Source organism: Streptomyces sp. NPDC048506 (assembly GCF_040651315.1).
Lineage (GTDB): Bacteria > Actinomycetota > Actinomycetes > Streptomycetales > Streptomycetaceae > Streptomyces.
Window position 1 is genome coordinate 1 of sequence record NZ_JBEZIX010000055.1, and the last position, 57,671, is coordinate 57,671.

Genomic DNA, 57,671 nt, shown 5'->3' on the forward strand with positions numbered 1-57,671 from the left:
CCGCAGCGACCTCATAGACGGCTGCCTCGCCGAGACCGGCCTGTCCATCAGACCTACCTGAGCAACGGCACGACACCACGAGTTCAACCTCAGTAACGCCCTGCCGGGAAATCGGTGGCACGGAATATATGCAGGCAACACTTAATTTGCCCGCGCCGGAATGATCCCGACGCGGGCCGCCTTCACCGATCAGACCGTTGGCAGGCCCAGGCCGTAGAACGTCACCCTGTACGGGCCGATGTCCTCGCCCTCGCCGCCGATCAACAGGTCGCCCGGGTCCGCCACGCCCTCCGCGCGGGCCGACGCCACGACCATCTCCGCCAGCGCACGGCCGGACGGCTCCCCCGGACCACCGGCGTCGTAGCGCCACCTGGGGTCGTAGTCGTCACCCCAGGTGTCCCGGGTCCGGGGATGTTCGGCGATGGTGCCCCAGCCGAACGACGCCGGGTCGATGTCGTCGTCCGCGAAGGAGCCCAACATCAGCCGACTGTCGGCGTCGATGTCGAGGAGCGCCGGTGCGCCGCCGCCCAGCCGGCCGTAGAGCCGGATGATCTTTGCTATGCCGAGCGCGGCGAACTCGGCGGGAAGGGTGGCGAAGAAGTCGGCGAGCGAGGCGGTCACCGCGTCCCAGCTCCGCGCCGACCAGCGGGCCGGGAGGCCCAGGCCGGCGTTGGACGGGCCCGGCCGGCGGCCGAAGAAGCCGGTGATCGCGTGCTCCTCGCCGTGGCCTAGGCCCGAGAACCAGTTCTCCATCGGCGCGGTGGGCTGGAGGACGAGCTCCGGTCCGTGCGGGCCGGCCCGCAGTTCGAGCGTGTCGGCCGTACCGCGCCAGCGCAGGAACGGCGCGCCCCAGGCGGGGGTGGAACCGTAGTACGGCCCCAGAGGGCCGTACGAGCCCATCACCGAGGCCTCGCCCAGTGCGGCGGTGAGGTCGTCGTTCGCCGCGCGGAAGGCCTGCGCCTGGGAGGCGGCGTCCGGTTCTGCGGTCGCCACGGTCACCGCCAGTTCGAGGTACGCCTCCTGCGTCGCGTACCGCTGCTCGGCGGGGCTCACCGGGCGGAGCCGCAGCCCGCCGGCTGACGTACCGCCGAGGAAGGCCTCCCGCCCCAGGCCCAGGCTCTCGACGAGGGCCCGGGCGCCGTCCTCGCTCCAGCCTGCGGTGTCCGCCGCACGCAGCCGGTGGGCGAGGTCGCCGAGCGGTGCGCCGGCGGCAAGGGGATGTAGTTCGATCATGACGCCATCATGGTGCAGCGGGATGACGGCGGTTCGGGGACCGCTGGTGCGGCGGACCAGGTCCGCGACCGTGCCGTCCGCGGTCCGGAGGGATCCGGCGGCCCCGCCGGCCCCTCCGGGCGGTGCGCGTCACGCCATGTCGTGCGCCTTCAGTCCGCGCGGGGCCGTCTCCTTCGGCTCCATCCGGCCCGACCAGGTGCGTCGCGGCGGGCGACCGACGAACTTGCCGAAGACCAGTGCCGCCACGGTCGCCGCGAGCACGCCGGGCACCATCTCGTAGACGCCCGACTGGAGCGGGCCGAGCAGCGGGTCGATGTGCTTCCACAGCAGGACGGTGGCCGCTCCGGTCACGATGCCGGCCAGCGCTCCGGCGCGGGTCATCCGCGGCCAGTACAGCGACAGCAGGATCACCGGGCCGAAGGCCGCGCCGAAGCCGGCCCAGGCGTAGGCGACGATGTCCAGCACGGCGCCGCCGCTCAGCGCGATGGCGTAGGCGACGAGCGCGACGACCACCACCGTCGCCCGGGCCGCCAGGACCTTCGAGGCGTCGGAGGCCCGCCGCTTGATGAAGGCGCCGTAGAAGTCCTCGGTGAGGGCCATCGCGGAGACCAGCAGCTGACTGTCGGCGGTGGACTTGATCGCGGCCAGTACGGCGACCAGCAGGACGCCGGCGATCCACGGGTTCACCAACTGGGCGGACAGCGCGATGAAGACGGTCTCCGGGTTCTCCAGCGTGTGGTCCAGCGCGGCGACTCCCACCAGGCCGACCAGCGAGGCGCCGGCCAGGCAGAGCACGACCCAGCTCACGCCGATGCGGCGCGCCAGGGGGATCTCCCGTGTGCTGCGGATGCTCATGAAGCGGACCAGGATGTGCGGCTGGCCGAAGTAGCCCAGTCCCCAGGCGAGGAGGGAGACCACCGCCACGGCGCCGAGCGAGGTGCCGGACGTCCAGTGGCCGCCGTCGAAGCCGGTCTTGGCGCCCATGTCGAGCAGGGCCGCGCTGTGGTGGCCGATCGCCTTGTGCAGCGCGCCGAAGCCCCCGAGCATCCCGATGCCGATCACGGGGACGGCCACCGCCGCGCCGAACATCACGGTGGCCTGCACCGTGTGCGTGACACTGACGGCGCGGAAGCCGCCCAGGACGGTGTAGACGACGATGACCACGGCGAAGACGGTGAGCGCGAATTCGAAGCCGCCGCCGAAGATGCCCTCGAACAGCACGCCTCCGGCCAGGAGTCCGCTGGCGACGTAGACGGTGAAGAACACGACGATGACCGCGGCCGACAGCACGCGCAGCACTCTGGTGCCGTCTTCGAAGCGCTCTTCCAGATAGGCGGAGAGCGTCATGGCGTCACCGGCCCGCTCGGTGTACGTGCGCAGACGGGGCGCCACCAGAAGCCAGTTGAGGTAGGTGCCGATGGCCAGCCCGACCGCGATCCACGAGGCGCCGATGCCGCCCGCGTACACCGCCCCGGGCAGTCCCAGGAAGAGCCAGCCGGACATGTCGCTGGCCCCGGCGGAGAGTGCGGCCACCGGTGCGCTCAGCCGACGCCCGCCGAGAGCGAAGTCGGAGAACGTCAAGGTGTCCTGATACGTCCAGATGCCCACCGCCACCATGGCGAGCAGGAAGACCCCGAATGTGATCATGACTGGAACGATCAGGTGTGTCATCGCTGCTCCTCGGTGAAAGTCAACTGTGGGGGGTGCCAAGGGCCTTGACTCGGACCGTGCGGTGATCCCGGGCAGAACGGCTCCGGCGCTCGCTGACGATACGGACACCCCGTCGTCAGCGTCAGGCGTTCTACAGATCTTCTGGGAACCCGTTTCCCGCGGCGGGCGCGCGGGCCGCGTCGATGGACGATCTGGAGGAGCAGGGTGGACCATACGGCCGTGCGGTTGTAAACAATCGGACACAAGAACACTCAAAATAGGTAAACCGCAGCAGTCGGGCGCAACCTCCTCTAGCGTTCACGTCCAACACGGACGCAGTGGTGTACCGGGGGGTCCCACCGCGCCCGAAGTGAGGGGACGACCAAGTGGGGGGCCATGGGGTTGTTCGAAGCTGCCGGGTCACGGGTGATCGCATCGCCCGCCGGGACAGCCGGATGGAAACGTACGTCGCCGTCGCGGAAGGAAGGCGGGCACAGACCCACGGAACGCCGGTTGTTACGGGTGGCGTTGGTCGCGGACGGGCTCGGCGCCTCGGTGCCGGTCGGCGTGGCCTGCGCCGCGACGGGACAGCCGCAGCCACTGCTGACGGCCGCCGTGGCCGGCACCGCCTGGCTGGCGGTGGGCACCGCAAAGAATCGTTACGCCAAGGGTGAACTGGGGGCCGGCGGGGCGGCGTGGCCGGTCCTGTGGGACTGGCTGACCATGCTCGGCGTGCTGGCCGTCACCTGTGTCGCGGCCCGGGTCGACGTCGTCATCGCGGACTGCGTGATCGCGCTGGTGCCGTGCCTGGCGGTGGCCGTGCTGCGGCGCACACTCGTCCACCGATATCTGGTGGCCACCCGCCGCCGTGCACAGGCGCTGCGCAGGGTGCTGCTCGTCGGGGAGGCCGGTGCCGTCGACCTCGTGTTGACGGAACTTGCGCAGCGCACCGACCACGAGTACGTCGTGGTCGGCAGCTGCCTCGTCGGGGACGAGGCCAGCGACTCGGCACTGCCGGTATCGGGCAGGCTCGCCCGCGACGGGGACGCCCCCGGAGCGGCGCGGGACGGGGAGACCGTTCTGCGGTGCGTGGCCGCGCTCGACGCCGATCTGGTCATGGTGGCGCCCGGGCGGCGGATGGCGGCCGCACGGGTGCGGCGCGTCGCCTGGGCCCTGCACGACCAGGGACTGGATCTGGCCGTACTGCCGGGGCTGATCGATGTGTCGCAGCACCGCGTCCGGCTCGCCAAGGCGGCGGGTCTGACGGTGATGCACATCGCACCGGCGGCGCGCCGAGGGCTTCCGGTGCTGCTCAAGGGGGCCACGGACCGGGTGGGGGCGCTGCTCCTGCTGGTGTTGCTCTCTCCCGTCTTCGTCATGGTGGCCGCGGCGATACGGCTCACCACGACCGGCCCGGTGTTCTACTGGCAGGTCCGGACCGGCCGGGATCTACGGCCGTTCCGGATGTGGAAGTTCCGGACGATGGTGGTCACCGCGGACCGGATGCGGGCCGCGCTGGAGTCGGCGAACGAGCACGACGGGGCGATGTTCAAGATCCGGCGCGACCCCCGGGTGACCCCGGTGGGCCGTCTGTTGCGCCGCTTCTCCCTGGACGAACTGCCCCAGCTGTTCAACGTCCTGGCCGGCCATATGTCGCTGGTCGGTCCGCGCCCGCCGCTGCCCGAAGAGGTCGAACGGTACGACGGAACGGAGCTGCGCAGGCTGTCCGTGAAGCCGGGGCTGACCGGTCTGTGGCAGGTCAGCGGGCGGTCCGACCTCTCCTGGGACGAGACCGTGGCGCTGGATCTGAGCTACGTCGACAACTGGTCCTACGCCCGCGACATCGGCGTGCTGATCCGTACCCTGCGCGCCGTGCTGGACGGGCGCGGTGCGTACTGAGCGCAGCGGGTCCGGGTGTGCGGCCGGCGGTGCCCCGGCACGGGGCAGCCGTCGGGCGTACGCCCCGGACCCGGCGGCCTCAGGCCGGCGCCGGTGCCGATCGCCACGCCCGGTAGGTGCGGGCGATGCCGTCGGCCAGCGGGACGGTCGGGGCCCAGCCCAGGGCGCGCATCGTGCTGATGTCGAGGAGTTTGCGCGGGGTGCCGTCGGGGCGGGACGGGTCGAAGGCGATCCGTCCCCGGTAGCCCACCGCGGCGGCGACGCAGGAGGCGAGGTCGGCGATGGTCAGGTCCTCGCCGCAACCGACGTTGACCGGGTCGTCGCCGTCGTAGCGTCGCAGCAGCACCTCGCAGGCCGATGCCAGGTCGTCGACGTGCAGGAACTCGCGCCGTGGGGTTCCGGTGCCCCAGACGGTGAGCTCGTCCAGCCCCCGTTCCTTCGCCTCGTGGAAGCGGCGGATGAGTGCCGGCAGGACGTGCGAGGTCTCCGGGTCGAAGTTGTCGCCGGGACCGTAGAGGTTGGTCGGCATGGCGGAGACGAAGGACGAGCCGTACTGCCGGCGGTAGGACCGGATCTGGACCAGTCCGGCGATCTTGGCGATGGCGTACGCCTCGTTGGTGGGCTCCAACGGCCCGCTCAACAGGGCGTCTTCGGTGATGGGCTGGGCCGCGTGCTTGGGGTAGATGCAGCTCGATCCGAGGAACAGCAGCCTGCGCACGCCGGCCTGGTGCGCGCCGGCGATGACGCTGAGCTGGATGCCGAGGTTGTCCTCCAGGAACTGCACGGGGTTGGTGCTGTTCGCCATGATTCCGCCGACCTTGGCGGCTGCCAGGACGACGGCGTCGGGGCGGCTCTTCCGCAGGAAGGCCGCGGTGGCGTCGGCGTCGCGCAGGTCGAGTTCGGCCCGCGTCCGGGTCAGTACGTCGTAGCCCTGGGCGGACAGCCGGCGGGCCACGGCGGAGCCGACCAGGCCGCGGTGGCCGGCGACGAAGACCCGGGCGGGAGTGGGAAGCAAGTCATCCATAGGGCGAATTGTGGCAGTGAACCCGATACGCCCACCGGCTATTTCCGGAAATATCATCTGCTCCTTGCTCTCGACCTCCGGTCGCCGAGCGGGTAGCGTCCACGCCCCGCGCCGCCCGGCACGCGGGGAAGAACCCACCGGTCCGACACGGCCCCCGCTCCCGTGGGGCACCTCGGTCCGGTCGGTCCGTCGATCCCGAAGCACCATTACTTCTCGTGGGGGGAAGCCATGCCCAAGACCGCCGTCATCACCGGAATCACCGGCCAGGACGGCTCGTACCTGGCCGAGTTGCTGCTGAGCAAGGGCTATGAGGTGCACGGGCTGATGAGACGCTCGTCGAGCTTCAACACCGAGCGCATCGACCACATCTACCAGGACCCGCACACCCCGGACCGGCGACTGCTGCTGCACCACGTCGACCTCTCCGACGGGGTCGCGCTGGTGAACCTGCTGCGAGACGTCCGGCCCGACGAGGTCTACAACCTCGGCGCCCAGTCCCATGTCCGGGTCTCCTTCGACGCACCGCTGTACACCGGCGACGTGACCGGTCTGGGCGCCCTGCGGCTGCTGGAGGCGATCCGCGCCAGCGGTATACGGACCCGGCTGTACCAGGCCTCGTCCTCGGAGATGTTCGGCGCCACCCCGCCGCCGCAGAACGAGGCGACGCCCTTCCACCCGCGCAGCCCGTACGGCTGCGCCAAGGTCATGGCCTACTGGTCGACGGTCAACTACCGTGAGGCGTACGGCCTGTTCGGCGTCAACGGCATCCTGTTCAACCACGAGAGTCCACGGCGCGGGGAGACCTTCGTGACCCGCAAGATCACCCGCGCGGTGGCCCGTATCCAGGCGGGCCTGCAACAGCACCTCTACCTCGGCAACCTCGATGCGGTCCGTGACTGGGGGTACGCCCCGGAGTACGTCGAGGCCATGTGGCTGATGCTCCAGCGCGACGAACCGGACGACTACGTGGTGGCGACCGGGGTGGCCGCGACGGTACGGGACTTCCTCGAGGCCGCGTTCGGCGCCGTGGGGCTGGACTGGGAACGCAGTGTCCGCTTCGATCCGAAGTACGAGCGGCCCAGTGAGGTGGACGCGCTGATCGGCGATCCGTCCAAGGCCAGGAGGCTGCTGGACTGGTCGGCGAAGGTGCAGTTCGACGAGCTGGCGCGGATCATGGTCGAGTCGGACGTGCGGCAGCTGGAGGACGAGCTCTCCGGCCACCGGGTGCGGGTGGACCGATGACCGCCCCCGCCCCCGCCGCCCGTCGGCTGCGCGGCTTCACGGGCGCCGGCTACGACAAGGGCCGCGGACTGTTGGTGCAGATCGCCTGGTTCGCGGTGCTCAACGTGGTGTTCGTGAAGTGGTGGTGTCCGCCGCGGCTGCGGCCCGCGCTGCTGCGGGCGTTCGGCGCCCGGATCGGGGACCGGGTGCTCATCCGTCACCGGGTGCGGGTGCAGTGGCCGTGGAAGCTGACGATCGGTGACGACGTCTGGGTGGGCGAGGGTGCCTGGCTGATCAACCTGGAGCCGATCACCATCGCCGGCGATGTGTGCGTCTCCCAGGAGGCCGTGCTGTGCACCGGAAGCCACCAACGGCGGTCGCCCACCTTCGAGTTCGACAACGCTCCGATCCGGCTGGAGCCGGGATCCTGGGTGGCGGCGCGGGCCCTGGTGCTGCGCGGGGTCACCGTCGGTGCGGGCGCGGTGGTCGGCGCGGGCGCGGTCGCCCACCGGGACGTGCCCCCGGGCACCGTCCACACCGCCGGGGGTGGCCGATGAGGATCACTCATGTCGTCACCTTGGTCAGCGACGACGGGGCGTACGGCGGCCCGGTGAGCGTGGCGACCGGGCAGCTCGGCGAACTCGCCGCACGCGGCCATGATGTCGGCCTGGTGTCGCTGTGGCGCGGTCGGGGCGCGCCCCCGAGCACCGTGGACGGGGTGCCGCTGTTCGCCCGGACCGCCCGCACGCTGGTGCCCGGGCAGGGCTTCCTCGGCCTGTTCCATCCTGGGCTGTTGCCGCTGCTGTGGCGCCGGGCGGGTCGGGCCGACGCCCTGCATCTGCACGCCGGACGCGATCTGGTGTCGCTGGCCGCGCTGGCGGTGGCCGTGCTGCGCCGCCGGCCGTTCCTGGTGCAGACCCACGGCATGGTGCAACCGCGCCGGACGGCCGTCGCCCGGGCCTTCGACCGGCTGTACGTCCCGCTGCTGCGGCGGGCGGCGGCAGCCCTGGTGCTGACCGAGCAGGAGGAGGCCGGGCTGCGGGAGGTGCTGGGGCCCGGCGGGCCGCGGCTCGTCAGGCTCCCCAACGGGGTGCGCTGCGGCCCGTCCGAAGTACGACAAAGCGCGGCGGACGTGCTCTTCCTCGCCCGACTCCAGAGCCGCAAGCGGCCCGAGGCGTTTGTGCAGATGGCGGCGCTGGTGCACCGCAAACGGCCGGACACCTCGTTCGCCGTGCACGGTGCGGACGAGGGGCGGCTGACCGCGGTCCGGCGGCTGATCGCCGAGGAGGGGCTGGGCGAGGTGGTGCGGTACGGCGGGGCCCTGGACCACGGTGCGGCGGTGCGGCGCACCGCGCGGGCCGCCGTGTACGTCCTGCCGAGCGTGGCGGAGCCGTTCCCGATGAGCGTGCTGGAGTCCTTGGCCGTGGGCACACCGGTGGTGTGCACGGACGGCTGCGGGATCGCCGACGCACTGCGGCGGCGGGGAGCCGCCCTGGTGACCGACGGCTCTCCGGAACAGCTGGCCGAGGCGGTGCTGCGGCTCCTGGAGGACGGCGAGCTGCGGGAGCGCGTGGTGGCTGCCGGCCGGGCCGCCGTCGAGGAGGAGTTCTCGCTGGCGGCGGTGGCCGATCGGTTGGAGGAGTGGTACCGGTCCGTGGCGGGCCACCGGTGAACCGGGCGGCGGGGCCTCGGCCCCGCCGCCCGCACCTACCGCCCGGCCCGCGCGAGGCGCAGGAGTGCGGTGATCCGCTCCAACCCCGCCTGACTGCTGAGCCGTTGCTCGACGTACCGGGGGCCGCAGGCGCCCTGTCGGGCGGCTCGTTCGGGGTCGTCGGTGAGCGCGCGGACCTCGGCGAGCAGCGCCTTGGGGTCCTCCGGCGTGATCACCGTCCCGGCGCCGGAGCGGACCACTTCCTGCGCGGTCCCGCCCTCGGCGGCCACCGAGGCGATCACCGGTCGTCCGGTCATGAAGTACGAGGTCAGCTTGGACGGCAGGCTCATGTCGAGGACGGAGGCCTTCTGGGTCACCGCGAGGACGTCGGCGGCGGCGAGCACGTCGGGGAACGCGTCGGCGTCGGCGGGCGGCAGGAAGGACAGCGATGCGACGTCGGCGCCGAGCCGCCGCAGGTGTGCGCGCTGGTTGCCGTCGCCCATGAGCACGACGCGGACGGCGGCGCCTTCCCGGTCGGCGAGCCGGGCGGCTTCGACCAGGACCTCCAGTCCCTGTTTGAGGCCCATGTTGCCGGCGTGCAGCAGTACGGTCTCGTCGTCCGCCCAACCCAGCCGTGCCCGGGTCCGCTCCCGGTCACCGCTCGGGCCCTGCACATGCGTCCAGTTGGGCACCACATGGACCCGGGAGCGAGGTACACCCATGGCCGTCACCCGCTCCACGAAGGACTCGTGCACCACCCCGACCACGGTGGCCGCCCGCAGAATCCTGGCCTCGACCGCCGCGGCCAGGGCGGCGGCCCGGCCACCGCCCCGGATGCCGCTTTGTGCGGCCGCCGCCCCCATCAGGTCCTGTACGACCACGACATGCGGGGCCGCGGCCTGCCGGGCCAGACGCGCGCCCAGCACTCCCCCGGCCAGGGTCGGCATCTGGGTGAGCACCACATCGGGCCGTACCCGCGGGGGCGCCAGCGCGCCGTGCGCCAGGACGCTGGCCTCGAACAGCGCGCGGCGGCCGGCGGTCTGCCGTGCCGGGACGGTGTGCCGTCGCCGGTGCACCGTCACCCCGCCACGGCGCTCCCGCACCCGCCACCGGCCCCGGTACTCCTCCGCCACCCGCCAGGCCGGATAGTGCGGCATTCCGGCGAGGACATGGGTGTCGGCTCCGGACGCGGCCAGGTGCTCGGCGATCTGCGTCGAGTACGGCCCTATGCCGGTGTGTTCGGGTGCGTAGTTGGTGGAGATCACGAGCACGCACCGGCCCGCGAATGCATCGTTCACGGCTGCCCCCCTCAGGCTGTGCCGTCATCGTAGGAGCGGCCCGGTCCGCGCGACGGGGAATTGGGTTGCGATTGTGTCCCGAAGCCGACCTTGTCATCCGATGTCCCTTAGATTGTGCTCGCTGGTGGGGAGTTGGGGGGAGGTGGGCCGATCGATGGTGCCGGTGAGGCGGTCGGGCGGCAGGCTGCCCGGACGTGCGGTGGCGGCGCTGTGCTGCTGGATGCTGTTCCTGGTGGTGCTGTTGCCGCTGCTGGTCCTCCAGTCGTTCGACGCCCGCTTCGATGCCGCGCTCGTCGTGCAGTGCGTGGTGGTGGTGCACACCGGCGGTGCGCTGGCGCGGGTGCTGACGGACGTGCGGGCCCGGGTGATCGCGTTCGGGTTCTGGCTCTTCTCGTATGTGTGGCTGGGGCTGGCGCCGTTGGCGATGCTGGCGACGGACGCCTATCCGCGGGGGTTCCTCGTCGATCCGGGGACCGCGCTGCTGACAACGGTCCTGGTGGAGAGCGGACTTCTGGCCTACAGCGCCGGGTCGGCGCTGGCGTCGTGGCGGACGGCCCGCACCTCCACGGTCCTCGAACCGCTGCTTGCGCGGCGGCTGTCGCCGGGGCGGGTGCTGTTGTTGTGCGGGGTGGCGCTGCTGTTGGCGGCGGTGCTGATCCCGGGGCAGGGCGGGCTGTCGGCGTTCTTCCTCAGTCGGCAGGCAGCCAACGAGGCGGCGGCGCAGGCCGAGCCGTCCGGGTCGGCGGACCGGGCGATGGCGGCGTGGGCCCTGTCGGTCCCGGCGTTCTGGGCACTGGTGGCGCTGGTGCACGTGCCGCGGTTCCGGTCGGGCGACCGGGTGCTGCGCGGATTGCGATGGCTGCTGCTGCCGCTGCTGTTCGCGGTGAACGTGGTGGTCAACAACCCCATCAGCCAGCCGCGGTTCTGGGCCGGAACGGTTCTGCTGGCGCTGGTGTTCAGCGCGTCCTGGTTGCGCGGGGCACGGGCCTTCCGGATCGGTGCGGCGGGTGTGGCGGCGGTCGTGCTGGTGGTGTTCCCGTACAGCGACTACTTCCGCTACGACAAGCGTGAGCCGGTCCGTGTCGTCTCACTCGCCGAGCAGTTCACGTCCAACGGTGACTACGACGCGTTCCAGCAGATCGAGACGGGTGTGGACTACGTCCGTACGCACGGCTTCACGCCGTCGGCAGCGTTGGGGCCGCCGTTGTTCTTCGTGCCGCGCGCGACCTGGCCCAATAAGCCGGACGACGCGGGGATCCTGCTGGCCCGGCACGCGGGGTACCACTTCGAGAACCTCTCCGCACCGCTGTGGATCGAGACCTATATGTGGGCGGGCTTCCCGTCGGTCCTTGTCGTCTTCGGCCTGATCGGGGCCGTGGGCCGACGGATCGACGCGCTACGGCACCGGTTACGGCGGCACCGGGGAACGCTTGCCGCGCTCCTGGTGCCGGCCTTCGGCTTCTACCAGCTGGTGTTGTTGCGCGGCAGTCTGATGGCGATCGTGGGCCCGCTCGCGCTGCTGGTGTGCATTCCGCTGTTGATCACGCGCAAGTCCCGGCAGCCGGCCGGGCCGTCGTCGACACAGGGGCCCATGGGCGCTCCGCTGTCGGCGACGCGCCGGGCCGTCGTGCCGCTACCCCCAGGAGGAGCACGTACGTGAGCGTCTTCGACGAGCCGACGGAGGAGCCGGACCAGATACGCGATCAGCTGCGGCAGCTGTTCCGCTATCGCGCCCTCATCGTGCTCGGTCTGGTGCTGGGCGTCCTCGGCGGCGGGGCGGTGTTCCTGCTGGGCGGGCCGACGTACACCGCGACGGGCGAGGTCGTGGTGCATGCGATCAGCACGGCGCCGTTCGAGGCCGGCGGGGTCTCGGCGGACAAGCAGATCAGCATGGGCACCGAGCGGCAGATCGCGCAGAGCGCCTCGGTGGCGGCGCGCGCGGCCAAGGCGCTCGGCGAGCGGACGGATCCGGCCGGGTTGCAGCGCGATCTGCGGGTGAGCAATCCGCCGGAGACCCAGACGCTGATGTTCGAGTACGGCGCGGACTCCGCGGACCGGGCGGCCCGGCTGGTCAACGCCTTCGTGCAGGCCTATCTGAACTACCGTCAGGACGCCGCGAAACAGCGGATCGACACCACCGTCGGCAAGCTGGGCGCCGAACTCGCCCCGCTGCTGGAACAGCGGAAGGTACTGGACCAGCGGATCGCGGGCGAGAGCGCCGGGGCGGGGCGGGCCGCCGACGAGTCCGAGCGCAGCAATCTGGTGTCGCAGATAGCGGACCTACAGGGGCGGATCTCCAGTCTGAAGTCGCTGGACACCACGCCGGGCGACATCGTCCGCAAGGGCGATCCGCCGGCGTTCCCGTCCAGTCCTGGCCTGGTCGTGCTGCTGGTCGCGGGGGCGGTGGCCGGTCTGGCGCTGGGCATCCTGGCGGCGTGGGTCCGCTCGGTGCTGGAGCCGCGGGTCCGGTCGGTGGCGGATGTGCAGGAGAACCTGCGGGCTCCGGTGCTGGGGATCCTGCCGCGCGGCCGGGGCGGGGAGCGCGTGCTGGAGGTGGGCGGGGCGGGCCGCGGAAACCGCGCCGAGGCCTACCGGACGATCGCCTTCCGGCTGGTGCACGACCGGCGGTTCGCGGGGCTGGGCAGTCTGCTGATCGTCTCTCCGCGGAGGAACGCCGATGCCGTCTCGGTCGCGGTCAACCTCGCCGGTGCGTTCGCGGAGATCGGCAACGACATCCTGCTGATCGAGGCGAATCTGCGGACGCCGGAGCTCGCCGAGCGACTGCCGTTGCTTCCCGGTCGTGGGCGGCCGGTGCCGGGCGGCTGGGCGGAGGGCGAGCGGTTCGCCGTGGACGCGGGCGTCGACGGCCGGTTCGACCTGCTGCCGGGGCGGGAGGTGCCCAATCCCGCCCGGGCCCTGTCGTCACCGGAGTTCGCCCGGCTGCTGAACGCGCCGTCCGGGCCGGACGAGCACGTCGTGGTCGTCACCGGCCCGCTGCTCGCCCATGCGGACGGGCTGGCCGTCGCCAAGCAGGCGGCCGGCGTGGTGGTCGTGTGTGATCTCAACGAGGTGCGCCGGGACGATCTGGACCGGGTGTGGGAGCTGATCACCGGGGCGGGCGGGCACGTCCTGGGCGCCGTACTGGACAAGGGCAGCCATGGGCGTTCGCTGCGGCGGTTCATGGACGGTGGCCCCACCCAACGCAAGCGCGGGCGGGGGCGCACCCGGGCCGCCGTGGTGCCGGCCGCCCGGCCCGGCCCGGCGCCCGGCGGCGGCCCGGTTCCGACGGGCGGCGCGTCCGTCGACGCCGACTCCCCGTCCCTGCGCGGGTGACGGCCGTTCGTCCGGCGGGCTCCGGTGGCCGCCGGGAGACGCCGGTGTCCGTCGGTGCGGCGGCCGGCGGGGGCGGGGTGGCGACGACGGCCCGCGGCAGTCTGTTCGCGTTGGCGGGTTCGGCCGCGAACGCGGTGTTCGGGTTCGTGCTGGTCGTCGTCGTCACCCAGGGCCTGGGGGCCCGCGGGGCCGGCGCGGTCTTCACCGGGATCGCGGCCTTCACGATCCTGAGCAACGCCCTGAAGCTGGGGGCCGACACCGCGCTGGTCCGCTTCGTCTCCCGGGACCTGGCGCTGACCGGTGGCGCGGGGGTGCCCGGGCTGCTGCGGATCGCGGTGCTGCCGACCCTGCTGGCGAGCGTGGCGGGGGCGGCGCTGACGCTCTGCTGCCCCGGGCTCGCCGGCTGGCTGCTGCCCGATCTCGATCCGGGCCGGGCCGTCGTGCTGGTGCGGCTGTTCGCGGTGTTCCTGCCGGTGACGACCGTCGCGCTGGTGCTGCTCGGCGCCACCCGCGGGTACGGCTCGGTGGTGCCGTTCGTCGGGGTGGAACAGATCGGCAAGCCGGCGTTGCGGGTGCTGCTCGCGGTGCCGGTGGCGCTCTGGGCGCCGAGCGTGGCCGGGCTCAGTGCGGCGTGGCTGGTGCCCGGCCTGCTGGGGGCCGCGGCGGCCTGGGGGTCGCTGCGCAGATCGCGGCGTACGCACCCCGGCACCGACCGACCGCCGTCACAGCTGAGGGAGTTCTGGGCCTTCGCCGGGCCGCGGGCGGTCTCGTCGGTCTTCGACATCACCGCGGTGTGGATCGGCGTGATCCTGCTGTCGGTGCTGGGCACGAGCGCCGAGGCCGGTGTCTACACGGCGATCGGGCGCCTGGTCACGGCCGGGACGCTGGTGCAGTTGGCGGTCCGGCTGGCGGTGGCGCCACAGATCAGCCGTCTGCTGGCGGGTGGCGACGGGGCCGCGGCACACCATCTGCACCGGCTGTCCACGCGCTGGATCGCGCTGTTCTCGTGGCCGGTCTTCGTCCTGCTGGCGGCCTATCCGCACACCGTGCTGTCGCTGTTCGGGTCGGGCTTCTCCGAGGGGGCGCCGGGCCTGGTGGCGCTTGCCGTGGCCTGTGTGGTCAACGTCGGGGTGGGCAATGCCCAGACGGTCATCCTGATGGCGGGACGGAGCGTGTGGAACCTCGTGGTGGCGGGGCTGGCGTTCGTGGTCCAACTGGGCAGCGGAGTATGGCTGGTTCCGCGGTACGGGGTGCTGGGCGCGGCGTTGTCGTGGGGGCTGGCGATCGTGGTGGACAACGGTCTCTCGGCGCTGCTGGTCCGCCGGCGGCTGGGCTTCCGCACGGTGGACCGGGGCTATGTCCTTGCGGCGGTGCTCGGCATCGGAGTGGTGGCGCCCGGCGCGTTCGTTATGCGGACGCTATTCGGTGACACCGTTCTCGGAGCGTCGTGCGGAATTGTTTTGTCCATTGGGGCATGGGCGGCACTGCTCTGGCGCTATCGTTTGCCGCTGGGGGTAGGGGAGTTCTTCGGGGTGCTGCGCAAGCGCAGTTCGGAAAACTCGCGATGAACGCTGGGCGTTTTCCGCCCGGATCTCATCTCGTTCACGCTTCCTGTCCCGCTATTCCGATCGCACCGTGCTTCCAGGGGGGAACCTGTGCGCCAACGAAGCAGACCCGTCCACCTCGTGCTCGCCGCCGCGCTGCTGGGTACGGCCTCGACGGCTCTTGCCGCCGGGCCGGCCCAGGCCGCCGGTGAGCCCACCCTGACCGCCGATCCGCTGAGCACCTGGCAGACCGACGGCATCGTGTGGTCCCTGGCCTACGCCAAGGGCATCGTCTACGTGGGAGGAACGTTCAGCCACATCCGGCCGCCGGGCGCGGCCCCGGGCACCCAGCAGATCGCCCGCACCAACTTCGCCGCCTTCGACGCCAAGACGGGTCAACCACTGCCGTGTGCTCCGGCGTTCACCGGCGGTGCCGGCACCGTCCGGGCGCTGAAGGCCGCACCCGACGGCTCACTCCTGTACATCGGCGGCTCGTTCGGCAAGGCCGGACCGGTCGGACGGTCCAACACGGCCGCCCTCAACACCGCCGACTGCACCATCGCCGCGGACTACAAGCCCACGGTCAGCGCGACGGTACGGGCCCTCGACGTCACCGCCGACACGGTCTACATCGGCGGCGACTTCGGCACGGTCCAGGGACAGACCCGGGAGCGGATCGCCGCGTTGCGGCCCAACGGCGCGCTGCTGCCGTTCAAGGCGACCATCCGCGGTTCGTCGATCCCCAATGACCCGACGTCCGGCATCAACGCCATCACGGTCGCCCCGAAGCTCAACAAGGTCATCATCGGCGGCCGGTTCACCTCGGTGAACGGCAGCCTGCTGGGCGTGCACGCGCTGGCCGGGCTGGACGCCACGACCGGCAGGGTGGTCGATGCGTTCAGCGGCTGGATCCCCCAGCGGTCTGCGGTCAAGACGCTGGTCAACGACGGCACGAATTTCTACCTGGGGGCCGAGGGCACCGGCGGCGGCGTCTTCGACGGCCGGATCGCCGGCCGGCTGGCGGACGGCTCGCAGATCTGGAAGGACACCTGCCTGGGCGCCACCCAGGCCGTGCTGCCGTACAAGGGCGTCCTGTACAGCGGTTCGCACGCGCACGACTGCTCCGACACGCCGGGCGGGTTCACCGACATCAAGAACCGCCAGCACTTCCTGGCCCAGTCGATCGCCGACAAGACGATCCTGCCGTGGTTCCCGGACACCAACGACGGGATCGGGGAGCAGATCGGTCCGCGGGCGCTGACCATGGCGGACGGGATCCTCTGGGCGGGCGGCGAGTTCACCACCGTCAACGACGCACCGCAGCAGGGGCTGACCCGCTTCGCGGCGGCTCCGGACACCGGCGCGCCGCAGGTGCCGCTGCTGCACGGCGCGAGCGGGTCCCGCGGGAAGATCACGCTGAGCTGGAAGGCCTCGTGGGACCGGGACAACGGCGTCCTGACCTACAAGATCTACCGCGACGGCGTCTATCTGACCTCGCTGGACAAGGATTCGCGCTATTGGAACCGGCCCGACATGAGCTATACGGACTCCGTCGCGCCCGGTTCGGAGCACCGCTATTCGCTGGAGGTCACCGACGGCACCAACGTCTCGGGGCGCAACGGTCCGGTGTATGTGACCGCCCGGAATTGACCACGGGCCGAGTGGGGGGTACATGACGCACCGAGTAGGGTACGCGCCCGGGGTGTACGACCTGTTCCACGTCGGGCACCTGAACATTCTCCGTCACGCCAAGAGCCAGTGCGACTATCTGGTGGCCGGCGTCGTCTCGGACGAAATGGCGATGCGCGCCAAGGGCCGGGCCCCGGTCGTTCCGCTCACCGAGCGACTGGAAATCGTGCGCAGCGTCCGCTTCGTTGACGCGGCATTCGTCGAGACGGTGCCCGACAAACTGGAGACCTGGCAACAGGTACGGTTCGACGTCATCTTCAAGGGCGACGACTGGCGGGGAACGGACAAGGGCGGCAGACTCGAACGGGATTTCGCGACGGTCGGGGTCGAGGTGATCTATTTCCCCTACACCGTGCACACGTCGAGCACCCTTTTGCGCCAGGCGCTGGACGTCATGGCGAATTCGGCGTGAAGCGAGGGCGCCCCGGTGCAGTGCCGGGGCGCCCGTGCCGTCGCCGTCCGTCCCCGGATCTCAGCGGCCGGGGACGGACAATTCCCGGTACCACTTGGCGAGGAACGCCACCATGAACAGGACGTGCGCGCCGAGCAGGCAGCAATACGCCGCCACGAAAAGGGCACGGCTGCCGAACAGCAGGAACATCGCGCAGAACACTCCGTAGTCGACCGGGAGCAGGGCCGCGGAGCGCACGGTGGAGGCCGACGCGGCGGGGACCGGGCGGTCCGCGCCGCTCCGCAGCCGGTCGGCGCGCTTGAGCTGTTCGGTGAGGATGCCCCCGAAGAAGACCATCACCGCGGCGAATTGGAAGGCGACGGGGACAAGCAGCATGCGGGGGTCGGAGAATTCGAAGTGGCGGTAGAAGGAGACCAGCACGGCCATGTGCAGGGTCAGCATCTTCGCGCAGTCGACGACGTGGTCCAGCCACTCCCCCGCGGCGCTTCCGGTGCCCGTCAACCGGGCGAGTTGTCCATCGGCCGAATCCAGGGCGAAGCCGAGGAAGAGCACCGCGAATATGGCGATCGCCGCGGGGGGCGAGGGCCGTAGCACGGCGATCATCACCACTCCCGCAAGGCTGAACGCCCCACTGACGAGCGTTATCTGATTGGGTGTCAATTTGGCGCAGTAGCCCGCGGCCGCCAGCACCCGGCCGGTCGGCCGATTCACATAACGGGAGTACAGGGACACCCCCTTCGCGGTTTTCTGCGCCGCCGAAAGCTCTCTGATCGCATATCCGAACCGGCTCATGTCCCCCCACCCGACGAATGCCCCCGAAGGAGCAATCATGGCAGCCAGCACCTCTCCGTCAAATGGTGGCGTCGGTCGCCGGACGATTCTTGCGGGAACGGCGGCGGCTCTGGCCGCCGCCGTCACCGGATGCGATTCCACGACGCCACCCGGGTCGGCGTCCGGCGACGTCGGGGTGCCGGTGGTCTCCGGGCGCAAGCCGAGGGGCAAGGACGTCATCGACGTGGTGGCGGACTGCGGCGCCAAGGGCGACGGCCGGACCGACGACAGCCGGGCGTTCGCCCGCGCATACTCCTACGCCGCCGGCCGGGTGTGGGACCACGTCGGCCGGACGGTGATCGACGTGCCGGCCGGTACCTACCTCATCCGGGCGCCCAACGCGCTGCTCGACGCTCCCGGTGGGAGGCTCAAGGCCAACGGCCTGCGGTTCCGCGGGGCCGGCAAGCGGATGACGCAGCTCCTGTTCGCCCCGCGCCGGGCCGAGGACGCCTACCTGTGCCGCAACGAGGACAGCTGGGCGAATGTGACGTTCGAGCAGATGGCCTTCGCGGCCGGCTCCCCGGGCGCCTCCTTCTTCTACTCCTACTCCACCGGCCAGGCGCAGGACTACCGCTTCACCGCGTGCGAGTGGACCGGCGAGTGGACCTACGGGCTCGCGCTCGACGGCAGCAACACCAACTCGGAGATGCGCTGGGACGCATGCCGGGTCGGTGGCGCCTACCGCAAAGCGTTCCTCTACTCCGGGCTGTCGCAGAAGTCGTTGAACCGGCCGCAGCAGGACCAGTTCGTCAACTACTGGTTCAACGACATGAAGGTCGAATACTCCTGGGGAAACTTCCTGGATTTCCCCTACGGGGGTTCCATCGCCTGCCGGGGCGGCTCGTACATCGTCACCGGCCGGCGTCCCGAGAGCTCCGGTGACGACGGGCGCACCAGCACCTTCTTCCGCTTCCCGCGCGGTCCGCACCACGACTCCGTGCAGCGATTCCACGCGGAGGACATCCGCTTCGAGGTGCGCAGCCCGGACACCGTGGTGATCGACTGCGCCTGGGACAGCGGAACGGTGCACTTCAATGACTGCGACGACACCGCCCAGGCGTTCAAGCCCTTTGCGCAGGACAGCGTCCCGCACCGCTACCGCATCGGAGCGCGGGGTGCGCTGGTGCGCTACGACTCGTGCCAGTTGTCCGGGCGGCACCGCTACGAGCAGGACGGCGGCGGCGCGGCGACCGCGCCTCGCGCCCGCTATGACATGTGCCTGTTGCGCAGTCACGCCCAGGAGGACTTCATCGACGGCGCGGACAACCGGGTCACGTTCGTCGACTGTCTGGGGCCGTGAGGAACGGGCGCGGTTCTCACCCTGAGAGAGATCAGGGTGCCATTGGCCCGCAGGATGACGGCTGACGCGACCGTGGTCTGACGACCACGCCAACTCCCGCCACTACGTTCGGTTGTTGAGCGGAGGACCAGCAGGGGTCTGCCGCACAGGAGAGGCACGGAGGACGAAGTGAACGGCGAACTGACCGACGCAGTGGGCGCGGTGGACCGGCGGCGGAGGGCACGGCACGGTCGTCGGACGCGGGCGGGAATGGCGCTCGGCGCGGCCATCGTCGGCGCGGGCGCGATCATGTGCACGGCAGGTCCGGCACAGGCGATGTCGGGTGGTACACAGCTCCCTCAACGCGGGGCGGCCCCGTGGCTGGCGACACTGGCGGTGAAGGGCGACACCCCCTTACTGGACCGCGCCTCGTGCGGTGGAGCGCTGATCGCGCCGGACCGGGTTCTCACGGCCGCGCACTGCCTCGACGGCCAGGACTTCCGGCGGGCGGAGGTGCACATCGGTTCCTCGGTCCTGTCACGGGACCCCGGCACCGTGCGCGACATCCGCGGCGTCACCCTGCATCCGCGGTACGCGCTGCTGCCCTCCCCCGCCGACCCGGGTAACCCCGCACTGTCCTCGGCGGCCTCCGACCTGGCCGAGATCCGCCTCAGCGCCCCGGTGCGCGGTGTCCGACCGCTCCCGGTCGCCGAGCAGCGGCCGCGCCCGGGTACACGCGTATCGATCTTCAGTCACGGCACCACGGCCGCACCGGACCCGTCCCGACCGGGCCGGGAGATCCGCGGTGATGTGCTGCGCCGTGGCGATCTCACCGTCCGTACCCATGCGCAGTGTGCCGCCCAGACGCCGGCCGTGGTGGACGAGGCATCGGTCGTCTGCGCCCGCGACGTGCCCAGCGGACGCACGACCATGTGCTTCGGCGACAGCGGTAGTCCGCTCGTCGTATGGGGGCGGCGCGGGCCGGAACTGGCCGGTGTGTTCAGCTTCGCCGGTGAGACGGCGGGCAAGGTCTGCGGGCAGCCGGCCGACGCCGGGTTCGCCGATGTCCCGGCGCTCATAGGCGCGCTGGGGTGACCGGGGCCGAAGTCGACAGAAGGCAGATATGTCCGAGCACATTTCTGATAATTACCAGGAGTTGCCGACAGTTGATTGTCCCGGCCTGACGGAGTGCCTGGTGTGAGGGAGCCCCCGGCGCCGCACGGTGGCGCCGTGTCCCCTTGACGATCCGGGTCCCTGGCCGGCCGGACCGGATCCGAGGAGAGCGGGATGCTGGAGGACGCCGTGGCGGCGCTGACGATGACGGGGGCCGGCACCATCGTGGCGGCGATGGCGACCGAGGCCTGGCAGTCCACGCGCAGTGGGGTGACCCGGTTGTTCCGCCGGGGCGCCGTGGAGCAGCGGGCAGCGGTCTCGGCGCGACTGGACGGCGATGCGGAGTTGGTGGGGCGGGCGACGGATCCCGAAGGGTTCCGGCAGAGCCTGGTACCGGCGTGGCAACTCCAGCTGAGTGCACTGATAGCAGAACACCCCGATGCTGCCGGGGAGTTGGCCGATCTGGTGCGACAGGTGCGTGCGGCGCTGCCGGCCGAGGGGGCCTGCTGGGTACAGCAGAACGTCGCCCGCGACCACGGCCGGGTCTTCGCTTCGCTGGGCGGGGACGTCATCGTCCACCAACACCCGTCCGGCGGACCGGGCACGGCGTCGGCCGATGGCGAACGGAGCGAGAGAGCGGGCGGCACATGACGGCAGCCGGCCCTTCCGATGCCTTCGGTGCCTTCGGTGCCGGCGGCGCGTCCGGACATCCCGTTCAAGTGGTCCGCGCCGAGGCCGGGTTCGCCTACGGGGCCGTCGGTGCCGACGTTCACGTCTGGGGCGACGGCACCCCGGTCTACCTGCTGGAGAACTGGCGCCCGGCGCCCGAGCCGGATGCGGACTGGTTAACGGCAGTTGCCGAGCCGGATGCTCAACGCCCGCTTCCAGGTGGTGGAGTTCACCGGTCGCCAGGAGGAGTTGTGCGCCTTGCGCCGGTGGCGGGACGGGGAGCCGCGCCTCGCCGCCCGCCTGTTGCACGGCCCCGGTGGGCAGGGCAAGACCCGGCTCGCCGCGCGGCTCGCCCAGGAGTCGCTGGCGCGGGACTGGAAGGTCGTCAGCGCAACCCTGGGCCAGGGCGCCGTCCTGCCCCCGCCGGGCAGCCAGGATCTGCGGGTCGAGGGGGCGAGGGGCCTGCTGGTCGTCGTGGACTACGCCGACCGGTGGCCGCTGTCCGCGCTGACCTGGCTGTCCAGCAATGCGTTGCTGCACCACCCGACGCTGCGCACCCGTGTCCTGCTGCTCGCCCGTGGAGCGGACGGGTGGCCCTCGGTGCGGGCCGCACTGGCGCAGGTGCAGGCGGACACCTCCGCCCACCTCCTGGAGCCGCTGGGCGAGGGCGAGGGCGGCGTGGACGTCCGCGCGCGGATGTTCCGCGCGGCGCGGGACAGCTTCGCCGCCCACGTGGGTGTCCGGGCTGCGGGCTTGGAGCCGCCCGGCCCGTTGGCCCACCCCGACTTCGGGCTGACCCTCGCGCTGCACATGGCCGCGCTGGTGGCCGTGGACGCCGCCGCCACCGGCATCCGGGCGCCGCGGGACATGGCCGGTCTGACCGTCTACCTCCTGGACCGGGAGCACCTCCACTGGCGGATCCGGTACGAGGACGCCGGCCGGGAGCGGGCCGGCGCCGGGTCCGGGTTCGCCACGCCGCCGGAGACCATGAACCGTACGGTGTTCCTCGCCGCGCTGAGCGGTCCGCTGCCGCCCGGGGCGGGCGGTGGCCTGGTCCGGTCGGTGGTGGGGTGCCCCTCGGTCGAGCGCCTGCTCGACGACCATGCCGTGTGCTATCCGCCGGCGGAGTCCGGCGCCGTGCTGGAGCCGCTCTATCCGGACCGCCTCGCCGAGGACTTCCTCGCCCTGACGCTGCCCGGCCACTCGGCCGACTACCCCGCGCAGGCCTGGGCCCGGCCCGCGCTCGACGTCTTCGCCGCGGCCGACGGGCCGGCGCCGCCGGCCTCGCTGGCACGTGCCATGACGTTCCTGGTGAGCGCCGCGGAGCGGTGGCCGCACGTCGGACCGCGGCACCTCTTCCCGCTGCTGCACGACCGCCCCTGGCTGGCGCTCACCGCCGGCAGCACGGTGCTCTCCGCCCTGGCCCGGCTGGACGGTGTGGCGACCGCCGTGCTGGAGAACGTCGCGGGCTGCTTCCCCGCCGACCGGCACGTCGACCTCGACCTGGGCATGGCCGCGGTGACCCGGGAACTGGCGGACCGTCAGCTCCCGGAGGCCGGGCAGCCGACGGAGCGGGCCGACCGGCTGCTCACCCTCGGCTACCGCCTCTGGCAGGCCGGTTTACTCTCCGAGGCGCTCCCGGTAGCCCGGGACGCGATCGCGGCCTGGCAGGCGGTCGACCCGCGGGCCCCCGGGCGTTCCCGGTTTCTGGGGACGGCGTGGACGAACCTCGGCGCGGTGCTCTCCGACCTCGGACGGGGACCAGAGGCGGTCGCGGCGACGGCGCGGGCCGTCGAGGTCCTCGATGCGTCGGGCGGCGACGCGGAGGCGGCGGAGCTGGGCAAGGCCTGGAGCAACCTGGGGAACCAGCTGCACCAGGTCCGGCGGTTCGACGAGGCGGTGACGGTGACCCGACGCGCGGTCGCGGTGCGGCGGCGGTTGGCCTCCTCCGACCGGCAGCAGCTGCCGGGGCTGGCCTTCTCCTTGAACAACTTGGGACTCCAGTTGGCCGACACCGGTGACCATGCGGCGGCCCTGGCGTCCGTCGGCGAGGCCCTGGGGATCTACTACCGGCTGGCCGCCGACCGGCCGGACACCTACGCGCCCGACCTGGCCAGGGCCCTGCACAACCAAGGGCTGTATCTGGCCCGGTCGGGACGCCTGGAGGAGGCGGTGGCGGCCACCCACCAGGCCGTTGCGCTGCGCCGGTCGCTCGCGGAGGTCAACCCCGCCGCGTTCCGCTCCGCCCTGGCCCGCTCGTTGCGGAACCTCGGCCAGTTCTGCCACGCCGCCGGAGCCACGACGGAGGCGACCGCGGCCCTGGAGGAGGCGGTGGCCCTGCTCACCGCCCTGGCCGCCGCCGACCCCGGCCGGTTCGAGGCCGAACTGTCCGCGGTGCAGCGGGTGCTGGGCGGCCTGCGCACGTCGGCGTCCGGCGCGGCGAACGACGCCGGCTCCTCGCCCGGCGGCCCGGAGGTAGTGCGCCTGGACCCACGGACGGCATCGCTCGTGGCCGCGCGGCTGACGGTGCGGCGCGGCCACGACCTCATCCGCGCCGGTGCCGCCGACCCGGCCGTCAGGACGCTCACCGAGGCCGTGCGGATGCTGCGGTCGATGAGCCAGATGGCCGAACTGGCCGGCGCGCTGAGCCTGTTGGCCTCAGCACACCTGCTCTCCGACCGTGGTGCCGCGGCGGCGCTGGTGGCGGCGCGGGAGTCCGTCCTGCTCCACTCGCGCCTGGCCGCGCACGATCCGGACGCCTTCGGCGCGGCCCTGGAGACCGCGCGCGCGATCCGTGCCACCGCGGCACGAGCGGCTTCCGGGCCGCCCCACCGGGCGGGATAGTGCCGTCGGCGCGCGAAGGCATGCGTCGCTCGCCTGGTAGGCCCTCGCCTGGAAGTCCTTGACCAGGCGCAGGGAGTCCTGGGTATCCATCGCCGACTGGGTCAACAGGATCGGGGTGAGGTCCTCGACCGGGCCCATCTGCACAGCCCCGGCCGAGCCCGCCGTCCCAGCCGAACGGGCCGGGGTTCGGTCAGCCGAGGCGCCGGCAGGGCCGGACCGGACCGGGGATCGCGCCGGACCGGACCGGGGATCGCGCCGGACCGGACCGGGGATCGCGCCGGACTCCACCGTCCCGGCCGGTGTGGTGCGCATCCGGTCGAGCTGCGGGCCGCAGGTGGGGCGGTCGTTCAAGTCGGCGTGCGCGTCGCGAGCCGTCACACGCACCCCGGGCGCAGGGCGGCGTCGGCGGCGATACCACGGCGGGGGCGGCATAGCGGGTGAAGGGAATGGTTCGGTTAATAAAGGGGCAACGATGGCGGTTTTCAGCCAGGGTGCGCACCGGGGCGTCCGGAGTGCGGAGCGCTCATGCGCGATGACCGCCGCTCGCTTGCGACAGGCCGAGGGGCGCCAACTGGCAGCCATCCGTCATCTGCCGCCTTTTGACGGAAAATTTTCGGCTCGCCTGCACAAAAGGTGAAGAAAAGCGACTGAAACTGTGCACTCGGTTTTGACTGCCGATCGGCGGTCCCTGAATGTCATAGTCATGCCCGTCAGACCCCGAGCCGCGGCCAGCGGCCCGCTCCGCACGCGCGACTTCCGTCTGCTGCTCGCCGGAGCCGCGGCCGGACAGTTCGGCGCCCAGGTGACCCTGGTCGCCCTGCCCCTCGTAGCGGTACTCCAACTCAACGCCCCCGCCTTTCAGGTGGGTCTTCTCACGGCCGCCGAGACCGCCGCGTTCCTGCTGGTCGGGCTGCCCGCGGGCGCCTGGGTCGACCGGATGCGGAAGCTGCCGCTGCTGATCCGGGCCGACCTGGTGCGGGCCGTGGCGATGGCGAGCATCCCGCTGGCCGCCGTGGCCGATGTGCTGACGATGGCCCAGTTGTACGCCGTCGCTTTGGTCACCGGTGTGGCGACGGTCTTCTTCGACGTGGCCCACCAGAGCTTCCTGCCCCAACTGCTGCCCAAGGAACAGCTCGTCGCGGGCAATGGAGCGCTGGAGACCATCCGCTCCTCGGCGCAGGTCGCCGGCCCGGGGATCGGCGGCGGTCTCGTGCAGTGGCTCGGGGCGCCCCTCGCCATCGTGGCCGATGCGATCGGCTACACGGTCTCCGCCCTGCTCCTGTGGCGCATCAAGCACCCGGAGAGCCGCCCACCGCGCGTACCGGGTGCCGCGCTGCGCACGGACATCGCGGAGGGCCTGCGGTTCGTGTTCGGCCACCGCCTGCTGCGGGTGATCGCGGCCGCGACCGCGCTGGCCAACCTCTTCTCCGCCATGCTGATGGCCACTCAGGCCGTCTTCCTGGTCCGGGTGCTCGGCCTGCCGCCGGGCGCGGTCGGCCTGGTGCTGGCCGCCGCCGCGGTCGGCGGGCTGGCCGGTGCGCTGTGTGCGGGCGCGCTCGCCGCCCGCGTCGGCCAGGCCCGGATCATCTGGCTGTCCACACTGGTCGCCGGGCCCTTCGCGTTGCTGTGGCCGCTGTCCGGCCGCGGCGCGGGCGCCGCGCTGTTCGCGATCGGCTCCGGCGTGGTCTTCTTCGGAGCGGTCGTCTACAACGTCGCCCAGGTGAGCTTCCGCCAGGTGTTGTGCCCGCCCAGGTTGCTGGGGCGGATGAACGCCACCCTGCGGTTCGTGATGTGGGGCACCCTGCCTCTCGGCGCCCTGGCCGGCGGTGCGCTGGCCGACGCGTTCGGGGCGCGCGTGGCGCTGACGTGGTGCGCGGTGGGATTCCTGGTCGTACCGGTGCCGCTGCTGCTGTCCCCGCTGCGCCGGATGCGGGACCTCCCGGTCACCGCGGGCGACGGGGACACCGAACTGCCGCTCACCGTCCCGGACCACGGACGGCCGGACGCCGCCACGGATGCGGACCACGCCCCCGCGCACATCGACGGCGAGCCGACCGGCCCCGCCGCCCGCGGCTGAGGCGTACCGGAGACTTCCGCTCACACCGGGCCCGCGCCCGCCTTCCCCCACTCACCGACCCCGCCGAGCCCTCTCCCGGCCGCGCGGTCGGCAACGACAGAGAGGCCTTGAGTGCTCAGCATCACGAGCCAGTACCTGGACCGCTATCGCCGGTTGGACGACGGCGCCGGGGTCCCGACCCTGCTGCCCGTCACCGGCGCCCAGCGTCGCTTCGTGCTGGTGCGGGCCATGGATCCGGCCGGGCGGCCCGACCTCGTGCCGATGTTCTTCTCCTTCCCGCGCGGCACGGTCGACACCCGGCGTCTCGCCGCGGCCGCGCGGCACCTCGCCGCGCTGCACCCCGTGCTGCGCGCCCGGCCGGCGGTGCTGCGCGGCACTCCGGTGCTCCGGCTGGAGCAGCCGGAGGTGCCGGTGGTGGAGGTGCCCTGTGCACCCGGCGAGGACGCGGCCGACGCCCTGCGGCGGGCGCTGAACGACTGGACGCCACAAGGTCCGCCGCTTCGACTGTTTCTGACGTCGAGTCAGCACGACGACGGGGACGACGGGGACGACAGGCACGAGGTGCTCGCGGTGGTTCTGGACCACACCGCGTGCGACGGCAGCTCGTTGGCGCGGATCGTCGAGGAGCTGGGCACCGCCTATGCCGCCGCGAGCACGGTCGAAGGCCCGTCGCCGACCGATGTCGCCGCCGAACTGGACGCCTATCGGGAGGCCGTACTGCTCCAGCTGGACGACGAGGCGCGGGCGGGCTCACCGGCGGCGCTGGAGTACTGGGGCGACCGGCTCCGCGCGGTCCGGGAACGCGCCCCGCTGCCCGCCCCCCAGGCCCCCTCCGCCGACCGGCTGCCGAGCGGCTCGGCCGAGCTGCGGATCCCCGCGCCGGAGGGCGGGGCGTCCTTCCCCCAGCTGCTGGACGCCTGCCGGGCGGCCGCGGCGGTGCTGTACGGGCGGGGCCATGTGGTGCCGCTCGGCTATCCCTGGGGCGGACGGCCTCCGGGTGCCGCACCGGTACTCGGCTGCTTCCTCAACACGGTGGTCTTCCCCACCGCGACGGGGCCGGCGGCCGCCGCCCCGGAGGAGACCGCGGGGGCCTGGTGGGACGACCTGGACCGGGCCGGCACCCCCTTCGACGAGGTGGTGCACGCCGCCCGGACCGCCGGCTCCGGCTGGGCCGGCCGGCTCGACGGCCTGCTGACCGTCGACGACGCCCGGCGGCGCGCCCCGCTCCGACTGGGTGGGGTGACCGGCCAGGAGGTCCATATCGACGGCAGGCCGGTGCGCGGACCCTTCGCGGTGTCCGTCACCCAAGGGCCCGAACTCCACCTGCGCATGGTGTGGGACCGCGCGGTGCACTCCGACGACACCGCGGAGGACGCCTTCGCCGCGCTCACCGGCGCCCTGCGTGCCCCGGCTCCGACAGCCGGCTGACGCACCGGCCCGCCTCGGGCCCACCACCGCACACCCTTGAACACACCGGACCGGCCGCGCGATCCGCGGCCGGTCCGCACGCCCGCGGCCGGCCGACCACGCCCGCCGCGCTCATCCGACCCGACGACCCATCAGGGACAGCCCATGCTTCCGCTCTCCTCCTCACAGGAGATCGTCTGGCTGCACGAACAGGTGCAACCGGGCAGCCGCGCCTACAACTTCACCGCCGCACTCGATCTGTGGGGCACCCTCGACCCCGAGGCCCTGCACCACGCGCTCGCCGCCGCCCTCGACCGGCACCCCGGACTGCGGCTGGAGCTCGTCGCCGTCCCCGGCGCGATGCCCGGCCAGCGGGTCGCCGACGGCTGCCGGCCGCGACTGCGGACCGTCGATCTCAGCGGCGCCGCTGACGCGGAGGCCGCGTACCAGGAGCTGCTGCGCACCGAGGCCGAGACGCCGCTCGACACCTTCGAGGCGCCGCTGCTGCGCTGGACCCTGGTCCGGCTGGCCGAGGACCGGCACCGCCTCATCCACGTCGAACACCACCTGATCCACGACGGCCACTCGTTCGCGATCCTGCTGCGGGACGTCTTCACCGTCTACCGGGCCCGCGTCCTGGGCGAGCCGGTGGAACTGCCCACGGTGTCCTCGTACGCCGACCACGTCCGGGCCCGGGTCGAGCACGACGCCGCCGACGAGGCGGAACGGCAGGAGAGCCTTGCGTTCTGGGCCGGTGAGCTGCGGGACATGTCCTACGACATGCCGCTGCCCGGGCTGACCCGGCCCGGTTCCCGGCGCCGGCACCACGGTGGCCAGCTGCGCCAGTCGATCGGCGCGGACCTGGCCGAACGCCTGCGGGAGCACGCCCGTTCGCGCGGTCTGACCCCGTTCGCCGCGCTCCTGGGGCTCTTCGCCGAGCTGCTCCGCCGGCACAGCGGCCGCTCGCAGATGGTCATCGGCACCGCGGTCGGCAACCGCCCCCGCGGATTCGAGGACGCGGTGGGCATGTTCGTGAACACCATTCCGCTGGCGCTGCACCTGGACCCGGCCGCACCGGCCGAGGAGTCCATGGACGAGGTGACCGACACCCTGATCCGCGCCCTGCCGCACCAGGAGGTGCCGGTCCAGGAGCTGACCCGCGCACTCGGCCTGCACACCTCCGGCGCGGACAATCCGCTGTTCAGCGTCATGTTCAGCGCACACGACGCCCAGCTCCCGGAGATCGACGTACCCGGCCTGGACATCACCCTGTTCGAGGGCTTCAACACCGGGACCACCCGCTTCGACCTGGACGTGGTGCTGCTGCCCGACGACCGGCGCGGCGTCAGCCTCCGACACGGCGCCCCCGGCATGACCCTGGTCTGGGACTACGACGCCGACCTGCTCGGCGAGGACGTGGCGAAGCTGCTCGCCGGACGGTTCCTGGACCTGCTGCGCGGCTACCTCGACGCCCCCGGCACCGCCCTCGCCGAGCTGGCGCCGCCGCCCGCCCCCACCACCGCGCTCCCCGCGCCCCGGGCGACCGACCGCGACCCGCTCGACCCCGCCGCAGCCCATGACCCGGCGCTCCCGGCACTGCTCGTCGGCGCCCGCCGGATCACCTACGGCGACCTCGACGCGCAGGTGGCCTCGCTCGCCGGGCGGCTGCGGGCGGCGGGCGTGACGGCCGGTCAGCCGGTGGCCGCCGTACTGCCGCGCGGCGCCGACTCCGTCGTGGCCCTGCTGGCGTGTCTGCGCACCGGCGCGGTGTACTGTCCGCTCTCGCCGTCCGACCCGCCGGCCCGTCTGGAGCTGCTGCTGGACCGGCTGGCCCCGGCCCTCGTCCTCACCCCCGCGGGCACCGGCGCGGCGGCCACCGCGGTGCCCGCCGGTCTGCCGGCCGCCCCGGTCGACGCCGCGGTGCTGCCCGCGGCCCGTGCGGCGGAGGTGGTGCCCGGAGCCTCGTACATCATCCACACCTCGGGCTCGACGGGCATACCCAAGGCGGTCGCCGTCGGACGGGCGGCGCTGGAGAACCATCTGACCGGTGTGGCCGAGCGGTTCGAGCTGGCCCAGGGCGACCGGGTGCTGCTCTTCGCCCAGCCCTCGTTCGACGTGGCCCTGGAAGAGGTGCTGCCGTCGCTCCACGCCGGCGCGTGCCTGGTGGTTCCGGAAGAGGAGGTGCCCACCGGGTCGGAGGTGGCCGCCCTGCTGTCCGCCGCCCGCGTCACCGTGGCGAACCTGCCGACCAGTTACTTCCTCGCCACCCGCGAGGAGCTCCGCCCCGCGCTCCGCGACGGCCGGTGGGCGCCACGGCTGCTGGTCCTCGGCGGGGAGCGCCTCCCGGCCGATGTGCTGCGCACGTTCCTGGCCGACACCGACGCCACCGTGCTCAACGTCTACGGCGTGACGGAAGCCGCCATCAGCACCACCGTCCACGAGATCACCCGGGACGGCCTCGCCGACGGCGCGGAGATCCCGCTCGGCAGCGAGCTGCCCGGCGAACGGATCCACGTCCTGGACGACTGCCACCGCCCGCTGCCGGACGGCGCGGTCGGCGAACTCGCCATCGCCGGCGCCGGGCTCGCCGAGGGGTACGTCGGCAATACCGAGACCACCGCGGCGCGGTTCATCACCGTCGGGGCCCTCGGCGACGAGCGGGTCTACCTCACCGGTGACCTCGGCTATCGGGGGCGCGACGGGCTGCTGTACTTCCTGGGGCGCCGGGACAACCAGATCAAGCTGCGCGGGTACCGCATCGAGCTGGAAGAGGTGGAGGCCGCGGCCTCGGCGGTGCTCGGCGGCCGGTCCTGCGCCGTCGTCCTGGACCGCGAGGCACCCGGCGGCCCCCGGCTCGTCGGCTTCCTGGAGGACACCGGCCACGAGACGGAGTGGGACGAGCAGGCGCTGCACACGGAGTTGAGCCGGCGGCTGCCGGCCGCGCTGGTCCCCGCGCGCTGGGCGCGCCTGGGCACGCTGCCGCGGCTGGCCGGCGGCAAGCCGGACCGGGTGGCGCTGTCCGGTCGCGCCACCGCGCTGGAGCCGGCCGCACCCGTGACTGCGGCAGAGGAGGCCGACCGCACCGGAGCGGTGTCCGACGACCCGCTGACCGCGCTGCTCGCCGACGGCTGGCACGAGGTGCTGGGCCACCGCGGATTCGACGCGGCCTCGCACTTCTTCCACGTCGGTGGCCATTCGCTGCTCGCCGCGCAGTTGGCCGCCTGGCTGGAGCCACGGCTGGGCCACCGCCCGCCGCTGCGACTGCTGTTCCAGAACCCGGTGCTCGTCGACCAGGCCGCCGCCCTCGCCGCCGTCGCCGTGCCCGTTCCCGCCGGTACGACCCCCCTGACGGAGGCGTGATGTTCCAGCCCGAGACCTCCCCCGCCCCGCGGGACGCCGCGCTCAGCATCGTCCACGGCGCGGCGCCCGCCGCCGGCGCCCCGACCGGCCTGCTCGCCCGCTTCACGGAGTGGACCACCCGCTCTCCCGAGGCCCCCGCCGTGCTCGACGGGGCTCACACCTGGACGTACCGGGACATCGACACCGCTGCCGACGAGGTGGCGGACGCGCTGCGCGGTCGGGTCCGGCCCGGGGACCTGGTCGGCGTCTGCCTCGACCGTTCCGCGGCGCTCGTGGTGAGCGCGGTCGCGCTGGCCCGACTCGGCGCCGTCTACCTGCCGCTGGGCCCGCAGCCCGGTGAACGCCGCGTCCAGGCCGTCACCGAGGACCTCGACGTGGTCTGCCTGATCGGCGAGCCGGGGCTGCTGCCGGCCCGTTACCGGACGGCCGAGCAGGTGGTGTTGCCGCTGCCCTCCGCGGGGGCCAACGCGCCCGTCGAGGCCGTGGCGGCGTTCGCCGAGCCGGCCGACGGCGCGCGGTCCGCGCCGGCCGGGGCCTTCTACGCCGTGCTGACCTCCGGTTCCACCGGCCGCCCCAAGGCGGTCGCGGTCGCCGAGGCCGCGCTGGCCACCCTGCTCGACTGGTACCGGACCGAGTCCGGCCTGGCCCCGGGGGACCGGCACTCCCTGCTCATCGGCGTCGCGTTCGACCCGCACCTGTTGGAGCTGTGGGCCGGGTTGTCGTCCGGGGCGGCCCTGGTGCCGGCGCCGGACGACGTCCGCTGGGACTCCGACGTGCTCACCGACTGGTGGCGTACGGCGGCGGTGACGGTGGGGGTCGCGGCGACGCCGATGGTCGAGCCGCTGCTGGACCGGCCCTGGCCAGCTGACCTGACGCTGCGTCACCTCTTCGTCGGCGGCGACCGGATGCGCCGCCGCCCCGGCGCCGATGTGACCACGACCGTCCACAACGCCTACGGGCCGGCCGAGGCCACCGTTCTCGCCACCACCCATCCGATGCGCGGCACGGACGGCGCGGCGGGCGAGGAGGGCGCGCCGCCCATCGGACGGCCGGTGCCGGGCGTGACCGTCGTCGTCACCGACCCGGACGGCCGACCGGTCGCCCGCGGAACGGAGGGCGAACTGCGTCTGGGCGGCGCGGGTCTGGCGCTCGGATACCTGGACCCCGAGCTGACCGCGCAGCGCTTCGCCGCACCGCCCGAGGGCGTCGCCCGGCCGGGCGTGGACCGCCTGTACCGCACCGGCGACCGGGTGCGGATGCGGGACGACGGCCGGCTGGAGTTCCTCGGCCGGCTCGACGACCAGGTGAAGATCAGCGGAGTGCGAATCGAACCGGCGGAGGTGGAGGCCGCGTTCGAGCAGGACCCGGCGGTGCGCAGCGCGGTCGTCGTCGCACCGCGCACCCCGGACGGCCGGGCCCGTCTCGTGGCGTACGTACGGCCCACCGCCGACGCCGCGCCCACCGCGGACGGGTTGCTGCCGGGGGTGCGTGCCTGGCTGCCGGAGCAGGCCGTGCCGTCGGACGTGCGGATCGTCGGCTCCTTCCCGCTGGACGCCAACGGGAAGGTGGACCGGCGCGAGCTGCTGCGCCGGGCAACCGAGGTGGGCGGCGAGGACGGCTCCGCCGCGCCGGGCGACGGCGGGGCCGACGCGGCCACCCCCGGCGAGCGGCTGGTGCTCGACATCGTGCGTGATCTGCTGGCCCGTCCCGAGACCACCCTGGCGGACAACTTCACCGCCGCGGGCGGCACATCGCTCGTCGCCGCCCGGCTGCTCGCCGCCATCCAGCGGGAGAGCGGGGTACGGCTGCGCGCCCCGGAGCTGCTGCGGCAGACCGACCTGCGGGCCGTGGCGGCGCTGGTCGACGCCCGGTGCGCGGCCCTGAACCCGGCAGGAGCCTGAGATGACCACCCCAAGCCCGCACTCCCGCGACACCCGGAAGGAAGGGCCCGTGCCCACCGAACACCGCCAGCCGAGCGCGCCCGCCCCCTCCGGCGCCCGCGCCGCGTCCGCCGCTCCGTCGGTCGCCCCAGGTATGCGCCCGGGGCCCGCGGCCGGCCTGCCGGCCCTCGTGGCCTGGCACGCCCAACAGGCCCCGAACGCCCTGGCGGTGGCGGACGGCGACCTCACGCTGACCTATGCCCAGCTGGACTCGGTCGCCCGGGCCCTCGCCGGATACCTGGAGCGGCACGGGGTCCGGCGCGGCGATGCGGTGGCGCTGCTGATGGCCCGTTCGGCCCGCACGGTCGTGGCCCAGCTGGCGCTGTGGCGGGCCGGCGCGGTGTGCGTCCCGCTCGACCCGGCGCATCCGCGTCCCCGTACCGAGGCGCTGGCCGCGGACGCCCAGGTGACGTTGACCGTCGGGGACGGCAAGCTGTTGGAGTCCACTGCCCCGGCCGGCGCGGTGCTCGCCGTGCCCGACGATCTGCTGGCCGATGGGCTGCTGGCGGAGGAGACGGAAGCGGACGAGGCGTCGGCCGGCGGATCACAGGCCGACCGGGCACCGGTCGACGCCGTCCCCGCGTCCGGTCGTGAACTCGACCCGGACGCGGCCGCGTTCATCATGTTCACCTCGGGGTCCACCGGCCGGCCCAAGGGCGTGGAGATCACCCACCGGGCCGTCGCCGAGCTGGTCACCGACCCCGCGTACTTCACCCTGACCTCCCGTGACCGGGTCCTGTTCCACTCGCCGATGACCTTCGACGCCTCGACGTTCGAGGTGTGGAGCGCGCTGGCCAACGGCGCGGCGGTGGTGGTGTGCACCGTGGAGCGGCCCTCGCTGGAGGACCTGGCCCAGCAGGCGGAGCGCCATGGCGTCACCGTGGCGTTCTTCACCACCGCGCTCTTCCACCAACTGGCGGTGCGCCGGTCCCGGCTGTTCGCCCTGCTGCGCACGGTGGTGGTGGGCGGGGAGGCGATGGCCGCCCACCACGCGCGGGAGGTCCTCCGGGCGTTCCCGTGGCTGGAGTTGGTCAACGGCTACGGCCCCACGGAGACCACCACGTTCGCCACCACCCACCTGGTCACCGACGCGGACTGCGACGGGCAGGTGCCGATCGGCCGACCGATCGCGGGTGCCACGGCGCACGTCCTGGACGACGCCGGACGGCCGGTGGCGGACGGCGAGCGCGGCGAGCTGTGGGTCGGCGGCAGCCGGCTGGCGCTGGGCTACACCGGGCGCCCGGAGCTGACCGCCGAGCGCTTCGTCCCGTACCCGGAGTGGGGCCGGCTCTACCGCACCGGCGACATCGTCTCGCGGCGCCCGGACGGCGTGCTGGAGTACCACGGGCGCACGGACGACCAGGTGAAGGTGCGCGGGTTCCGGATCGAGCCCGGTGAGGTCGAACACGCCCTGCGGGAGCAGCCGGAGGTGGCCGACGCCGCCGTCGCCGTGCACCGCCCCGCGCCCGACGACGCCCGTCTGATCGCGTTCGTCGTCGCCGCGCCCGGACCGGTGCCCCGGCCGGCCGCGCTGCGGGACCGGCTGGCCGCGGTCCTGCCGGCGCATCTGGTGCCCGACGAGCTGACCGTCGTCGAGGAGCTGCCGCTCACGCCGTCCGGCAAGGTGGACCGCCGTGCGTTGACGGACGCGGTCACCGTGGGCGGCGCCGCCGCCCCCGCCGCGCCGCTGACGCCGCTGGAGCAGGCGGTGGCCGAGTTGTGGAGCCGCTCCCTGGGCCGCGAGGTGACCCGTCCGGACGCCGAGTTCCTCGCCCTGGGCGGTCACTCCCTGCTGGCCCTCGCCGTCACCGACGACCTGCGCGAGGAGCTGGGCGTGGAGCTGACGCTCGCCGACTTCTTCACCGCCCCCACGGTGGCGGACCAGGCCGCCCTGGTCGAGCGGGCGCTGCTCGCCGCCCACCACGATCTGCACCCGCACGCCCCGGAGGACACCGATGGCCACTGACCGCACCACCGCCCCGGCCCTCCAGGAAGAGCTGCTGCGCCGGGCCCGCACCCGCGCCGCCCGCCCGGCGCCCCGTCCGGAGGCCGCCCACCACGGCCCGGCGCCGCTCTCCCATGCCCAGCGCCGCATGTGGCTGATGGACCGGCTCGGTCAGGGCGACGCGTCGTACCACGTGCCGTTCGCCACCCGGCTGCGCGGTCCGCTCGATGTGGAGGCACTGGCCGCCGCGCTGACCTCGCTGGTGCGTCGGCACGAGATCCTGCGCACCCGCTACGGGCAGCGCGACGGCGAGCCGTACCAGGAAGTGTGTGCGGCGCCCGAGGCGATCGCGGTGCCGGTGTTGCCGGCGGGTGTGGACGAGGCGCAGGACCCGCTGGTGGCGGAGGCGCGGCGGCCGTTCGACCTGTCCGTCGGGACGCTGCCCCGCGCCCTGGTCCTGCGGCACGCCGCACAGGACCACACGGTTCTGATGACGTTCCATCACATATCCATCGACGGACCGTCGTTGGAGGCCGTCGCGGCGGAGCTCGGCACGCTCTACGCCGCCGCCACCGCACCGGACGCGGCGGCCGGCCCGCGGCGCCCGGAGCCGCCGCAGTACGCGGAGTTCGCACGGCATGAGCAGCGGGCCGCGGACCGTCTCGACGCGGGGGTGCGGCACTGGGCCGGCCTCCTCGAAGACGCCGCTCCCCCGCGGCTGCCCCGCCCGGTGTCACCGCCCGCCGACGCCGGCTCCCGGCCCGCCGGCACGCACCTCACACCGCTGGACCCCGAGGTGCCGACGGCCCTGCGCGAACTGGGCCGCCGGCACCGGGCCACGGTGTTCACCGTCGCGCTCGCCGCGGCCTTCGCCGCGCTGCACCGCCTCACCGGACAGGACGACCTGGTCATCGGCGTCGCCGGCACGCACCGGCAGGGCGCGGCCATGCGCGGCCTGGTCGGGCTGTGCGTCAACACCCTCCCGCTGCGCGTCGACACCTCCGGCGATCCGCGCTTCAGCACGCTGCTGGAGCGGGTGCGGGACGCGCTGTTCGACGCCCAGCGGTACCGCGAGGCACCGTTCGACCTGATCCTGGAGCGGCTCGGTGCCGCCGCCCGCGGTGCGGACGGGACGGCACTGGTACGGGTGACCGCCGACGTCCTCGGTGCGCCGACCGTGCTGGAGCTCCCGGGGACGGTGGGCGAACACCTCGATGTCGGCGTCGGGGAGGCCAAGTTCGACCTCTCCTTCGGCCTGCTGGACAGCGAGCGGCCGGCCGGTCTCGTGCAGTACCGCCGGGCCGCGCTGGACGAGAAGGCGGCGGCCGGCCTCGGCGCGGGCTACGCCGCGCTGCTCGCCGCGGTGGCGCAGGACCCCGACCTCCGGCTGTCCCAACTGCCCGGTGCGGCAACGGAATCCGCGGAGGAGCCCGATCGGCACCCGGCCGAGGCGCTGCTGTGCGCGCACCCTGAGGTCTCGGAGGCCGCGGTGGTGGCGGCGCCCGGTGGCCCGCAGCTCGCCTTCGCGGTCCTCCGCGACGGCTTCGGCCCGGCGCCCGCCGGTCTGCGGGCGTATCTGCGGGCGGGGCTGGCGGCGGATCTGGTACCGGCCGCGGTCACCCTGGTGGACGCGCTCCCCCGGACCTCCGACGGGGCCGTCGACCCGGCGCGGCTGCCCGGAATGCCGTCCGTCCCCGCGCCGGACGGGCCCCGGGCCGAGGCGGTACGGGACGGGTTCGCGGCGCTGCTGGGCCGCACCCCCGCCCCGGACGACGACTTCTTCGCCCTCGGCGGCCACTCGCTGATCGCGGTCCAGCTCGCCGAGCGGCTGCGGCGGGCGCTGACCCTGCCGCTGACCGGTCTGGACATCATGCAGGCCCGTACCCCGCGCGCGGTCACCGCGCTGTTGGACGTCCGGGCCGCGGAGCGTGCCGCGGCGCCCGTGGCGCGTCCCGCCGGACCGCGCCGAGCACGGCCCGGCACGGTCCTGGTCACCGGCGCCACCGGTGGGGTGGGCGCCTTCGTGCTGCGCGAACTCGCCGCCCAGGGGCGACCCGTACTGGCCCTGGCCCGCCCCGAATCCGCCCACCTGGTCGCCGCGGACGGCGTGGACGTCATCGAGGGCGATCTCACCGACCCGGACGGTCTGCGCACCGCCGTGGCCGATGCGGACGCCGTCATCCACGCCGCCTGCACCTTCACCCACCCCGAGGCCGACGTGGCGGCGATGGAGGCGATGGCCGGGGCCTGGTCGCGCGGCCCGTTCGTCTTCGTCAGCAGTGTGGACGCCTACGGCCACCCCGCCGACGGAACGGTGGCGGAGGAGTCCAGCTCGTGCGCTCCGCTCAGCCCCTACGGCCGGGCGAAGCTCGACTGCGAGCGGCTGCTGCTGCGGGCCGCCGGTACCGGGGGCCGGGGCGGTGCCAGCGCGGTCCGCTCCCCGCTGGTCTGGGGGCCGCACGACCGGCTGCGCGACCAGCTGCGGTGGGGCGCCACCGGCCTGCTCTACCAGGCCGTCCGGGAGGGTCGGCCGCTCGCCCTGCCGCGGCCGGGCGCCCGCGGTCACGCGTGGTACGGCGCGGCCTGGGTGCACGCCGCGGCACTGGCCCGCGCGGTGGTCTCGTGCCTGGACACCCCGGTGCACGGTGTGGCCAACGCCGTCAGCGGGCACGTCGGCTGGCAGGACCTCGCCGTCGACCTGGCCCAACTGCTGGGAACCGACGGCGGGTTCGAGGAGACGGACGAGGTCAATCCGGACCTCGACCACCACTGGCACTACCAGGCCGACCGGCTGGCCCGGCCGCTGGGTGCCCGCCCGGGTGAGGACCGGCGCTCGGTACTGGCGGCCATGCTCACCCCGTCGGGTCGTGCCGCGGATCTGCCCGGCCGGTAGGCCGATCCACCGGCTCGACGAATTAACGCTGGGTGACCGGGGTAGGAGCAGCTGCGACCGGGAGGAGGCCACGGCACAGCAGGTCAAGGCCGTGGCCCTACCTCTTCCACCAACGATCGGAAGAAAGGGATTTGACTCTCCGTGAGCTGAATCCGGCCCGAAAACGAGGTGAACCTCATGCGCAGCACCACGGCGCCGCACCGTGGCTCGACACCGTCCGCGCAGCTGGTGACGCTGGACCGTTGCCCCCGGGCGGCAGTCGTCGCCCGGGACGTCGCCCTCCGTTTCCTGGCGGGCTTCCGCCCGCCGGTGGATGCGCACACCGCCGATGTCGTGGTGCTCGTCGTCAGCGAGCTCGTCACGAACGCGGTGCGGCACGCTCGCGGTCCCTCGTGTTCCCTGCGGCTCTCCGTCTTCGGCGATGCCGTCGCGGTGGCCGTGGGCGACTCCTGTCCCGCGCCGCCGGTGGCGCGCTGTCCGGACATCGACGGTGACGGCGGGGGCTTCGGCTGGCCCATGGTGCAGCACCTCGCGATCGCCACCTCCGTGTGCCCGATGCCGCAGGGCAAGACCGTGCACGCACTGCTGCCGTTCCGCCGGCACGAGCAGCGGGAGCCGCGCTCAGCGCACGACGGGCAGGTGGCCGGCGGCCCTTTTGAGGGTGCGGATGACGGGCGCCGTCTCGACGGACCGGACGGCGTCGAGCGCGGCCACGCGTTCGGTGAGGTAGCGGCACAGGTCGTCGGCGTCACGGCAGTTGACGGCGGCGACGAGGTTGCTGGGACCGGTCGTCATGGCGGCGAAGGAGACCTCGGGGTGGCCGGCGAGTGCCCGTGCGGCGTCGGCGAGGCCGGCGGGCTCCACAGACATCCACAGCCGTGCCTCGGTGGGGAAGCCGAGCACTGCCGGTGAGATGTCGACGGTGTAGGTGATGACGCCCGTCGACCGCAGGACGTCCAGGCGTCGTCTGACCGTGGAGTCCGCACCGCCCGCGGCAGCGGCGAGCTCGGTGTAGCTGGTCCGTCCGTCGCGGGCGAGGACTTCCAGCACCGCCCGGTCCTGGGCGTCGAGGACGACCGGCTCTCCGGGCGGGGACACCGGCGACGGGCGCAGGCGTCGGACCTGTTCCGAGGAGAGCCGTGCGGCACCGGCCCAGCCGTCGGGGAGGACGGTGGCACGCATCACGAGATGTGCGGAGACCGCGGTGATCCGGCCGGTGCGCGGGAGCTTGTGGAGCAGCAGGGCGTCGCGGTCGGCGTCGGTCGGGGTCTGGACGTTGCAGGAGATCTCCGTTCCGCCCGAGAGCAGGTGCACATAGGAGGTGTCGGGCCGGGCGGCGAGCGCGGCGGCGAGGGGTCCGGCCGCGTCCGGGGTGCACTGCAACCGGAGGGTCCAGGAGGTGTGGCCGAGCCGGACGCCGTTGACCACTCCGACGACCCGGAGCACGCCGGACGACCGCAGCCGGCGGTAGCGGCGGGCGACGGTGTTCTCCGACACGCCGAGCACGTCGGCGACGGCCCGGAACGGCACCCGCCCGTCGATCTGAAGGGCGTGCACCAGCCCACGGTCGACCACATCCAGAGCGACGGAATCCATCACACCAGCCTATTCCATGACGGTTTTCCACATCCATCGCTCAATGGGTGGCGTTTCCGCCCCGTCACGGTGATCGTGGCTGCGCGCCTCGGCGGCGGAGGTACCGGCGCCGGTACGGGCGCGCAGGCAAGGAGAGCTTCGATGACTGCCACGAGCACGATCCTGGTCACGGGGGCGACCGGAAACGTGGGCCGGCAGGTGGTGTCCCACCTCATGGCCGTGCACGGCGGCGCGGTGCGGGCGCTGACCCGCAACCCCGCCACGGCCGGGCTTCCGGACGGAGTCGACGTGCGGCAGGGGGACTTGGCCGACTCCGGTGCCCTGGAGACGGCGGCGCAGGGCGCGGACGCCGTGTTCCTGATGTGGCCCTTCCACGACGACGCCCCGGCCGCCACCGTCGTGAACGCCCTCAAGCGGTGTGTCGGCCAGGTCGTGTTCCTGTCGTCCGGCGCCGTCCTGGACGGGATCGTGCCCGAGCGACAGCCGCACCCGGTGGGCCGTTCCCACGCGGCCGTGGAGCGGCTCATCGAGCGGTCCGGACTGCGGTGGACCCACCTCCGCCCGAGCACCTTCGCCGCCAACACCGTGTGGTGGGCGGACCAGATCCGGGTCGGCGACGTGGTGCAGGGCGCCTACGGAGCCGTACCCATGGCCCTCCTCCATGAGGCGGACATCGCCGCCGTGGCCGTGCGGGCGCTCACCGAAAGCGGCCACGACCGCGCGGTCCACGTCCTGACCGGCCCCGAAGTCCTCACCCAGGCCGAGCAGGTGCGCACCATCGGCGAGGTGTTGGGACGCCCGGTGCGCTGGCAGGAGTTGTCCCGGGAGGCAGCCCGTCAGCGGCTGCTGGCCGACCCGGAGTTCCCCGACACCTTCGTCGACCCCCTTCTCGACGGCTACGCCGCCATGCTCGCCGCCCCTCCCACGGCCACCACCGACACGGTCGAGTCGGTCACCGGCAGGCCGGCACGCACCTTCCGCACCTGGGTCGGTGACCACGCCGCGGACTTCGGCTGACGCACCGGACGGGTCAAGGGTCTCCCCGGGGCGTCAGCCCCGCCTGGTGGCGGTGGCCACGCCGTCGTCCGCCCCACCCTCGCGCCCGGGGTGCTGCACCGCCTCCCGCTGCCCGCGGGCCGCGCGGTACTCCCGCGCCAGGATCCGGAGCGCGGCGGCGATCGGCGGCCGGGTGGCCCCGCGCAGCAGCGCCGGCCCCTTGTTCTCGACGGCGCGCAGCCGGTGTTCCTGGAGGGTGAGCAGCGCGCGGATGAGCGGCCGGTGGGGCGGAGCGACGAGCTCGGTGAGCGGGTGGGACGCGGCCAACCCGCCCCGGACCAGGGGGGCTTGATGGTGCACCAGGTCGCGGAAGGCGGAGTCGACGCCGGGCGTGGCGGGGCCGGCGGCCGGACCGCGCCCGGTCGGTTCGTTCGGGTCGAACAGGTCGCTGCGCGTCAGGCCGTGCCGGGCGAGCGCGTCCTCCGGAATGCCGAGCCGTCCGTCGGACAGGTCCTCGGCGATGTCGTCCAGGAAGTCGAGGCGCTGGGACGCCTCGATGAACGTACGGCAGCCGGCGACGTAGTCGGCCGTCGGGGTCGACGGTGCGAGCAGACAGGCGATCAGCATGAAACCGGGCAGCGAGTAGGTGTCGATGTAGTGCTGGAAGTCGGCCTCCGTGGCGAACCCCTCGCAGTGCACCTCGGACGGCGCGCCGGCCAGGAACTCCCTTACACAGCCCTCCAGTTGCGGGTGTCGCGCGACGGTGTGCCGCAAGGTGCGCAACAGCGGCTGGTCGGCCGGGCCGCCGTCGAGGGCGGCCCGCACCTGCTGGTCCCACGCGGCGAGCGCCGCGATCCGCTCGGACACCGGCCCCCGGTCGATGCGGTCGTCGGTGAGGTGCATGAAGGCGGTCGCGGCGATGACGTCGGGGACGAGGGGCGCGGGGAGGAGCAGGCGCACCGCGGTGTACTCGGCACGGGCGTAGCGCGCCACCAAGCGGCGCTGCTCGCCGTAGTCGTGCCGCAGTGCGGGATCCGTGATCCCCGCCCGGTCGAGTGTGCTGGTCCAGGTGGCCATGCGTCCCGCTCCCCTCGTCGTCGCCGGTGACGAGCCTAGATCACCACGGGTACCGGTAGCGCGGGCACGGGCGGCGAGCGCCGGTGACCGCGGGTGGCCGTCCGGCGGGCGACATGCGGGCACCGCTCCGACGGGCCACGATGGTGCCGGGAGTGATTGCGTCTGTGACCGAGACCAACGCCGTACGGAACGGGGGCGCCCCAGGAGCCGGGCACCTGCGTAGGGCGGTCGGGTTCTGGGGCCTGATGTTCATCTCGCTGGGGTCGATCATCGGCTCCGGCTGGCTGCTGGGCGCGCTGACCACCGCCGTGATCGCCGGTCCCGCCTCGATGGTCTCCTGGGTCCTCGCGTCGGCGATGCTGGCCGTGCTGGCACTGGCCCACGCCGAGCTGGGTGCCACGTACCCGATCGCCGGCGGCACCGCCCGGTTCCCGTTCTTCGCCTTCGGCCCGCTGGTCGGCTTCACGGCCGGCTGGATGTCCTGGCTGCGGTCGGCGCTGATCTCGCCGATCGAGGTCGAGGCCACCCTCTCGTACTCGGACCGCATCGGCTGGGTCCACGACCGGGTCCACATCCTGAATGCCAACGGCACCCTCACCACCGCCGGCCTGGTGATCGCGACCGGCTTCATGCTGCTGTTCACCGTCATCAACGTCCTCGGCGTGCGGTTGCTGTCCGCGACCAACTCGTTCACCGCCGTGCTGAAGACGGCGGTACCGCTGCTGACCGTCGTGGTCCTGATGGCCCTGTCCTTCCACGGCGAGAACTTCACCGCGGGCGGCGGTTTCGCCCCGCACGGTGCGCACGGCGTCTTCGCGGCGCTGCCGGCCGGTGTGGTGTTCGCGCTGCTGGGCTTCGAGCAGGCGATCCAGCTGGCCGGGGAGGCCCGCGACCCGCAGCGGGACGTCTCCCGTGCGGTGATCGTGGCCATGGCGGTGGGCACCCTGCTCTACCTGCTGCTCCAGGTCGCGTTCATCGCCGCGCTGGATCCCGGGGCGCTGGCGCACGGCTGGGACAACCCGGTCGGCAAGGGCAACTTCGGGCCGTACGCCACCCTCGCGACCGCCGTCGGCGCCGCGTGGCTGGCGACCGTCCTCTACGCCGACGCCGTCATCTCCCCGGCGGGCACCGGCCTGGTCTACATGGCCGGCGCGGCCCGCCTGTCGTACGCCATGGGCCGTGAGCGGGTGCTGCCCCGCCCCCTCGCCCGGGTGGGCCGCCGCCGCGTTCCGGTCCTGTCCATCCTCCTCGCGTTCGTCGTCGGCGAGCTCGCCTTCCTGCCGTTCCCCAGCTGGCAGGCGCTGGTGGGCCTGGTCACCTCGGCGGCGGCGATCATGTACGCCTTCGCCCCGGTGGCGCTGCACGCCCTGCGCCTCCGCGACGGGGGCCGGGCCCGCCCGTACCGACTGCCGGCCTGGTCGGTGCTGGCGCCGGCAGGTTTCGTCTTCGCCAACCTGATCTTCTACTGGTCCGGCTACGAGGCGGGCTGGAAGCTCGCCGTCGCCGCGGCCCTCGGCTTCGTCGTCCTGGCCCTCACCCGGCGCGGGGTCCCCACGGCCTACCGCGCGGCGCTGCGGTGGCGCTGCGCCGCCTGGATCTGGCCCTGGCTGGGCGGCCTGGTCCTGATCGGCCGCTTCGGCCGCTACGGCGGCACCCAGGCCCTCCCCAGCTGGTGGGACCTGGTGATCGTGATCGTCTTCAGCCTCGCCGTGCACTATGCGGCGGTGCGCCTGGCGATGCCCGCCGCGGCGGTGGGTGCCGCCGTCGAGGGCGAGGAGGAGGGGGAGTCCGTGCCCGGGTCGGCGCAGCGGTGAGGTGGTTGCGACCGGCCCTGCCGTGACTCTCCGCAAGCACGCCCCGTTGTTCCGATCATGAGTGACATGGATGACCGGCTGTTGGGCCTGGTGGATGGTGTGGTCGATGCCGACGAGGAGCGTCTGCCGCTGCTGACGCTCCGTGAGGCGCGGGCGGCGGTGGAACTGCTCAACCTCCTGAGCTCGCGCGACGCCGAGGGGGCGTTCGCCGCCCGGCACCTGGCCGCGAATCTCGCGCGTCGATTGCCGCGCACGACCGAGTAGGCGTCGCGTCCCGGTCCGCGCGTCGCCCGGCGCGGGCGTCGCCATAGGGTGGTCTCCCATGGGGACGGACATCGACGGCGCGATCGAGAGCCGCCGGTCCGGCGGGGGCTGGGTGATCGAGGCCGATCTGCTGGACTTCCGGCTGGGGCGGGACCGTGCGGCGTGGGACTGCCTCTTCGGCATGGGCGGGGAGTGTGACGTGGAGCGTCCGCTCTTCGCCGACCGGGGGTTGCCGGCCGATGTCTCGGAACCGGTCCGCGAGACCGGGGTCGGCGACTTCCAGCACGGCCACACGTACGCGACCTGGGCCGAGGTGGCCGCGGTCGACTGGGACGCACCGCTCGCCGACGGCCCCGCCTGGTCCTGGGCGGGCGTCTGGCGGCCGGGCGGGGACGGGGAGCCGGTGCTGACCGACGTCGTCCCTGCGACGCCCGACCTGGGCGAGGCGGCGGCCGAGGCCTTCGGTGGGGACATGCTCCTGGCGCCGTCGCAGTGGCCGCCGGGCGGTGCGGTGCGGCTGGACGGGGTGGAGTACCGGCCGGTGGTGCTCACGACGCGGATGATCGCGCCGCCCGACCACGGGCATTGGGCGCCGGTCTGGGCGGCCATGCGGGCGGCCGCCGCGGAGTGCGGGGACGAGAACGTGCGCCTGGTCGTCTGGTTCGGGTGACGGCGGCCGGTTCGGGTGCGGACGGGTGGTTCGGATGAGGGCGGCCCCCGTGACGCCGCTACGGCTCGGCGTCGGGCGTGATCGGTATCCGGCCCAGCCTTGACGAAACGGCAGTGCTCGATCTTCACTGCCATGGTCCCCCAGCACGGCCAGGGCCCCCACCACGGGCGACGCCCCTCTCACCGAAGGTCACGATCATGACGGTTGACGCCACCGCCGCCACTGAGGTCGGCCAGTTCCTGCTCGGCAACGCCTTTCCCTGTCTGGCCGGTCGTTCGGCCTGGCGCCAGGGCGGTATCGCCCACCATCACTACACATGGTTCGGGGGCGAGGACGCGGCCCGGCAGATGGCGGCCGACCTGCATGCGTACGTGAAGTCGGTGGACTGGGACGCCAAGCCGTTCACCAGCTTCATAGCGACCTTCGCCGGTCCCCTGAACGTGTCGGACACCGAGTTCGAGGAGCTGATGTGGCAGCAGCTTCAGGCGGTGCACGACCATGACAGCCTCACCCACCCCTGGGCCGAGGGCTACGACCCCGACCCGTCGTCCGGCGCGTTCGCGTACAGCGTCGCCGGGCACCCGTTCTTCGTGATCGGGCTGCACGAGACGCACAGCCGCGTCGGTCGCCGTCCCCCCTTCCCGATGCTCGCCTTCAACTCCCACGCCCAGTTCAACCGGATCAAGGCCGCCGGTCAGTGGGACCGGCTACAGGAGAAGATCCGCAAGCAGGACATCGAGCTACAGGGCGACATCAACCCCAACCTCGTCGAGTACGAGAAGCTCTCCGAGGCCCGGCGCTACTCGGGAAGCCGTAAGCCGGCCGACTGGAAGTGCCCGTTCAGCGCCCGGGTCTGAGCGCGCACCCGCCCCGTGCGATGCTGGGCCCATGTCCAACGCACGGGATCACGACCGGGTGCGGCGGAGCTACGACGCCGTCGCCGAGGAGTACCGCCGGCGCATCGGCGGTGAGCTCGCGGACAAGCCGCTGGACCGCGCCCTGCTCGCCGCACTCGTCGAACAGAACGAGCCGGGCGCGCCGTTGGCGGACCTGGGCTGCGGGCCCGGGCACGTCGCGGCGTGGCTCGCGGAGCGGGGGGTCCGCCCGGTCGGGGTGGACGTCTCCCCGGAGATGGTCGCGCTGGCCCGCCGGGCACACCCCGGGGCGGAGTTCCGCGAGGGCGACCTCCTCGATCTGCCCGCCGAGGACGGCGAGTTCGGCGCGGCCGTCGCGCTCTACTCCGTCATCCACCTCCACCCCGCGGAGCTGCGGCCCGCGTTCGCCGAGATGCACCGCGTGCTACGGCCGTCCGCGCTGCTCCTGCTCGCCTTCCACCTCGGCACCGAGGTCCGGCACCTCACCGAGTGGTGGGGCCACGAGGTCGACGTCGACTTCCGTTTCTTCGAGGACGACACCGTCATCGAGCCACTGCGGGCCGCGGGATTCGCCGTGGAGGCGCGGATGGAGCGCACACACTACCCGCAGGAGGCCGAGACCCGCCGCGGGTACGTCCTGGCCCGTCGGCTCCCGTAGGTCCCCTCGCGCGGGTGCGTGCCCGGAGGGGCACCTGTCGGCACGGATGCCTGTTGCGGTGCCCCTCCGGGCAGTTGGGGGTGCGGTCAGCCGAGGTGCAGCGCCGCGTCGTCGAGGACGAAGCTGGTCTGGAGGCTGGCGTCCTCGGTGGCGGTGAAGGTCAGGGTGATCTGCTGGCCGAGGTAGCGGGTCAGGTCGAGGGTGTGCTGGGTGTAGCCGTTGCCGGCGTCGGTGTTGGAGAGGGTCGTCAGGGAGGTGTTGCCCACCTTGACGCGGAAGGTGTCGTAGGCGGTCCGGTCGGTTTCGTCGGTGTCGATGTGCAGCCAGTAGGTCAGGGTGGCCTTGCTGCATCCGGAGGGCACGGTCACGGTCTGGCTGAGGGTGTCGGTGGCGGTGGAGCCGTAGCCGCCGAGCCAGGCGAAGCTGCTGCCGCCGTGCGCGGACCGGCCGGAGTGGGCGCCGATCGTGCCGGTGTCACCCGTCCAGGGTGCGGTGCCGTTCTCGAATCCGCCGTTGGCGAGGAGCTGTTGGCCGGTGCAGGCCCCGGTCCCCTTGACCGTCAGGGTGAAGGTCGTGGTGTGGGTGACGGTTCCGGTGCCTGTGAGCGTGAGCGGATAGCTGCCGGGGGCGGTGGTCGGTGTGGTGGTGACGGTCAGGGTGGAGCTGTTGCCCGAGGTCACCGAGGCCGGGCTGAAGGAGACGGTCACACCGGCCGGGGCTCCGGAGGCCGCCAGCTGCACGGTCTGGGCGGCGCCCTTGGTGGTGGCCGTGGACACCGTGCCGGTGGCCGATCCGCCCGGATCGACGCCGCCGGAGCCCGGAGTGACGGCCAGTGAGAAATCGTTTGCCGGGGTGGAGTTGGCGACAGCGAGCTTCCAGAGGGTGTAGGCGATGCCGTCCACGCTGCGGTTCAGTCCGGTGCCGTTGATGTTGGCGGTGGTGTCGCAGGACTGGTGGTAGCAGGAGTCGTAGGCGCGGTTGGCGGTGCCGCCCCACTTGGTCGCCTGTGCGGAGGTCTTCCGGGCACCGGCCCCCATCGCGTAACCGGAGGTCGGGATGCCGGCCTGCTCGAAGGAGTAGTCGTCGGAGCGGCCGGCGCCCTCGGTGTTCTCCTCCGGCTGGAGGTTGAGCGAGTCCCAGTACGCCTTCATCGGCTGGGCGGCGGTGGAGTCGAGGTGGTTGATGAAGTAGCCGCCGTTGGTCGAGGCGATCATGTCGAAGTTGTAGTAGGCCTTGATCCTCGCGCGCTCGGTGGCGGACAGGGACCTGACGTAGAAGTCCGAGCCGTTGAGGCCCTGTTCCTCGTCGGTCCACCAGCCGAACCGGACCCGGGCGGCCATGTCGGGGTTCTGCTGGGCGAGGGTGAGCGCCGTCTCCAGCAGGGCTGCCGAGCCGGACCCGTTGTCGTTGATGCCCGGCCCGGCACCGACGCTGTCGAGGTGGGAGCCGAACATGTACACCGTGCCGGTGTCGCCCTTGGGCCATTCGGCGATCAGGTTGGGGCCGGCTCCGGTGGCACAGCCGGAGGTGCAGGGCTGTTCGGTGACCGTGTAACCGGCCGCTTGGAGCTTGTTCTTGACGTAGGCGACGGAGTCCCGGTAGCCCTGGCCGCTGGATTTGCGGGTGCCGCCGTTGCGGGTCGCGATGTCGTTCAGCGCGGTGAGGTGTGCCTGGACCTTGGCCACGTCGATGTCCGGTGCGTCGCCGGCCGCGACGGCGGCGACGGGGTGCGGGTGGGTGGCCGGCGCCACCTGCGGCAGGGCCGCGACCGTGGGGGCCGCGCCGAGCAGGGCCGCTGCGAGGGTGACGGCGAGGGATGCACCGGCCACCGCGAGTCTTCGTATCACCATGGCTCCTTGAGGGGGTAGCGAGTTCTCCTGAGGGAGGTTCTGGTGGAACGCCGGGCCGGGACCGCGCCTCGTCGTCCTGCCGGTCAAACGGGTGGGGGTGGTGCACGGCAGGAGGGTCGGATGTCCGCGAGCGAGGGGCATGTCCATGACCAGGCCGCCGTACCATCACATCGCGACCGGCCCGGCGTCAACGGATGTCCCTGCGGGAAACGGTGTTTGTCGGAAAATGGCAGTCGCCGCCCGATATCCGGGCACGCTGCGGGCATGGGGCGCCGGCAGTCTCCTCCTGCGACCACACCGCCAAGAAGGCGGACCGATGACGAACACCCTCCGCGACACCCTGGAGACGCACCTGCGCAAGGGCCCCGTGCCCGGAGCGGTGGGCCTGGTGGCCCACGTCGAGGGCGCCGCTCACGCCCCGGTGGTGCCGGCCGTCGCGCAGATCGGGCACCGGTCCTTGGCGTCCCACTGCTCCCAGCCGAACGCCACCGGCGCCAGCGGCTGGCCCTCCAGTTCCGCGCGGACCGCGACGCGGTAGGCCCAGACCGCTCCGAGGTAGGGGTGGTAGGCGTCGTGGAAGGCGGGCGAGCTGTGCGCGGCGCCGGCCGCCACGGCGCGTTGCAGGGCGCGCAGTTGCTCGAACATCGCCTGGCCGGCGCTGGCCACGGCGGTGCTCGCGTCGATGAAGAGCCGTTCGCGCACTTCGTGCAGGGCGGCGTCGTCCAGGGCCGCGCGGGTGGCCGCGTCGAGGTCGACCTCGGCCTCCGGGGCCCGGGCGATCCGCCGCAACCGTGCGTGGCACGCCCCGGCGGCGCCGATGAACTCCATGTACACCGCCCGTCGCCGTTCCTCGCTGCTGCGGTCGCGTTCGTGCCGGCTTCGCAGATGGTCGGCGAGTACGGTGCCGGAGATCGCGATGACACCACCGCTGACCGTCGCCACCAGCGTCCCCCAGTCCACGCTTCCGCTCCCCTTTCGGTGGCCGTCGGTGGCCCCCTGCCACCGTCGCGACGACGCTACGGGTCGAGCGCGCGGCGTGCTCGATTCCGCACGGGACGAGGGACGTTCGGTCGGCGCGCGGCTGTCTCAGGCGTCGGGGAACCGGGTGCCGACCACGACGCTGAGGTCCGCGGCCAGGCGGAGTTCGGTGGCGCGCAGGTCGGGGTGGTCCAGCCAGTGCAGGCGGGGCAGGTCGGGTGCGCCGTCGAAGCGCGGCGGCCAGGTGGTGGCCGGGGTGAAGTCGTCGATCACCACCGTGCCGCCGGGGGCCAGCAGCCGCGCGGGGTCGGCGGCGGCATCGCCCTTGCCCTGCCCTCCGCCGTCCAGCACCAGCACGTCGTACGGGCCGTGCGGGGCGATCTTTGCCCAGTCGCCGTGGATGACGTCGATGTGCGCGCAGTCCTGGAACACCTCGGCGGCGACCCGGGCGCGTTCCTGGTCGCGTTCGACGCTGAGCAGCCGGACGCCGTCGGCCGCACCGGACGCCAGCCAGGCCAGGCCGACTCCGCATCCGGTGCCGGTCTCGCCGATGCGCTGCCGGGCGCCGGCGGCCAACACCTGGAGCAGGCGGCCCTGTTCGGGGCGACAGGAGTAGGCGAATCCGTGGCGGCGGGCCGCCCGCACGGCCCGTTGGACCAGGGCGGGCAACGCGTCGACGTCCTGGTAGGCGTCCGTTCCTCGCAGCGACATGGCGTGATTATGGCCGGGCGGGTGTGCCGGCGTACGGCGGTCGCCGTCTTCCGTTGCGGTCGGGCGTCGACTGCGGTCAGGCGTCGACCACGTCGACGGTCACGCCCAGGCGGTGCAGTGCGGCCACCTCCCCGGCCGGCGCTCCGCGGTCGGTGACGACCCGGTCGAAGCGGGTGATGTCGCCGTAGGAATGGGTGGCGGCCTTGCCGAACTTGGTGTGGTCCACCAGCAGCAGCGACCGCTGTGCGCAGTCCAGCACGGCTTCCTTGATCTCGGCGTACTCGCGCACCGGGTGGAAGAGCCGGCCGCCGAGCACGGACACCGCCGACATCACCGCGAGGTCGGCGTGCAGGCGGCCGAGGGCGCGCAGGACGTCGGGGCCGACGCAGGAGCCGAACTCGCCGCGGTAGCGCCCGCCGAGGAGGGTGACCTCGGCGCCCGGCGCCTCGTCGAACAGCCGGGCCACGCCGAGGGAGTTGGTGATGACGCTGACCGCCTCGGTACGGGCGATCCGGGCCGCGAGCGGGAAGACCGTCGTCGAGTCGTCCAGGACGACGGTGCAGCCCGGCCGGACCTCGTCGGCGACGGCGGCGCACAGGGCCTCCTTCACGGTGCGGTTGACACCGATGCGGAAGCGGGTGGCGGTCTCCATGGTGAGGTGGGGGAACGGCGCGGCCCGGCCGCGCTCCTTGCGCAGCAGACGGCGTTCGGCGAGCTGGTCCAGATCGCGGTGCATGGTCGCCAGGCTGACCCCGAAGTGCCGGGCCAGTTCGTCGATGCGGACCTCACCGTGTGCGACGACATGGGCCAGTACGTCCTGGCGTCGCCGGTCGACCTCGGCCAGCGACGACCGTGCGGAAGCCATCGGGCCGCCCCTTTTCGGTCGGACAGCGGCGGCGCGGCCTACCGCTGCGGATAGATGACGGCCTTGACGGCGGTCGCCTCGCGGGTGGCGACGGTCAGTGCGTGCTCGGCCTGGGCAAGACCGTAACCGTGCGAGACCAGGGAGTCGAGCCGGACCGCACCCGATGCCACCAGCGCCGTCGCGGCGGGCCAGGTGTGTGCGTAGCGGAAGGTGCCGGTCAGTTCGAGTTCGTGCTGCTGCACCCTGCCGAGCGGCAGCGGGACCTCGTCCCCGCCCATGCCGACGAGCACCACCCGGCCGGCCCGGCCCACCGTGAGGATCGCCTCGCGGCTCACCGCGGGAACGCCGGAGCACTCCAGGAGGACGGTGGGGGTGTAGCCCGCCTCGGGCAGCGGTGTGCGAGATACGTCGAGGGCGGTGGCACCGGCGGCCCGGGCGAGGTCGAGGCGGTGCGGGAGGACGTCGGTGACGAGCACGTCCCGTGCGCCGAAGGCGCGTGCCGTCTGGGCGGCGACCAGGCCGATGGGGCCCGCGCCGGTGACCAGGACCCGGTCGCCGGGGGCGACCCTGGCCTTGCGGCAGGCCCAGACGGCCACCGACAGCGGTTCCAGCAGGGCGGCCTCTTCGACGGTCAGGGAGTCGGGGACCTCGTGGGCGAAGTCCTGGTGCACGGCCAGGTATTCGCAGAAGGCGCCGTCGACCGGCGGAGTGGCGAGGAAGCGCATGTCCGGGCAGAGGTTGTAGCGGCCGGCGCGGCACTCTCCGCAGCCGGCGCAGGGGGTGCCGGGTTCGATGGAGACGCGCCGGCCGATCCGCCGGGCGTCGGTTCCCGGGCCACAGGCGACCACCGTGCCGGCCGCCTCGTGGCCCAGCACCAGCGGCTCCCGTACGACGAAGTCCCCGATGCGCCCGTGCCGGTAGTAGTGCACGTCGGAACCGCAGGTACCGACCGCCTCGACCCGTACCAGGACCTCTCCGGGGCCGGGGGCGGGGACGGCACGTTCCTCGATGCTCAGCCGGCCGGGCTCGTGCAGTACGGCGGCGCGCATGGTCGTGGGGATCGCGGAGGTGGCGGTCATGGCTCACGGCTCCCTGGGGCTGGGATGTGCAAGGACGGCGCAACGCTTCTTCTTTTATCAGAATGGCATGGACTTCGCGCAAAATGCGAGAAGAGAGAGCGAGTGTGGCATGGAGGGCGGACATCGAGCGGAGACCTCATGATGGGTGCGGAGCGTCACCCGATCCTCACGAGGCGCCGTGGCCCTCCGGTTCGGCCGCACAGCGAAAGGGATCCGCATGCACGCTCGCCGTCTCACGACAGCCGCCGTCCTGGCGCTCGCGGCCGCCGTCCTCGCCGCCGCCCCTTCCCCGGCAGCCCCCTCCCCCGGCAGCGCCTCGCACGCCCGGACCACTTCGGCCCGGACCACTTCCGCCCGGACCGTCGTGCCCGCCGGAAGCACCGAGGTGCCCGTTGAGCACGGCTCGGCCCGCTTCCGCCTGCCGTCCGCCCTCCTGACCGATCTCACCTCCGCCGGCGTGGAGGTCGCCGCGGACGGCGCCCCGGGCGCGGCCGCCGAGACCGCTCCGCAGGCCCCCGCCGGGGACGGCATGGAGCTGCGCATCGAGGACGGTGCGGTCACCAACGGCGGAGGCCTGGTCGGCGGCGAACTCCACCTCACCGGCGGCGGGTTGACGCTGACCCACCGCACGACGCGGCGGACCGTCCGGCTCACCCGCTTCGACGTCGGCTTCGGTCAGGGCGCCCTGCGTGCCGGGACGGGCGACCGCTCACCCCTCACCCTGGGCACCTTCGCCCGCCCCGGCATCAGGTCCGTCCTCGACAGCCGGTCCGGCGTGCTGCGCACGACCCTCGACATCGCGCTCACCCAGACCGCCGCCGCCCGGATCAACGCGGCCCTCGGCGCCCGGTGCCTCACCGGTGGCCGGCCGCTGCTGCAGGCCGAGATCGTCGCCACCCTCGACCGGTCCGTCGACCTCCGCACCGCGCTCAACCTCGGCTAGCCAGGTCCTGCGTCCACCACGGCCCGCCGGTCCCGGACCGGACGCCCACGCCGATGTCCGCCAGGCCGCAGTCGAGGATGTTGGCGCGGTGGCCGGGGCTGTTCATCCAGGCCTTCATGACGGCGGAGGGGTTCGGCCAGCCGACGGCGATGTTCTCGCCGTACGCGGACCAGGAGTAGCCAGCCGAGGTGATCCGCTTCCCCGGATCGGTGCCGTCCGGGTTGGTGTGGTCGAAGAAGCGGCGGGCGGCCATGTCGTCCGCATGGCGTTGCGCCGCCTGTTGCAGGACGGCGTTCGGCCGTACCGGCGCACACCCGTGCCCGGCCCGCGCCACGTTCACCAGCTGTACGACCTGGTCCACGGAGTCGGCGAGGTCGAGGTCGGGGGCCGACGCCGCGGACCCACCGGGCGGTGGGGAGGGGGCGGGGGTGGCGGTCGCCGCGTCGCGGCCCACGGCGCACAGGGCGATGCCGACCGCGACGGCGATCGCGGTCCTACGGGTGCAGTGCTGGGTGCGGCGCTGCTGCATCCGGTGCTTCCCCGGCATGCGGAACCTCCGATTCGCACAGGGCATGGGTCGGAACGGAGGTGATGCCTTGCCAGGGGCGGCGGCGTCCATGCCCCCGACGGAGGGCCTGCCGGGGCACATACGGGGCGTGCGCGCGGCGCACGCCGGCGGGGTGACCGCGGGAGCCGGACGCCGCGGGCGAACCGGCGGCGTCCCGGGCCCCGTGTGTCACCGGCCGGGTGCGGCGTCCACCGGCAGCAGGGTCTCCAGCGCCGCCGGCAGCGGCCGGGTGTGGATCACGCCCAGCCGCTGCGTGGCTCGGGTGAGCGCCACGTACAGGTCGCTCGCCCCGAGCTCCTCGGGCTCCACCACGATCACCGTGTCGAACTCCAGCCCCTTGGCCTGCCGCGGATCGAGCAGCACCACCGGGCTGGTCAGATCCGGGGAGGGCCCGGCGGAGGCGGTCGGCAGAACGGACACCAGCGCCTCGTGGCGGGCCCGCGGGGCGATCACCGCGAGGCGGCCGGTCTCCTGGGGCTCCCGGGCGACGGCCTCGGCCACCGCGCCCGCCGGATCGTCGGTGCGGCGCGCCCAGGGGCGTACGCCGGTGGAGCGGATCGAGCGCGGCGGTGCGAACGCCGAGTCCGCGGCCCTCGGCACCCGCGCCGCGACCTCCATGATCTCGGTCGGCGTGCGGTAGTTGACGCCCAGCCGGACGTGCTGCCAACGGTCGTCGACGTACGGCGCGAGGATCGCCTCCCAGGATCCGCAGCCGCCCGGCTCAGCGGTCTGCGCCGGGTCGCCGACCAGGGTCATCGAGCGGGTCGGGCAGCGGCGCATCAGCAGTCGCCAGGCCATCGCGGACAGCTCCTGCGCCTCGTCCACGATGATGTGGCCGAAGGCCCAGGTTCGGTCGCCCGCGGCGCGTTCGGCGGCGCTGCGGTGGTCCGCCTCCTCGTGCCGGTCGGCGAGCTGCTCCGCGTCGACCAGGTCGTGGGCGGCCAACACCTCCGAGTCCTCGTCGTCGCGGTCCTCGAACTCCTGGGTGCGGGAGCCGTACGAGAGGTCCAGCACGCCCTGTGCGTAGTCGATCCGCTGCTGGCGCTCGGCCTCGGCGGCGACCCGGGCCGCGGTGTCGTCGTGGCCGAGCAGCTCGGCGGCCTCGTCCAGCAGCGGTACGTCGGCGGGCGTCCACGCACCGCCAGGGCGACGGATCGCCTCGGCATCGGCCCGGGGCAGATGGACGGGGTCGGCGAGGAAGTCGGCGACCAGCTCCTCGGGGGCGAGCGCCGGCCACAACTCCTCGATGGCGCCGTGCACGTCCGCGCTGGCCGCGATCGCCTTCCCCAATTGGGCGATGTCGTCGGGTCCGAGGAGGTTCGGCCCGCCGTACGGGTCGGCGCCGATCCGCTCGGTCAACTGCGCGGTGAGGGCGTCGATGATGTGGAAGGCGAAGTGGGGGCGGGCGAGGTTGTGCGGCAACCCGGTCTCCCGCGCCCGGCGCCGTGCCTCGGACGCCATCTCCGCGTCCAGCCGCAGCTCGCCGTCCTCGTGGTCGATCACGGTCACCGGTTCGGGCAGCCGCTGCTGGTCGCGGACGAAGCGCGCCAGCACCTCCGCCATCTCCGGGCGGCCCTTGATCTCGGCGGCGCGGGCGGTGTCGGTGCCGGTCGCGGTCACGCCCGGGTAGAGCTCGCCGAGCGTGGCGAGCAGCACCCCGGTCTCGCCCAGCGCCGGCAGCACCTCCTCGATATAGCTGAGGAACGCCGGGTTGGGGCCGACGATCAGCACGGCGCGGCGGGCCAGCAGTTCGCGGTGCGCATAGAGCAGGTAGGCGGCGCGGTGCAGGGCGACGACGGTCTTGCCCGTGCCGGGTCCGCCCTCCACCACGAGCACGCCGCGGTGCGGTGCGCGGATGATCCGGTCCTGCTCGGCCTGGATGGTCTGCACGATGTCGTGCATGCGGCCGGTGCGCGCCGCGTCCAGCGCGGAGAGCAGCACGGCGTCCGCGTCGGCGCCCTCGTGCCCGGTGCGTTCGGTGTCGGTGAGGTCCAGGATCTCGTCGTGCAGGGCGGTGACCCGTCGGCCCTCGGTCGTGATGTGCCGCCGACGGCGCAGCCCCATGGGGGTGTGGCCGGTGGCGAGGTAGAAGGGACGGGCGACCTCGGCGCGCCAGTCGAGGACGAGAGGCGTGCGGTCCGCGTCGTCGCGTCGGATACCGATCCGGCCGATGTGGTGATCGCGGCCGTCGCGAAATGCCAGCCGGCCGAAGCAGAGGCCGTTCTCCCCGGCGTCGAAGGCGGCGATCAGGCCGTTGTGTTCGGCCACCATGACATCGCGCTCCAGCCGCGCCTGGGCATTGTTGCCGCCCGACGGCAGGGCGTACCGCACCGCTCTGGCGGCCGCGGTGCGCAGTTCGGCGAGGCGCTCGTAGAGCAGATCGGTGAATTCCTGCTCGTGCCGCAATTCCTCGTTTGACAATTCAGCTCCGCTCGGATATTCTTCGACATGAAGAGTTGGTTTTTGTTTTGACTTCGTCGACACAGAAGCCCTCAATATACGCAGAGAAATACCCCGGCCGTCAATTCGGTCCGGGGTATTTCTCTTTGGTGCGGCCGGGGTGATCGTCCCGCCTCCCGCACGGCCCCGGCGGCCGGTCCGATCCGACGGCGGATGGGCGTGCCACGTTCCGGGCGCGTTCAACTGCCGGCCACGCGTACCGCGCACTCTTCGGAATGAGAAATTCCGATTGGTGACATCGCGGTGGCCGGGCGCGCCCGGCACCGCACGGAGGGCCCCATGGCCGGCATCGAAGCCACCACCAACCGCCGTCGATTCCTCCTCACTTCCGGTGCCGCCGTCGCCGCGACCGGCGCCGCCTACGCACTCCCGCGCCAGCGCCTCGGCGGCGCGCAGGCGAACGCCGGCCAACCGCCGGCCGACGCCGGCGCGGCAGCCGTACGCCCCGTCGTGGGGCGCGCCGCACCGTACGGAGCCACCACGCTCCAGACCACCGCACGGCTCACCGGCAGCGGCAGCTACCGGCACCTCACCTCCGGCCCCGGATGGCCCCTGGTCGTACGGGGCGACCTCGCCGCCGCGCGCAACGGGCGCCAGGACCGGCGGACCGCGCTGGCCTGCTTCGTCCAGGTCACCGACCTCCATGTGACCGACGTCCAGAGCCCGTTGCGGACCGAGTACCTGCGTGCCGGGTCGCCCGGATCCTGGCGGGGCCAGGAGGCGCTGTCGGTGGCGGGCGCGGTCTCGCTCGTGGAACAGGTCAACGCGCTCGGCGGCGGACCGCACACCGGCCGTCCCCCGGCCTTCGTGATGTCCACGGGCGACAACATCGACAACCACTCCATGGTGGAACTGGAGTGGTTCCTCACGCTGATGAGCGGCGGCCGGATCACGCCCAACACCGGCGACCCGACCTCCTACGAGGGCGTGCAGAACTGCGGCCTCCCGCTGTACTGGCACCCCGACGCCGCCCTGCGCGACCAGGACAAGCTGCGCGGGCTACCGCGGATACCCGGATTCCTCCAGGCCGCGATCCGCCCCGTCACCAGCCCCGGCCTGCGCATCCCGTGGTACTCGACGCCCGGCAACCACGACGACCTGCCGGGTGGTTGCCTGGCCCCGCAGGACCCCTTCCTGAGGGACTACATCACCGGGGCGCGCAAGGTGTTCTCCGTGCCGGACTCCGATGTGGCCGCCTTCGCCAAGGTGCTGGATTCCGGCGACGACCCCAAGAGCACGGTGCTGAAGGAGATCCTGCACCGCAACGCCCGCCGGGCCCGGAGCGTGACCCCCGACGAGCGCCGCCGCATGGCCACCCCGCACGACTACCTCCGGGCGCACCTCGACCCGGCCCATGCCGGCGCGGGCCCGATCGGGCACGGCTACACCGAGAACAACCTGGACGGCGAGCGGATGTACTACACCTTCCCCATCGCGGACGGCGTCATCGGCATCAGCATCGACACCACCTACCGCAGCGGCCACTACGAGGGCTCGCTCGGAACCGAACAACTCCGGTGGCTGGAGCGGACCCTGGCCGCGCACAGCACGCTCCACTACGACGCGGACGGCCGGCTCGTGCGCAACCCCGCCGCCGATGACGCGCACCTCCTCGTCTTCAGCCACCACCACAGCCCGAGCATGACGCGGCGCCCCGACGCGGCGCGCACCGACGAGACCCGGCACGACGGCGCGGAGGTGATCGCGCTGCTGAACCGGTTCCCGAACGTGGTGGCGTGGATCAACGGACACAGCCACGTCAATCGCATCACCCCGCACGCCCACCCGACACCGGCCCGTTCCTTCTGGGAGGTCAACACCGCCTCCCACGTGGACTACCCGCAGCACGCACGGCTCCTCGAACTCGTCGACAACCACGACGGCACGCTGTCCCTGTTCACCACCCTCGTCGAGTCCGCCGCCCCGTACCGGGCGGACTTCGACGACCTCTCCGCGGTCGGACTGGCCTCCCTCTACCGCGAGCTCGCCTACAACGCTCCCGGCCTCGCCGCCAGGACGGGTGGCGGCGTCCACGAGGAGATGGCGGGCACCGCGGCGGACCGCAACACCGAACTCCTCGTCCGGCGGGCCTGACGCCGCACCGAGGGGGGACGACCGCGCTCGCCCCCCTCGTCGCGAACTCCTCAACTTCCGTACACGCGGAGTACGTTGGCCCTCGGCGCGGGCCGGGCGCGGGCGGCCGGCCCCTGAGCGAAGGCGTGGAGCAGGTTCTCCGTGGTGCGGGTGACGAACGATCCGGTCCGGGCGTCCATGCCGTGGTCGCGACCGCAGTCCCGCTGCCCCGCCATGAGGCCCTCCACCCAGCGCATCGTCCCGGAGGCGAAGACCCCGGCTCCGCTCGGCACCGTGTAGTAGGCGGAGTCCGCGTGGCTGCGGCGGCCCGCGCAGACCAGCGGGGAGTGGGCGATGATCTCCAGTGCCGAGGGGGTGGGCGCCTCGGGGGTGACCCGGTCGTACTCCACCCCCACGAGATGGTCGAAGGACTCGCCGTGGCGGGCTCCGGTACCGGTGAAGAGCCAGTGGTCCGCGCTGTGGACGACGTAGGGGGCATCGGTGGGATAGCCCTCGTAGAAGACGCCGGTGAGGGAGGACTCGGGGGCGGCGCCGGGCGGTTCACGGAAGTCGTGGGTCGGCTGGTCCCGGTGGTCGGCGAAGTACGGGTCGTCCTGGTAGGCGGTCTTGTAGCAGACCACGGTACGGATGCCGCCGGACGGGCCGGGCTCCAGTCTGACCCGGCGGAAGCAGGCGTTGGCGCCGAGGAAGGCCAGGTTGGTGCCGGCGTCCCGGGCCTGGGTGACGTGCCGGCGCTGTTGCGGGGTCCAGTACTCGTCGTGGCCGAGCGAGAGCGCCGCCGTGGCGCCGTGCAGCGCCGACGGGGCGAGGTGGACGTCCACGCCCGTGGTGTACGCCAGCGGGATGCCGAGGCGTTCCGCG

42 protein-coding genes and 1 pseudogene (1 of these 43 running past the window's edge) are annotated in these 57,671 nt (G+C 73.1%); 28 read left to right on the forward strand and 15 right to left on the reverse strand.

The features are described from left to right. Positions 1-189: 189 nt before the first annotated feature. Positions 190-1,233, reverse strand: coding sequence for a hypothetical protein (locus tag AB0C96_RS34305; protein ID WP_362922997.1), 1,044 nt, complete (start codon positions 1,231-1,233; stop codon positions 190-192). Between the two features lie 129 nt (positions 1,234-1,362). Next, on the reverse strand, positions 1,363-2,904 hold the full coding sequence (putP, locus tag AB0C96_RS34310; RefSeq protein WP_362922999.1) for a sodium/proline symporter PutP: 1,542 nt from the start codon (positions 2,902-2,904) through the stop codon (positions 1,363-1,365). Positions 2,905-3,405: 501 nt separating this feature from the next. Between putP and AB0C96_RS34315 the strand changes: the two genes are divergently transcribed. Continuing rightward, a complete protein-coding gene (locus tag AB0C96_RS34315; protein ID WP_362923000.1) occupies positions 3,406-4,782 on the forward strand; it encodes a sugar transferase in 1,377 nt (458 codons plus the stop codon). Between the two features lie 79 nt (positions 4,783-4,861). On the opposite strand, the gene AB0C96_RS34320 is transcribed toward AB0C96_RS34315, so the two are convergent. Continuing rightward, the gene (locus tag AB0C96_RS34320) at positions 4,862-5,806 is read right to left on the reverse strand and encodes a GDP-L-fucose synthase (protein WP_362923002.1); all 945 of its coding nucleotides are present in this window, start codon (positions 5,804-5,806) and stop codon (positions 4,862-4,864) included. Between the two features lie 228 nt (positions 5,807-6,034). On the opposite strand from AB0C96_RS34320, the gene gmd reads away from it, so the two are divergent. The 3 genes from gmd to AB0C96_RS34335 are packed head-to-tail and all read left to right on the forward strand — an operon-like array spanning position 6,035 to position 8,699. After that, positions 6,035-7,048 carry a GDP-mannose 4,6-dehydratase gene (gene gmd / locus AB0C96_RS34325; RefSeq protein ID WP_362923003.1) on the forward strand — a complete coding sequence of 338 codons (1,014 nt, stop codon included), beginning with the start codon at positions 6,035-6,037 and terminating at the stop codon, positions 7,046-7,048. Then, positions 7,045-7,584 carry a putative colanic acid biosynthesis acetyltransferase gene (locus tag AB0C96_RS34330; protein ID WP_362923004.1) on the forward strand — a complete coding sequence of 180 codons (540 nt, stop codon included), beginning with the start codon at positions 7,045-7,047 and terminating at the stop codon, positions 7,582-7,584. The genes gmd and AB0C96_RS34330 overlap by 4 nt, the downstream gene beginning before the upstream one ends. After that, on the forward strand, positions 7,581-8,699 hold the full coding sequence (locus AB0C96_RS34335; protein ID WP_362923006.1) for a glycosyltransferase: 1,119 nt from the start codon (positions 7,581-7,583) through the stop codon (positions 8,697-8,699). The genes AB0C96_RS34330 and AB0C96_RS34335 overlap by 4 nt, the downstream gene beginning before the upstream one ends. A 35-nt stretch (positions 8,700-8,734) precedes the next feature. On the opposite strand, the gene AB0C96_RS34340 is transcribed toward AB0C96_RS34335, so the two are convergent. Then, a complete protein-coding gene (locus AB0C96_RS34340) occupies positions 8,735-9,943 on the reverse strand; it encodes a glycosyltransferase (protein ID WP_362923078.1) in 1,209 nt (402 codons plus the stop codon). Positions 9,944-10,130: 187 nt separating this feature from the next. Here AB0C96_RS34340 and AB0C96_RS34345 point away from each other — a divergent pair, with 187 nt between their 5' ends. The 5 genes from AB0C96_RS34345 (at position 10,131) to AB0C96_RS34365 (ending at position 16,954) form a co-directional block, all read left to right on the forward strand. Then, entirely contained in the window at positions 10,131-11,636 is a 1,506-nt protein-coding gene (locus tag AB0C96_RS34345) for a hypothetical protein (protein WP_362923007.1), read from the forward strand. Next, on the forward strand, positions 11,633-13,309 hold the full coding sequence (locus AB0C96_RS34350) for a lipopolysaccharide biosynthesis protein (protein WP_362923009.1): 1,677 nt from the start codon (positions 11,633-11,635) through the stop codon (positions 13,307-13,309). The genes AB0C96_RS34345 and AB0C96_RS34350 overlap by 4 nt, the downstream gene beginning before the upstream one ends. A gap of 44 nt (positions 13,310-13,353) precedes the next feature. After that, the gene (locus AB0C96_RS34355; RefSeq protein ID WP_362923011.1) at positions 13,354-14,877 is read left to right on the forward strand and encodes an oligosaccharide flippase family protein; all 1,524 of its coding nucleotides are present in this window, start codon (positions 13,354-13,356) and stop codon (positions 14,875-14,877) included. Positions 14,878-14,964: 87 nt separating this feature from the next. Then, positions 14,965-16,503 (forward strand): fibronectin type III domain-containing protein, encoded by a 1,539-nt coding sequence (locus tag AB0C96_RS34360; protein ID WP_362923012.1) that lies wholly within the window; start codon positions 14,965-14,967, stop codon positions 16,501-16,503. Between the two features lie 22 nt (positions 16,504-16,525). After that, the gene (locus AB0C96_RS34365; protein ID WP_362923014.1) at positions 16,526-16,954 is read left to right on the forward strand and encodes an adenylyltransferase/cytidyltransferase family protein; all 429 of its coding nucleotides are present in this window, start codon (positions 16,526-16,528) and stop codon (positions 16,952-16,954) included. A gap of 60 nt (positions 16,955-17,014) precedes the next feature. Here AB0C96_RS34365 and AB0C96_RS34370 read toward each other — a convergent pair whose 3' ends face one another. Continuing rightward, a complete protein-coding gene (locus AB0C96_RS34370) occupies positions 17,015-17,746 on the reverse strand; it encodes a CDP-alcohol phosphatidyltransferase family protein (RefSeq protein ID WP_362923016.1) in 732 nt (243 codons plus the stop codon). A 37-nt stretch (positions 17,747-17,783) separates the two neighbouring features. Here AB0C96_RS34370 and AB0C96_RS34375 point away from each other — a divergent pair, with 37 nt between their 5' ends. From AB0C96_RS34375 to AB0C96_RS34425, 11 genes and pseudogenes are all read left to right on the forward strand, one after another. After that, on the forward strand, positions 17,784-19,085 hold the full coding sequence (locus tag AB0C96_RS34375; RefSeq protein ID WP_362923018.1) for a glycosyl hydrolase family 28-related protein: 1,302 nt from the start codon (positions 17,784-17,786) through the stop codon (positions 19,083-19,085). Between the two features lie 168 nt (positions 19,086-19,253). Then, the gene (locus AB0C96_RS34380) at positions 19,254-20,159 is read left to right on the forward strand and encodes a serine protease (RefSeq protein WP_362923020.1); all 906 of its coding nucleotides are present in this window, start codon (positions 19,254-19,256) and stop codon (positions 20,157-20,159) included. A gap of 192 nt (positions 20,160-20,351) precedes the next feature. Beyond that, positions 20,352-20,828 carry a hypothetical protein gene (locus tag AB0C96_RS34385; RefSeq protein WP_362923022.1) on the forward strand — a complete coding sequence of 159 codons (477 nt, stop codon included), beginning with the start codon at positions 20,352-20,354 and terminating at the stop codon, positions 20,826-20,828. Positions 20,829-21,032: 204 nt separating this feature from the next. Then, on the forward strand, positions 21,033-23,690 hold the full coding sequence (locus AB0C96_RS34390; protein WP_362923024.1) for a tetratricopeptide repeat protein: 2,658 nt from the start codon (positions 21,033-21,035) through the stop codon (positions 23,688-23,690). A 703-nt stretch (positions 23,691-24,393) separates the two neighbouring features. Continuing rightward, positions 24,394-25,767 carry an MFS transporter gene (locus AB0C96_RS34395; protein ID WP_362923026.1) on the forward strand — a complete coding sequence of 458 codons (1,374 nt, stop codon included), beginning with the start codon at positions 24,394-24,396 and terminating at the stop codon, positions 25,765-25,767. A 111-nt stretch (positions 25,768-25,878) separates the two neighbouring features. Then, entirely contained in the window at positions 25,879-27,195 is a 1,317-nt protein-coding gene (locus AB0C96_RS34400) for a non-ribosomal peptide synthetase (protein WP_362923027.1), read from the forward strand. Between the two features lie 144 nt (positions 27,196-27,339). Continuing rightward, a complete protein-coding gene (locus AB0C96_RS34405; RefSeq protein ID WP_362923029.1) occupies positions 27,340-30,534 on the forward strand; it encodes an amino acid adenylation domain-containing protein in 3,195 nt (1,064 codons plus the stop codon). Next, complete coding sequence (locus AB0C96_RS34410) at positions 30,534-32,435, forward strand: non-ribosomal peptide synthetase (RefSeq protein ID WP_362923030.1); 1,902 nt, start codon at positions 30,534-30,536, stop codon at positions 32,433-32,435. Before AB0C96_RS34405 ends, AB0C96_RS34410 begins: the two co-directional genes overlap by 1 nt. Before the next feature lies 1 nt (position 32,436). Beyond that, entirely contained in the window at positions 32,437-34,440 is a 2,004-nt protein-coding gene (locus AB0C96_RS34415) for a non-ribosomal peptide synthetase (RefSeq protein WP_362923032.1), read from the forward strand. Next, positions 34,430-37,312: a condensation domain-containing protein gene (locus AB0C96_RS34420; protein WP_362923033.1), complete on the forward strand. Its 2,883-nt coding sequence runs from the start codon at positions 34,430-34,432 to the stop codon at positions 37,310-37,312. The genes AB0C96_RS34415 and AB0C96_RS34420 overlap by 11 nt, the downstream gene beginning before the upstream one ends. Before the next feature lie 177 nt (positions 37,313-37,489). Further along, positions 37,490-37,879, forward strand: a pseudogene (locus AB0C96_RS34425) (ATP-binding protein); the annotation flags it as partial. Positions 37,880-37,933: 54 nt separating this feature from the next. Here AB0C96_RS34425 and AB0C96_RS34430 read toward each other — a convergent pair. Beyond that, positions 37,934-38,908 carry an AsnC family transcriptional regulator gene (locus AB0C96_RS34430; protein ID WP_362923035.1) on the reverse strand — a complete coding sequence of 325 codons (975 nt, stop codon included), beginning with the start codon at positions 38,906-38,908 and terminating at the stop codon, positions 37,934-37,936. Positions 38,909-39,049: 141 nt separating this feature from the next. Here AB0C96_RS34430 and AB0C96_RS34435 point away from each other — a divergent pair, with 141 nt between their 5' ends. Further along, positions 39,050-39,925: an NAD(P)H-binding protein gene (locus AB0C96_RS34435; RefSeq protein ID WP_362923037.1), complete on the forward strand. Its 876-nt coding sequence runs from the start codon at positions 39,050-39,052 to the stop codon at positions 39,923-39,925. A 33-nt stretch (positions 39,926-39,958) separates the two neighbouring features. On the opposite strand, the gene AB0C96_RS34440 is transcribed toward AB0C96_RS34435, so the two are convergent. Beyond that, complete coding sequence (locus AB0C96_RS34440) at positions 39,959-40,981, reverse strand: squalene/phytoene synthase family protein (protein WP_362923038.1); 1,023 nt, start codon at positions 40,979-40,981, stop codon at positions 39,959-39,961. Between the two features lie 164 nt (positions 40,982-41,145). Here AB0C96_RS34440 and AB0C96_RS34445 point away from each other — a divergent pair, with 164 nt between their 5' ends. From AB0C96_RS34445 to AB0C96_RS34465, 5 genes are all read left to right on the forward strand, one after another. Next, positions 41,146-42,795, forward strand: a complete 1,650-nt coding sequence (locus AB0C96_RS34445; protein ID WP_362923040.1) for an APC family permease — start codon at positions 41,146-41,148, stop codon at positions 42,793-42,795. A 66-nt stretch (positions 42,796-42,861) separates the two neighbouring features. After that, positions 42,862-43,059, forward strand: coding sequence for a hypothetical protein (locus AB0C96_RS34450; protein ID WP_362923042.1), 198 nt, complete (start codon positions 42,862-42,864; stop codon positions 43,057-43,059). A 58-nt stretch (positions 43,060-43,117) separates the two neighbouring features. Then, positions 43,118-43,729: a hypothetical protein gene (locus tag AB0C96_RS34455; RefSeq protein WP_362923044.1), complete on the forward strand. Its 612-nt coding sequence runs from the start codon at positions 43,118-43,120 to the stop codon at positions 43,727-43,729. Positions 43,730-43,926: 197 nt separating this feature from the next. Further along, entirely contained in the window at positions 43,927-44,586 is a 660-nt protein-coding gene (gene gntA, locus AB0C96_RS34460; protein ID WP_362923046.1) for a guanitoxin biosynthesis heme-dependent pre-guanitoxin N-hydroxylase GntA, read from the forward strand. Positions 44,587-44,617: 31 nt separating this feature from the next. Further along, on the forward strand, positions 44,618-45,262 hold the full coding sequence (locus AB0C96_RS34465) for a methyltransferase domain-containing protein (RefSeq protein WP_362923048.1): 645 nt from the start codon (positions 44,618-44,620) through the stop codon (positions 45,260-45,262). Positions 45,263-45,348: 86 nt separating this feature from the next. Here AB0C96_RS34465 and AB0C96_RS34470 read toward each other — a convergent pair whose 3' ends face one another. The 5 genes from AB0C96_RS34470 to AB0C96_RS34490 form a co-directional block, all read right to left on the reverse strand. Further along, entirely contained in the window at positions 45,349-47,112 is a 1,764-nt protein-coding gene (locus AB0C96_RS34470; RefSeq protein ID WP_362923049.1) for a M28 family peptidase, read from the reverse strand. 411 nt (positions 47,113-47,523) lie between these two features. Further along, positions 47,524-48,072, reverse strand: a complete 549-nt coding sequence (locus AB0C96_RS34475; RefSeq protein WP_362923050.1) for a CchlQ — start codon at positions 48,070-48,072, stop codon at positions 47,524-47,526. A gap of 126 nt (positions 48,073-48,198) precedes the next feature. Continuing rightward, entirely contained in the window at positions 48,199-48,801 is a 603-nt protein-coding gene (locus AB0C96_RS34480) for a class I SAM-dependent methyltransferase (protein WP_362923052.1), read from the reverse strand. 76 nt (positions 48,802-48,877) lie between these two features. Then, a complete protein-coding gene (locus tag AB0C96_RS34485; protein WP_362923054.1) occupies positions 48,878-49,666 on the reverse strand; it encodes a DeoR/GlpR family DNA-binding transcription regulator in 789 nt (262 codons plus the stop codon). Positions 49,667-49,704: 38 nt separating this feature from the next. Next, positions 49,705-50,745: an NAD(P)-dependent alcohol dehydrogenase gene (locus AB0C96_RS34490; protein WP_362923055.1), complete on the reverse strand. Its 1,041-nt coding sequence runs from the start codon at positions 50,743-50,745 to the stop codon at positions 49,705-49,707. A 217-nt stretch (positions 50,746-50,962) separates the two neighbouring features. Between AB0C96_RS34490 and AB0C96_RS34495 the strand changes: the two genes are divergently transcribed. Further along, a complete protein-coding gene (locus AB0C96_RS34495) occupies positions 50,963-51,688 on the forward strand; it encodes a hypothetical protein (RefSeq protein WP_362923057.1) in 726 nt (241 codons plus the stop codon). On the opposite strand, the gene AB0C96_RS34500 is transcribed toward AB0C96_RS34495, so the two are convergent. Both AB0C96_RS34500 and AB0C96_RS34505 read right to left on the reverse strand, forming a co-directional pair. Beyond that, the gene (locus tag AB0C96_RS34500) at positions 51,675-52,235 is read right to left on the reverse strand and encodes a CAP domain-containing protein (protein ID WP_362923058.1); all 561 of its coding nucleotides are present in this window, start codon (positions 52,233-52,235) and stop codon (positions 51,675-51,677) included. The genes AB0C96_RS34495 and AB0C96_RS34500 overlap by 14 nt on opposite strands. 189 nt (positions 52,236-52,424) lie before the next feature. Continuing rightward, a complete protein-coding gene (locus AB0C96_RS34505) occupies positions 52,425-54,677 on the reverse strand; it encodes an ATP-binding domain-containing protein (RefSeq protein ID WP_362923060.1) in 2,253 nt (750 codons plus the stop codon). Positions 54,678-54,995: 318 nt separating this feature from the next. On the opposite strand from AB0C96_RS34505, the gene AB0C96_RS34510 reads away from it, so the two are divergent. Continuing rightward, on the forward strand, positions 54,996-56,810 hold the full coding sequence (locus tag AB0C96_RS34510) for a TIGR03767 family metallophosphoesterase (RefSeq protein ID WP_362923062.1): 1,815 nt from the start codon (positions 54,996-54,998) through the stop codon (positions 56,808-56,810). Positions 56,811-56,860: 50 nt separating this feature from the next. Here the strand turns inward: AB0C96_RS34510 and AB0C96_RS34515 are convergent, their stop codons facing one another. Further along, positions 56,861-57,671, reverse strand: the 3' portion of a protein-coding gene (locus AB0C96_RS34515; protein WP_362923063.1) for a N,N-dimethylformamidase beta subunit family domain-containing protein. Its footprint extends 788 nt past the window's final position; the window shows 811 of its 1,599 coding nt (coding positions 789-1,599); its start codon lies off the right edge, out of view; its stop codon occupies positions 56,861-56,863.

Coding starts and splice junctions, on each gene's coding strand:
- AB0C96_RS34305 (WP_362922997.1), bottom strand. CDS start 1,233: ATGATCGAACTACATCCCCTTGCCGCCGGCGCACCGCTCGGCGACCTC.
- putP (WP_362922999.1), bottom strand. CDS start 2,904: ATGACACACCTGATCGTTCCAGTCATGATCACATTCGGGGTCTTCCTG.
- AB0C96_RS34320 (WP_362923002.1), bottom strand. CDS start 5,806: ATGGATGACTTGCTTCCCACTCCCGCCCGGGTCTTCGTCGCCGGCCAC.
- gmd (WP_362923003.1), top strand. CDS start 6,035: ATGCCCAAGACCGCCGTCATCACCGGAATCACCGGCCAGGACGGCTCG.
- AB0C96_RS34330 (WP_362923004.1), top strand. CDS start 7,045: ATGACCGCCCCCGCCCCCGCCGCCCGTCGGCTGCGCGGCTTCACGGGC.
- AB0C96_RS34335 (WP_362923006.1), top strand. CDS start 7,581: ATGAGGATCACTCATGTCGTCACCTTGGTCAGCGACGACGGGGCGTAC.
- AB0C96_RS34345 (WP_362923007.1), top strand. CDS start 10,131: ATGGTGCCGGTGAGGCGGTCGGGCGGCAGGCTGCCCGGACGTGCGGTG.
- AB0C96_RS34365 (WP_362923014.1), top strand. CDS start 16,526: ATGACGCACCGAGTAGGGTACGCGCCCGGGGTGTACGACCTGTTCCAC.
- AB0C96_RS34370 (WP_362923016.1), bottom strand. CDS start 17,746: ATGAGCCGGTTCGGATATGCGATCAGAGAGCTTTCGGCGGCGCAGAAA.
- AB0C96_RS34375 (WP_362923018.1), top strand. CDS start 17,784: ATGGCAGCCAGCACCTCTCCGTCAAATGGTGGCGTCGGTCGCCGGACG.
- AB0C96_RS34385 (WP_362923022.1), top strand. CDS start 20,352: ATGCTGGAGGACGCCGTGGCGGCGCTGACGATGACGGGGGCCGGCACC.
- AB0C96_RS34395 (WP_362923026.1), top strand. CDS start 24,394: ATGCCCGTCAGACCCCGAGCCGCGGCCAGCGGCCCGCTCCGCACGCGC.
- AB0C96_RS34405 (WP_362923029.1), top strand. CDS start 27,340: ATGCTTCCGCTCTCCTCCTCACAGGAGATCGTCTGGCTGCACGAACAG.
- AB0C96_RS34410 (WP_362923030.1), top strand. CDS start 30,534: ATGTTCCAGCCCGAGACCTCCCCCGCCCCGCGGGACGCCGCGCTCAGC.
- AB0C96_RS34415 (WP_362923032.1), top strand. CDS start 32,437: ATGACCACCCCAAGCCCGCACTCCCGCGACACCCGGAAGGAAGGGCCC.
- AB0C96_RS34420 (WP_362923033.1), top strand. CDS start 34,430: ATGGCCACTGACCGCACCACCGCCCCGGCCCTCCAGGAAGAGCTGCTG.
- AB0C96_RS34430 (WP_362923035.1), bottom strand. CDS start 38,908: ATGGATTCCGTCGCTCTGGATGTGGTCGACCGTGGGCTGGTGCACGCC.
- AB0C96_RS34435 (WP_362923037.1), top strand. CDS start 39,050: ATGACTGCCACGAGCACGATCCTGGTCACGGGGGCGACCGGAAACGTG.
- AB0C96_RS34440 (WP_362923038.1), bottom strand. CDS start 40,981: ATGGCCACCTGGACCAGCACACTCGACCGGGCGGGGATCACGGATCCC.
- AB0C96_RS34450 (WP_362923042.1), top strand. CDS start 42,862: ATGGATGACCGGCTGTTGGGCCTGGTGGATGGTGTGGTCGATGCCGAC.
- AB0C96_RS34455 (WP_362923044.1), top strand. CDS start 43,118: ATGGGGACGGACATCGACGGCGCGATCGAGAGCCGCCGGTCCGGCGGG.
- gntA (WP_362923046.1), top strand. CDS start 43,927: ATGACGGTTGACGCCACCGCCGCCACTGAGGTCGGCCAGTTCCTGCTC.
- AB0C96_RS34465 (WP_362923048.1), top strand. CDS start 44,618: ATGTCCAACGCACGGGATCACGACCGGGTGCGGCGGAGCTACGACGCC.
- AB0C96_RS34470 (WP_362923049.1), bottom strand. CDS start 47,112: ATGGTGATACGAAGACTCGCGGTGGCCGGTGCATCCCTCGCCGTCACC.
- AB0C96_RS34480 (WP_362923052.1), bottom strand. CDS start 48,801: ATGTCGCTGCGAGGAACGGACGCCTACCAGGACGTCGACGCGTTGCCC.
- AB0C96_RS34485 (WP_362923054.1), bottom strand. CDS start 49,666: ATGGCTTCCGCACGGTCGTCGCTGGCCGAGGTCGACCGGCGACGCCAG.
- AB0C96_RS34490 (WP_362923055.1), bottom strand. CDS start 50,745: ATGACCGCCACCTCCGCGATCCCCACGACCATGCGCGCCGCCGTACTG.
- AB0C96_RS34495 (WP_362923057.1), top strand. CDS start 50,963: ATGCACGCTCGCCGTCTCACGACAGCCGCCGTCCTGGCGCTCGCGGCC.
- AB0C96_RS34500 (WP_362923058.1), bottom strand. CDS start 52,235: ATGCCGGGGAAGCACCGGATGCAGCAGCGCCGCACCCAGCACTGCACC.
- AB0C96_RS34510 (WP_362923062.1), top strand. CDS start 54,996: ATGGCCGGCATCGAAGCCACCACCAACCGCCGTCGATTCCTCCTCACT.